The 44,080-nt window shown below is 59.0% G+C and carries 40 protein-coding genes (1 of these 40 only partly in view); 14 read left to right on the plus strand and 26 right to left on the minus strand.

Going from position 1 to position 44,080, the window contains the following annotated elements:
* The 3 genes from BLO97_RS19295 to BLO97_RS19305 all read left to right on the plus strand — a co-directional run.
* A protein-coding gene (locus tag BLO97_RS19295) for an SDR family NAD(P)-dependent oxidoreductase (RefSeq protein WP_092147524.1) crosses the window boundary here: on the plus strand, positions 1–806 show its 3' portion. The gene continues 58 nt to the left of window position 1, outside the view; the window shows 806 of its 864 coding nt (coding positions 59–864); its start codon lies beyond the left edge, outside the window; it ends in the stop codon at positions 804–806.
* 28 nt (positions 807–834) lie between these two features.
* Positions 835–1,671, plus strand: coding sequence for an SDR family NAD(P)-dependent oxidoreductase (locus BLO97_RS19300; RefSeq protein WP_057396519.1), 837 nt, complete (start codon positions 835–837; stop codon positions 1,669–1,671).
* Positions 1,672–1,970: 299 nt separating this feature from the next.
* Positions 1,971–3,290 (plus strand): outer membrane protein transport protein, encoded by a 1,320-nt coding sequence (locus BLO97_RS19305; RefSeq protein WP_092347411.1) that lies wholly within the window; start codon positions 1,971–1,973, stop codon positions 3,288–3,290.
* A 467-nt stretch (positions 3,291–3,757) separates the two neighbouring features.
* Here the strand turns inward: BLO97_RS19305 and glmS are convergent, their stop codons facing one another.
* The 21 genes from glmS to rpmH form a co-directional block, all read right to left on the minus strand.
* The gene (gene glmS / locus BLO97_RS19315; RefSeq protein ID WP_092347414.1) at positions 3,758–5,590 is read right to left on the minus strand and encodes a glutamine--fructose-6-phosphate transaminase (isomerizing); all 1,833 of its coding nucleotides are present in this window, start codon (positions 5,588–5,590) and stop codon (positions 3,758–3,760) included.
* Between the two features lies 1 nt (position 5,591).
* A complete protein-coding gene (locus tag BLO97_RS19320) occupies positions 5,592–6,368 on the minus strand; it encodes a DeoR/GlpR family DNA-binding transcription regulator (protein WP_060739917.1) in 777 nt (258 codons plus the stop codon).
* A 208-nt stretch (positions 6,369–6,576) separates the two neighbouring features.
* A complete protein-coding gene (gene glmU, locus BLO97_RS19325) occupies positions 6,577–7,944 on the minus strand; it encodes a bifunctional UDP-N-acetylglucosamine diphosphorylase/glucosamine-1-phosphate N-acetyltransferase GlmU (RefSeq protein ID WP_092221092.1) in 1,368 nt (455 codons plus the stop codon).
* A 115-nt stretch (positions 7,945–8,059) separates the two neighbouring features.
* Entirely contained in the window at positions 8,060–8,485 is a 426-nt protein-coding gene (locus tag BLO97_RS19330; RefSeq protein WP_003207087.1) for a F0F1 ATP synthase subunit epsilon, read from the minus strand.
* Between the two features lie 45 nt (positions 8,486–8,530).
* Positions 8,531–9,907, minus strand: coding sequence for a F0F1 ATP synthase subunit beta (atpD, locus tag BLO97_RS19335; protein WP_014340987.1), 1,377 nt, complete (start codon positions 9,905–9,907; stop codon positions 8,531–8,533).
* A gap of 27 nt (positions 9,908–9,934) precedes the next feature.
* Positions 9,935–10,795, minus strand: a complete 861-nt coding sequence (gene atpG, locus BLO97_RS19340; protein WP_063323660.1) for a F0F1 ATP synthase subunit gamma — start codon at positions 10,793–10,795, stop codon at positions 9,935–9,937.
* 50 nt (positions 10,796–10,845) lie between these two features.
* Positions 10,846–12,390, minus strand: coding sequence for a F0F1 ATP synthase subunit alpha (atpA, locus tag BLO97_RS19345; protein WP_092347417.1), 1,545 nt, complete (start codon positions 12,388–12,390; stop codon positions 10,846–10,848).
* A 21-nt stretch (positions 12,391–12,411) separates the two neighbouring features.
* Positions 12,412–12,948: a F0F1 ATP synthase subunit delta gene (locus BLO97_RS19350; protein WP_003207094.1), complete on the minus strand. Its 537-nt coding sequence runs from the start codon at positions 12,946–12,948 to the stop codon at positions 12,412–12,414.
* Between the two features lie 12 nt (positions 12,949–12,960).
* Positions 12,961–13,431, minus strand: coding sequence for a F0F1 ATP synthase subunit B (locus BLO97_RS19355; protein WP_047230097.1), 471 nt, complete (start codon positions 13,429–13,431; stop codon positions 12,961–12,963).
* A 58-nt stretch (positions 13,432–13,489) separates the two neighbouring features.
* A complete protein-coding gene (atpE, locus tag BLO97_RS19360; RefSeq protein ID WP_003097235.1) occupies positions 13,490–13,747 on the minus strand; it encodes a F0F1 ATP synthase subunit C in 258 nt (85 codons plus the stop codon).
* 131 nt (positions 13,748–13,878) lie between these two features.
* The gene (gene atpB, locus BLO97_RS19365) at positions 13,879–14,748 is read right to left on the minus strand and encodes a F0F1 ATP synthase subunit A (RefSeq protein ID WP_063323659.1); all 870 of its coding nucleotides are present in this window, start codon (positions 14,746–14,748) and stop codon (positions 13,879–13,881) included.
* A gap of 16 nt (positions 14,749–14,764) precedes the next feature.
* Complete coding sequence (locus tag BLO97_RS19370; protein WP_063323658.1) at positions 14,765–15,172, minus strand: F0F1 ATP synthase subunit I; 408 nt, start codon at positions 15,170–15,172, stop codon at positions 14,765–14,767.
* Between the two features lie 148 nt (positions 15,173–15,320).
* Positions 15,321–16,193 carry a ParB/RepB/Spo0J family partition protein gene (locus BLO97_RS19375; RefSeq protein ID WP_003207098.1) on the minus strand — a complete coding sequence of 291 codons (873 nt, stop codon included), beginning with the start codon at positions 16,191–16,193 and terminating at the stop codon, positions 15,321–15,323.
* 9 nt (positions 16,194–16,202) lie between these two features.
* On the minus strand, positions 16,203–17,000 hold the full coding sequence (locus BLO97_RS19380; protein ID WP_003207100.1) for a ParA family protein: 798 nt from the start codon (positions 16,998–17,000) through the stop codon (positions 16,203–16,205).
* An 18-nt stretch (positions 17,001–17,018) separates the two neighbouring features.
* Positions 17,019–17,654 carry a 16S rRNA (guanine(527)-N(7))-methyltransferase RsmG gene (gene rsmG / locus BLO97_RS19385; RefSeq protein ID WP_170845928.1) on the minus strand — a complete coding sequence of 212 codons (636 nt, stop codon included), beginning with the start codon at positions 17,652–17,654 and terminating at the stop codon, positions 17,019–17,021.
* 5 nt (positions 17,655–17,659) lie between these two features.
* Positions 17,660–19,558, minus strand: a complete 1,899-nt coding sequence (mnmG, locus tag BLO97_RS19390; protein ID WP_092347420.1) for a tRNA uridine-5-carboxymethylaminomethyl(34) synthesis enzyme MnmG — start codon at positions 19,556–19,558, stop codon at positions 17,660–17,662.
* Between the two features lie 564 nt (positions 19,559–20,122).
* Positions 20,123–21,493, minus strand: a complete 1,371-nt coding sequence (mnmE, locus tag BLO97_RS19400; protein ID WP_092147509.1) for a tRNA uridine-5-carboxymethylaminomethyl(34) synthesis GTPase MnmE — start codon at positions 21,491–21,493, stop codon at positions 20,123–20,125.
* 79 nt (positions 21,494–21,572) lie between these two features.
* Complete coding sequence (yidC, locus tag BLO97_RS19405) at positions 21,573–23,255, minus strand: membrane protein insertase YidC (protein WP_063323654.1); 1,683 nt, start codon at positions 23,253–23,255, stop codon at positions 21,573–21,575.
* Positions 23,256–23,257: 2 nt separating this feature from the next.
* Positions 23,258–23,503: a membrane protein insertion efficiency factor YidD gene (gene yidD / locus BLO97_RS19410; RefSeq protein ID WP_010465488.1), complete on the minus strand. Its 246-nt coding sequence runs from the start codon at positions 23,501–23,503 to the stop codon at positions 23,258–23,260.
* Positions 23,496–23,897, minus strand: a complete 402-nt coding sequence (gene rnpA / locus BLO97_RS19415; RefSeq protein WP_003207107.1) for a ribonuclease P protein component — start codon at positions 23,895–23,897, stop codon at positions 23,496–23,498. Before rnpA ends, yidD begins: the two co-directional genes overlap by 8 nt.
* Before the next feature lie 16 nt (positions 23,898–23,913).
* Entirely contained in the window at positions 23,914–24,048 is a 135-nt protein-coding gene (gene rpmH, locus BLO97_RS19420) for a 50S ribosomal protein L34 (RefSeq protein WP_003213577.1), read from the minus strand.
* A gap of 566 nt (positions 24,049–24,614) precedes the next feature.
* On the opposite strand from rpmH, the gene dnaA reads away from it, so the two are divergent.
* From dnaA to gabP, 5 genes are all read left to right on the plus strand, one after another.
* Positions 24,615–26,141, plus strand: a complete 1,527-nt coding sequence (dnaA, locus tag BLO97_RS19425; RefSeq protein WP_092147503.1) for a chromosomal replication initiator protein DnaA — start codon at positions 24,615–24,617, stop codon at positions 26,139–26,141.
* Between the two features lie 39 nt (positions 26,142–26,180).
* A complete protein-coding gene (gene dnaN / locus BLO97_RS19430) occupies positions 26,181–27,284 on the plus strand; it encodes a DNA polymerase III subunit beta (protein ID WP_003196145.1) in 1,104 nt (367 codons plus the stop codon).
* 20 nt (positions 27,285–27,304) lie between these two features.
* Entirely contained in the window at positions 27,305–28,408 is a 1,104-nt protein-coding gene (gene recF / locus BLO97_RS19435; RefSeq protein WP_063323653.1) for a DNA replication/repair protein RecF, read from the plus strand.
* 5 nt (positions 28,409–28,413) lie between these two features.
* The gene (gyrB, locus tag BLO97_RS19440) at positions 28,414–30,831 is read left to right on the plus strand and encodes a DNA topoisomerase (ATP-hydrolyzing) subunit B (RefSeq protein WP_063323652.1); all 2,418 of its coding nucleotides are present in this window, start codon (positions 28,414–28,416) and stop codon (positions 30,829–30,831) included.
* Positions 30,832–31,132: 301 nt separating this feature from the next.
* Positions 31,133–32,527: a GABA permease gene (gene gabP / locus BLO97_RS19445; protein ID WP_092347423.1), complete on the plus strand. Its 1,395-nt coding sequence runs from the start codon at positions 31,133–31,135 to the stop codon at positions 32,525–32,527.
* A gap of 151 nt (positions 32,528–32,678) precedes the next feature.
* Here the strand turns inward: gabP and BLO97_RS19450 are convergent, their stop codons facing one another.
* Positions 32,679–33,413: a response regulator transcription factor gene (locus BLO97_RS19450; RefSeq protein WP_072343733.1), complete on the minus strand. Its 735-nt coding sequence runs from the start codon at positions 33,411–33,413 to the stop codon at positions 32,679–32,681.
* 222 nt (positions 33,414–33,635) lie between these two features.
* Here BLO97_RS19450 and BLO97_RS19455 point away from each other — a divergent pair, with 222 nt between their 5' ends.
* A complete protein-coding gene (locus BLO97_RS19455) occupies positions 33,636–35,153 on the plus strand; it encodes a sensor histidine kinase (protein ID WP_092347426.1) in 1,518 nt (505 codons plus the stop codon).
* 177 nt (positions 35,154–35,330) lie between these two features.
* Here the strand turns inward: BLO97_RS19455 and BLO97_RS19460 are convergent, their stop codons facing one another.
* From BLO97_RS19460 to glyQ, 4 genes are all read right to left on the minus strand, one after another.
* A complete protein-coding gene (locus BLO97_RS19460; RefSeq protein ID WP_063323648.1) occupies positions 35,331–36,110 on the minus strand; it encodes a lysophospholipid acyltransferase family protein in 780 nt (259 codons plus the stop codon).
* Positions 36,111–36,190: 80 nt separating this feature from the next.
* Positions 36,191–36,730 (minus strand): D-glycero-beta-D-manno-heptose 1,7-bisphosphate 7-phosphatase, encoded by a 540-nt coding sequence (gmhB, locus tag BLO97_RS19465; protein ID WP_161951759.1) that lies wholly within the window; start codon positions 36,728–36,730, stop codon positions 36,191–36,193.
* Positions 36,731–36,734: 4 nt separating this feature from the next.
* Positions 36,735–38,786, minus strand: a complete 2,052-nt coding sequence (gene glyS / locus BLO97_RS19470; protein WP_063323646.1) for a glycine--tRNA ligase subunit beta — start codon at positions 38,784–38,786, stop codon at positions 36,735–36,737.
* A complete protein-coding gene (glyQ, locus tag BLO97_RS19475) occupies positions 38,783–39,736 on the minus strand; it encodes a glycine--tRNA ligase subunit alpha (protein WP_022641565.1) in 954 nt (317 codons plus the stop codon). The genes glyS and glyQ overlap by 4 nt, the downstream gene beginning before the upstream one ends.
* A gap of 81 nt (positions 39,737–39,817) precedes the next feature.
* Here glyQ and BLO97_RS19480 point away from each other — a divergent pair, with 81 nt between their 5' ends.
* The 5 genes from BLO97_RS19480 to BLO97_RS19500 all read left to right on the plus strand — a co-directional run bounded on the left by BLO97_RS19480 (position 39,818) and on the right by BLO97_RS19500 (position 43,878).
* Positions 39,818–40,375 (plus strand): DNA-3-methyladenine glycosylase I, encoded by a 558-nt coding sequence (locus tag BLO97_RS19480; RefSeq protein ID WP_063323645.1) that lies wholly within the window; start codon positions 39,818–39,820, stop codon positions 40,373–40,375.
* A 43-nt stretch (positions 40,376–40,418) separates the two neighbouring features.
* Positions 40,419–41,306, plus strand: coding sequence for a lysophospholipid acyltransferase (locus BLO97_RS19485; protein WP_092221081.1), 888 nt, complete (start codon positions 40,419–40,421; stop codon positions 41,304–41,306).
* A gap of 163 nt (positions 41,307–41,469) precedes the next feature.
* On the plus strand, positions 41,470–42,519 hold the full coding sequence (locus BLO97_RS19490; RefSeq protein ID WP_092147491.1) for an NAD(P)/FAD-dependent oxidoreductase: 1,050 nt from the start codon (positions 41,470–41,472) through the stop codon (positions 42,517–42,519).
* 51 nt (positions 42,520–42,570) lie between these two features.
* The gene (locus tag BLO97_RS19495; protein ID WP_092221075.1) at positions 42,571–42,924 is read left to right on the plus strand and encodes a VOC family protein; all 354 of its coding nucleotides are present in this window, start codon (positions 42,571–42,573) and stop codon (positions 42,922–42,924) included.
* A 165-nt stretch (positions 42,925–43,089) separates the two neighbouring features.
* Complete coding sequence (locus BLO97_RS19500; protein WP_092147485.1) at positions 43,090–43,878, plus strand: SDR family NAD(P)-dependent oxidoreductase; 789 nt, start codon at positions 43,090–43,092, stop codon at positions 43,876–43,878.
* Positions 43,879–44,080 lie beyond the last annotated feature (202 nt).

Genomic DNA, 44,080 nt, shown 5'->3' on the forward strand with positions numbered 1-44,080 from the left:
CCGCCAGTGCACGCGAACTGTATGTGCAGGGCGCCAGCCTAGTGCTGACCGATACCTCGCAGGAGGCGGTGGACAAGCTGGCCCAGGAGTTCAACAGCCAACGTGTGTTGCCGCTGGCGTTCGACGTCACCGACGCCGAGGCGGCAAAGGCAGTGATATGCCAAGCAGTCGAGCGTTTCGGCCGTCTCGATGTGGCCTTCGCCAATGCCGGCATCTCCTGGCGAGGCGTACCGGCGACCCTACGCACCTGCGACGAAGCGGAGTTCCGTCGCATCATTGAGGTGGATCTGTTCGGGGTGTGGCACGCGATGCGCGCCGCACTGCCGGAGGTCGTGCGCAATCGGGGCCAAGTGCTGGTCACGTCGTCGACCTATGCCTACTTGAACGGCATGGCCAACGCGCCCTATGCCGCGAGCAAGGCGGCGGTGGAGTCGCTGGCCCGCTCGCTGCGCGCCGAGTTAAGTGCAACCGGGGCCAGCGCCAGCGTGCTCTATCCCGGCTGGACGGCGACCGCCATCGCCAAGGTCGCCTTCGGTGGCAACGCCATCGCCACCCAGATGAACGAGACCCTATTGCCGGCCTTCCTGCATCAGGCGATTGCACCGGAACAGGTGGCACGTGGCGTGGTGCGCGGTCTACAAAAGCGCCAGCCGCGCATCGTTGTACCGGCTCGCTGGGCGCCCATCTCACTGTTGCGCGGCCTGTTCAACGTTTTCACGGACTGGCATCTGACACGCGATGCCCGCCTGCAACGGTTGCTCCACCAATTGGAAGAAGAAACCGTTCGCACCCAGAGCCCTAGTTGATGCCCCACTACTTGCTTAAGGTTCACCCATGAAAAGCTACTCGTTGAACGACCGCGTCATCGCCATCACTGGTGCCACGGGTGGTCTCGGCAGGGCCGCCGCGCAGGCCCTGCGCGACAAAGGCGCGAAGCTGGTCTTGCTGGATCTCGATCTGGATAGCCTGAATGCAATGGCTGTCACCCTGGGCGGGCCTAATGTCGCTGTCGGTTGGGTGGCCAACGTGCGCTCAATTGAGAGTCTGGAAACGGCGCTGAAAGAGGCCGCGCAGCATTTCGGCGGAATTGATGTGGTGGTCGCCGGCGCTGGCGTCAGCTCGGTGGTAGCCCTGGAGTATATCGATCCCGCCACGTTTGACCGGGTCATCGATATCAACCTCAACGGTGTGGCGCGCACCTTCCGCGCCTCACTGCCCCATGTGAAGGCACGCCAGGGCTATCTACTGGCCATCTCGTCTATGGCGGCTTTCGTTCATTCGCCGTTGAACACGGCCTACACCGCCAGCAAGGCCGGAGTCTGGGCCCTGTGTGACAGCTTACGCCTGGAGCTTCGTCAGCACGGCGTGAGTGTCGGCTCATTCCACCCGACCTTCTTCCAAACGCCGATGATGGAGGCGATCGTTGATGGGCCGTCCTCCACCCTGGTCTGGAATAACCATCAGGGGGTCTGGCAGTTCGTCGCGTTGGAGCAGGTGGTGGCCGCCCTGGTGGACTGCATCGAGCAGCGGCATGACTTGGTGACGGTGCCACGCAGCCAAGTGCTGGTGGCGAAAGCGCCAGGCTTGCTGCGTCGGCTTATCGAGTGGATCGGTTTCGACGCTGGAAAAGTCGCCGAAGCGGTAAGGCTCAGCGATGAAGACAAGGCTTGATTAGGTCAGGGTCGCAGCCTGAACAAATGACCGCTTCTGGCCGTGGGCATGTCGCCCGCATCCGGGCCGGAACGAACCAGGAAATCCTGGCGCCGCTCTTGGGGCGCTATAGCTTCCAAGTCGAATGGCTTAATTGAGTCCCTGACTCGCATTTGTAAGTCCAGCAGTCGTGCCCTGGTGGTGTTCCTTCAGGTTCTTTTACACAACTTCGATCAACTCCAACCGGCACTCAAAAGTGCACAGGAAGGCGAAGCCTTGCCTGCGTGCAATCAACAAAAACAATAAACGAGAGGTGGAAAATGAAACTCAATAGCCGTGCGATCCCGTGTCTCTCCGCTCAGCGAAAGAGTGCTGCGTGGATTAAGTACACCAGTGTCATGGCACTGCTCAGTGCCTCTACAATTGCAGGCGCTAATGGCATTGCTCTTAACGAACAAAGTGCCAGCAGTGCGGGAACTGCTTATGCGGGAAGGTCGTCTTCCGCACTGGACGTCAGCACCATCTACGGAAATCCTGCTGGCTTGACCAAGTTGAAACGTACCGAGATTTCCGGCGGGGCCGCGATCATCTCGGGGAGCGACGACATTAGTGATGCGCAGAGCAGTGTCGCAGGAACGAATAAGGGGGACTCGGTACCTTTGGCGGTCGTGCCCTTCGCCTATCTGTCGACGCCGCTTAATGATCGTTTTTCGATTGGTCTGGGTCTCTATGCTCCGAGTGGTCTGATCAACGAATACGAGAGCACTTTTCAGGGCCGCTACCAGGGTTCCTATAGCTCGACCAAGGAGGTAACCCTGCAGCCCACCATTGCCTATCGGATCAATGATTACGTGTCCATTGGTGGCGGACCGACCATAAATCATTTCGATGCAAAACTTCAGAATTACCTGGCCACCGGCGCTCTGAACAACGGCCAGGACACACGGGTCACCATCAAAGGCGATGACACGGCAATTGGCTACAACGTCGGCCTCTTGGTTGACTTGAGTGATGCAACGAGTTGGGGGATTAACTACCACTCGAAGGTGAGCTATCACCTCAAAGGGCATACCGAGTTTTCCGGCTCCCCGAGCGTTATCCCGCTGGACGGAAAGTATGACAACAAGATAGACATCACGATGCCCGAATCCGTGAACACCTCTATCACCCATCATTTCAATAGTCGCTGGACGGGATACCTGGGGACCACCTGGAAACGTTGGAGTCGACTGAAAAAGATCGAGGCAATCAACAGCGATGTTTCCGCCCTTGGCCAGAGTGCGGGTCTGGAGCGTGTGGGCGAACCATTGAACTGGCACGACACGTGGTCCACTGCCGTTGGCGTATCCTTTCAATTGAACCAACAATGGCTGCTGCGTGCAGGCTACGCCTACGATCCGTCGCCGATCAGCAATGCCGATCGTAGCGTGCGCGTTCCGGTTGGTAACCGCCAAGTCGTGACCCTGGGTGGCGCTTATTTGCCGAATCCCGATCTGACGATAGACTTTGCTTATGGTTATCTCTGGGAATCCAAAGCCTCGGTAAACCAACCGAACAACTCCGGCCTTCAACCTGAATACAGTGCTAATTACGAAAACAGTGCGAATATATTTTCAGTGCAGGCAACCTATCGATACTAATCCTCACCCTCATAAGCCCGATGAAGGTCAGTTAAGCAATTTCAGCCGCGACGCACTCTTTGCTGTAGCAGCCTCGTGAACTGGGCAGTTGCTACAGATCGCATTACGGCTTAACTAATTGGCGTTGCTGAATCAGCCGATTGAAGCCGTTGCATCCTTGCCAACCCATCGCCGCTGAGAGTCTTTTCAACTCGATATTCTTCAACACGTGACGTGTCGCGAGCTGATCAAAGATTGGTGCGACATCTACGTTCCAGTTAAGGAATAGGTTCCGCCGCACATAAGAGGCGAGTGATTCGTCGAGCTGAATTTTCAAAGGCATGGGCGAGGGTCAAAGCGGGGTTGCAGCCATCGCAACAGAAGGAAGGGAGCCTGTGTCGATGAAGGGAGCTGGGACAGCTCCCTCCCTCTGCGACAGTTTTTATTGTCTAGCGACAAAACAGGAGCCTGGGCTCTCGGTGGACAACTCACTCCACCGTCACAGACTTCGCCAAGTTACGTGGCTGGTCCACATCAGTCCCCTTGAGCACGGCGACGTAGTACGACAGCAGCTGCAGCGGGATGGTGTAGAGAATCGGCGACAGGATGTCGTGGATGTGCGGCATGTGCACCACGTGGGTGCCTTCGCCATTGATCATGCCAGCCTTCTCGTCAGCGAAGACAATCAACTGGCCGCCACGGGCGCGCACTTCCTGCAGGTTGGACTTGAGCTTTTCCAGCAGCTCGTTGTTCGGCGCCACGGTGACCACCGGCATGTCGTTATCCACAAGCGCCAGCGGGCCGTGCTTGAGTTCACCGGCCGGGTAGGCCTCGGCGTGGATGTAGGAGATTTCCTTGAGCTTCAAGGCCCCTTCCATCGCCACCGGGAATTGCGCGCCACGCCCGAGGAACAGGGTGTGGTTCTTCTCGGCGAACAGTTCGGCGATTTTTTCCACCGTGCTGTCCATCGCCAAGGCTTCGCCCAGGCGGGCTGGCAGGCGGCGCAGCTCCTCCACCAAGGTTGCCTCGACCCCTTTGCCCAGAGTACCGCGCACCTGGCCCAGGGACAGGGTCAGTAACAGCAGGCCCACCAGTTGCGTGGTGAACGCCTTGGTCGACGCCACACCGATTTCGCGACCGGCCTGGGTCAGCAGGGTCAGGTCGGATTCGCGTACCAGCGAGCTGATGCCGACGTTGCAGATCGCCAGGCTGGCGAGGAAACCCAGTTCCTTGGCGTTGCGCAGGGCGGCCAGGGTGTCGGCGGTTTCGCCGGACTGGGAGATGGTGACGAACAGCGAATCGGGTTGCACCACCACTTTGCGATAGCGGAACTCGCTGGCCACTTCGACCTGGCACGGAATACCGGCCAGTTCCTCCAGCCAGTAACGGGCGACCATGCCGGCGTGATAACTGGTGCCGCAGGCCACGATCTGCACGTTGCGGACCTTGGCGAACAACTCGGCCGCCTGTGGACCGAACGCCTGGACCAGTACCTGGTTCTGGCTCATGCGGCCTTCCAGAGTGCGTTGGACCACGGCCGGTTGTTCGTGGATTTCCTTGAGCATGAAGTGGCGGAACTCGCCCTTGTCGGCGACATCGGCACCGTCGCGGTACTGGACGGTTTCACGTACCACGTCATTGCCGTCGAGGTCCCAGATCTGCACGCTGTCGCGGCGAATTTCGGCAATATCGCCTTCTTCCAGGTACATGAAGCGGTCGGTGACCTGGCGCAGCGCCAACTGATCGGACGCCAGGAAGTTTTCCCCCAGGCCCAGGCCGATAACCAATGGGCTGCCGCTGCGGGCCGCCACCAGGCGGTCAGGTTGTTTTGTGCTGATGACCGCCAGGCCATAGGCACCGTGCAGTTCCTTGACGGTGGCCTTGAGGGCGACGGTCAGGTCCACCAGGTCCTTGAGCTTGTGGTTGAGCAGATGGGCGATGACTTCGGTGTCGGTGTCCGAGGTGAACACATAGCCGAGCGCCTTGAGCTGTTCACGCAGGGCTTCGTGGTTTTCGATGATGCCGTTGTGCACCACCGCCAGCTCGCCGGAAAAATGCGGGTGAGCGTTACGCTCGCACGGCGCGCCATGGGTGGCCCAACGCGTGTGGGCGATGCCCAGGCGACCGAGCAGCGGTTCGGCTTCCAGCGCCTGTTCCAGCTCGCTGACCTTGCCCGGACGACGCATGCGTTCGAGCTTCTCGTCGTTGGTAAACACCGCCACACCGGCGCTGTCATAACCGCGGTACTCCAGGCGCTTGAGGCCTTCGAGCAAGATTGCTGTGATGTTGCGTTCAGCTACGGCGCCGACAATTCCACACATGCTATTTCTCCTGGCTGACAGGCGCGCAGATCACAGTAATGCCGCGCGCCTGAATCTGATCGCGGGCCTCTACGGGCAGGCGATCATCGGTAATTAGGGTATGGACGCTGCTCCACGGCAGTTCCAGGTTGGGGATTTTCCGGCCGATCTTGTCGGCCTCCACCATGACGATCACTTCCCGGGCAACCTCAGCCATCACGCGGCTCAAGCCCAGCAGTTCGTTGAAGGTGGTGGTGCCTCGAACCAGATCGATGCCGTCGGCGCCGATGAACAGTTGGTCGAAGTCATAGGAACGCAGGACCTGCTCGGCCACCTGGCCCTGGAACGACTCGGAGTGAGGATCCCAGGTACCGCCGGTCATCAACAGCACCGGCTCGTGCTCCAGTTCGCTCAAGGCGTTGGCGACGTGCAGGGAATTGGTCATCACCACCAGGCCCGGCTGTTGGCCGAGTTGCGGAATCATGGCCGCCGTGGTGCTGCCGCTGTCGATGATGATGCGCGCATGTTCACGGATCCGCTTCACGGCGGCCCGGGCAATGGCCAGTTTGTACTTGGAGACGGTTTGCCCGTTATCGGCCACCAACTCCTGCGGCATCGGCACCGCGCCACCGTAGCGACGCAGCAGCAGGCCATTGGTTTCCAGGGCAGCGAGATCCTTGCGAATCGTAACTTCCGAGGTTTCGAAGCGCTTGGCCAACTCATCCACACTGACCTCACCCTGCTCCTGGAGCAAGGCAAGAATATTGTGACGGCGTTGTGGTGTGTTGCGCTTTGACATGGCGAGGTAAGTTTCGATTCGAAAGATAACGCAACTAATCAAAACCTATTGCAGGGCTATCGTCAAGGCGGGAGAAGAAAAATTCAGAAATCATGAAATCAATGTGGGAGCGGGCTTGCTCGCGAAGGGGTCGAATCAGACAGTACAACGTGAACTGAAACAACGCTTTCGCGAGCAAGCCCGCTCCCACACGGGGGCTGTGGATAACTTAGCTCTTCTTGATTTTTACCGGGCGCTTCCAGCCGTCGATATTGCGTTGCCGGGCGCGCGCCACCGCGAGCTGAGCGTTATCCACATCCTGATTGATGGTCGAACCTGCGGCCGTGCTTGAACCATCACCGAGGGTCACAGGCGCCACCAGCGAATTGTTGGAGCCGATGAACACGTCCTCACCCAACACGGTTTTCCACTTGTTGGCACCGTCGTAGTTACAGGTGATAGTCCCGGCGCCAATGTTGGTGCGGGCGCCGACTTCAGCGTCACCGAGGTAGGTCAGGTGCCCGGCCTTGGCGCCTTCGCCCAGGTGAGCATTCTTCAGTTCAACAAAGTTACCCACATGGGCACGGGCTTCCAGCACAGAGCCTGGGCGCAGGCGGGCAAACGGGCCAGCATCGCTGCCCTCCCCCATGACCGCACCGTCGAGATGGCTGTTGGCCTTGATCACCACGCCTTTGCGCAGGGTGCTGTCCTTGATCACGCAGTTCGGGCCAATGACCACGTCGTCTTCGATGACAACCTTGCCTTCGAGGATGACGTTGATATCGATGACCACATCGCGACCCACGCTGACTTCACCGCGCACGTCGAAACGGGCCGGATCGCGCAGCGTCACGCCTTGGGCCATCAGGCGGCGGGCGGCGCGCAATTGATAGTGGCGCTCCAGTTCGGCCAATTGCCGGCGATCATTGGCGCCCTGCACTTCCATGGCGTCCAACGGCTGCTCGGTGGCGACCACCAGTCCATCGCTGACCGCCATGGCGATCACGTCTGTCAGGTAGTACTCACCCTGGGCGTTGTTGTTCGACAGACGACTCATCCAGTCACCCAGGCGCTCAGCCGGCACGGCCAGAATCCCAGTGTTGCCTTCAGTGATCGCGCGCTGGGCTTCGTTGGCGTCCTTCTGTTCGACGATGGCGGTCACTTGGCCGTCGACGTCACGCACGATGCGGCCATAACCGGTTGGGTCGTCCAGCTCGACGGTCAACAGGCCCAACTGTTGTGGCGCGACATGCTTGAGCAGGCGTTGCAAGGTGTCGACTTCGATCAGCGGCACATCGCCGTAGAGAATCAGCACCGTATCCGCCGTGATGAATGGCACTGCCTGGGCCACCGCATGGCCAGTGCCCAGTTGTTTGTCCTGCAAGACGAAATTCAGGTCATCGGCGGCCAGGCGTTCGCGCACAGCATCGGCACCGTGGCCGATCACCACGTGAATGCGCTGTGGATCAAGTTGCCGGGCGCTGTGGATAACATGGCCGAGCATGGAATTGCCGGCTACCGGGTGCAAGACCTTGGGCAGCGCCGAACGCATGCGGGTGCCTTGACCGGCCGCGAGGATAACGATTTCGAGAGACATGACTGGCTACCAATCCTGGGTGGTCAGCGGCTGCGACCAGATGATGAGTGTCGGGAAAAGAAAAAAGGGTAGCCGAGGCTACCCTTTTTAATCAATCGCACAGAAAGCAGACGGCTTAGCCGCCGAACTTCTTGCGGATCTGCTGGACGGTGCGCAGCTGGGCTGCGGCCTCGGCCAGACGTGCAGCAGCAGAACCGTAATCGAACTCCGCGCCTCGCTCGTGCAGGGCCTTCTCGGCAGCCTTGACGGCTTCCTGAGCGGAGGCTTCGTCCAGGTCGGCAGCACGTTGCACAGTGTCGGCAAGGACCTTGACCATGTTCGGCTGAACCTCGAGGAAACCACCGGAGATGTAATACACCTCGGCTTCCCCGCCCTGCTTGATCAAGCGGATCGGACCCGGTTTCAGATTAGTGATCAGCGGTGCGTGACCCAGAGCGATACCAAGATCACCCAGCTCACCATGCGCAATCACCATCTCGACCAGACCGGAGAAGATTTCCCCTTCCGCACTGACGATATCGCAATGGACTGTCATAGCCATCTGATTGCCTCAACCTAAATTAGCGCCCGTTGCCGGGCGCCGGGATTACAGTTTCTTGGCTTTCTCGATCGCTTCTTCGATGCCGCCGACCATGTAGAACGCTTGTTCTGGCAGGTGGTCGTAGTCACCGTTGAGGATGCCTTTGAAGCCAGCAATGGTGTCTTTCAGGGAAACGTATTTACCCGAGGCACCGGTGAAGACTTCAGCCACGAAGAACGGCTGCGACAAGAAGCGCTGGATCTTACGAGCGCGGGATACCAACTGCTTGTCGGCTTCCGACAGCTCGTCCATACCCAGGATCGCAATGATGTCCTTCAGCTCTTTGTAGCGCTGCAGCACGTACTGGACGCCGCGAGCGGTGTCGTAGTGCTCCTGGCCGATCACGTTCGGGTCCAGCTGGCGCGAAGTCGAGTCCAGTGGGTCAACCGCTGGGTAGATACCCAGGGAAGCGATATCACGGGACAGAACGACGGTGGCGTCCAAGTGGGCGAAGGTGGTCGCTGGCGACGGGTCGGTCAAGTCATCCGCAGGTACGTATACCGCTTGGATCGAAGTGATCGAACCTTCCTTGGTCGAAGTGATACGTTCTTGCAGAACGCCCATCTCTTCAGCCAGGGTCGGCTGGTAACCTACTGCCGAAGGCATACGGCCCAGCAGTGCGGATACTTCGGTACCGGCGAGGGTGTAACGGTAGATGTTGTCGACGAACAGCAGAACGTCGTTACCTTCGTCACGGAACTTCTCGGCCATGGTCAGGCCGGTCAGGGCTACGCGCAGACGGTTTCCCGGCGGCTCGTTCATCTGGCCGTAGACCAGTGCCACTTTGTCCAGAACGTTGGAATCCTTCATCTCGTGGTAGAAGTCGTTACCCTCACGAGTACGCTCACCCACACCGGCGAACACGGAATAACCGCTGTGCTCGATGGCGATGTTACGGATCAGTTCCATCATGTTTACGGTCTTGCCCACACCGGCACCACCGAACAGACCGACTTTACCGCCCTTGGCGAACGGGCAAACCAGGTCGATAACCTTGATGCCGGTTTCCAGCAGGTCGTTGCCGCCTGCCTGTTCAGCGAAGGATGGCGCAGGACGGTGAATGCCCCAGCGCTCTTCGGTGTCGATCGGACCGGCTTCGTCGATCGGGTTGCCCAGTACGTCCATGATCCGGCCCAGGGTCGCTTTACCGACCGGTACGGAGATGGCAGCGCCAGAGTCGACAACGTCCAGACCGCGCTTCAAGCCCTCGGTGGAACCCATCGCAATGGTACGAACGATGCCGTCGCCCAGCTGCTGCTGAACTTCCAGGGTAGTTTCCGCGCCTTGTACTTTCAGCGCGTTGTAGATGCTCGGTACGCTGTCGCGTGGAAATTCCACGTCGATAACGGCGCCGATGATTTGAACGATACGTCCGCTACTCATAGCTGGATCCTCTGAATATTTGAACCGTTAAACCGCGGCAGCGCCGCCGACGATTTCCGAGATCTCTTGGGTGATCGCAGCCTGACGCGCCTTGTTGTAGATCAGCTGCAAATCGCTGATCAAATCACCGGCGTTGTCGGTAGCGTTCTTCATCGCGATCATCCGCGCTGCTTGTTCAGCTGCGTTGTTCTCGACCACCGCCTGGTAGACCTGCGACTCCACGTAGCGAACCATCAAGCCGTCGAGCAGCTCCTTGGCATCCGGTTCGTAGAGATAGTCCCAGTGGTGCTTGAGTTCCTGTTCCGGGGTCGCCACCAGTGGGACCAATTGCTCCACGGTTGGCAGCTGCGTCATGGTGTTGATGAACTTGTTGGATACCACGGACAGACGGTCAATCCGGCCTTCCAGGTAAGCATCCAGCATCACCTTGACACTGCCGATCAGGTCATTGATCGACGGCTCTTCACCCAGGTGGCTGATAGCAGCGACGACGTTGCCGCCGAAGTTACGGAAGAAAGCCGCACCCTTGCTACCAATCACGCACAGATCGATCTCGACGCCTTGTTCGCGGTTTACAGCCATGTCCTTGACCAGGGCCTTGAACAGGTTGGTGTTCAAGCCACCGCACAGACCACGGTCACTGCTCACCACGACGTAACCGACGCGCTTGATGGCGCGTTCGATCATGAACGGGTGGCGATATTCCGGGTTGGCGTTGGCCAGATGACCAATCACCTGGCGGATGCGCTCCGCATAAGGGCGGCTAGCAGCCATGCGCATTTGTGCCTTGCGCATTTTGCTGACCGCCACTTTTTCCATGGCGCTGGTAATTTTTTGCGTGCTTTTGATGCTCGCAATCTTACTGCGAATCTCTTTTGCGCCTGCCATGTAACACCTATCAGGTTAGCAAGCGGGAGCCTTGCGACTCCCGCTGCGGCTTACCAGGTTTGGGTGGCCTTGAACTTCTCGATACCGGCTTTCATGCCCGCGTCGATTTCGTCATTGAAGTCACCCTTCACGTTGATCTTGGCCAACAAGTCGGCGTGATCGCGGTTGAAGTAAGCAATCAGCGCTTGTTCAAAGCTGCCGACCTTGGCGATTTCAACGTCAGTCAGGAACCCACGCTCAGCGGCATACAGCGACAGCGCCATGTCAGCGATCGACATCGGTGCGTATTGCTTCTGCTTCATCAGCTCGGTAACGCGCTGACCATGCTCAAGTTGCTTACGGGTCGCTTCGTCCAGGTCAGAAGCGAACTGGGCGAATGCCGCCAGTTCACGGTACTGGGCCAGGGCGGTACGAATACCACCGGACAGCTTCTTGATGATCTTGGTCTGAGCGGCACCACCCACACGGGATACCGAAACACCGGCGTTCACAGCAGGACGGATCCCGGAGTTGAACATGGCCGATTCCAGGAAGATCTGACCGTCGGTGATGGAAATCACGTTGGTCGGAACGAACGCGGAAACGTCGCCAGCCTGGGTTTCGATGATCGGCAGAGCGGTCAGGGAGCCGGTCTTGCCGGTCACTGCGCCGTTGGTGAACTTCTCTACGTACTCTTCCGAAACGCGGGATGCGCGCTCCAGCAGACGGGAGTGGAGATAGAACACGTCGCCTGGGTAGGCTTCACGGCCTGGTGGACGGCGCAGCAGCAGGGAGATCTGGCGATAAGCCACTGCCTGCTTGGACAGATCGTCATAAACGATCAGCGCGTCTTCACCGCGGTCGCGGAAGTATTCGCCCATGGTGCAACCGGAGTACGGTGCCAGGAACTGCAGCGCAGGAGATTCCGAAGCACTGGCAGCCACGATGATCGTGTTGGCCAGGGCGCCGTTTTCTTCCAGCTTGCGAACCACGTTGGCGATGGTCGATTGCTTCTGACCAATGGCTACGTAGACGCAGAAAATGCCGCTGTTCTTCTGGTTGATGATCGCGTCGATCGCCAGAGCGGTCTTACCGATCTGACGGTCACCGATGATCAGCTCACGCTGGCCACGGCCAACAGGGATCATGGCATCGACAGCCTTGTAGCCAGTCTGTACAGGCTGGTCTACCGACTTACGCCAGATCACGCCAGGAGCAACTTTCTCGACCGCGTCGGTCTCGGTGTTGTTCAGCGGACCTTTGCCGTCAACAGGGTTACCCAGTGCGTCGACAACACGACCCAGCAGTTCCTTACCAACCGGAACTTCGAGGATGCGGCCGGTGCACTTGGCGCTCATGCCTTCAGCCAGAGAGGTGTACGCGCCCAATACCACGGCACCTACAGAGTCTTGCTCCAGGTTGAGGGCCATACCGTAGACGCCGCCCGGAAACTCGATCATCTCGCCGTACATGACGTCGGCCAGACCGTGAATCCGCACGATGCCGTCAGATACGCTGACGACAGTGCCTTCGTTACGGGCTTGGGAGGTCACATCGAGCTTGTCGATGCGGCCCTTGATAATTTCACTTATTTCGGAAGGATTGAGTTGCTGCATTGCTCTGCTGCCCCTTCAAACTCAAGATTTCAATGCTTCGGCAAGTTTCGCGATTTTGCCGCGAATCGAGCCATCGATAACCAGGTCGCCGGCGCGGATGACAACGCCCCCTATCAGGGACTTGTCTTCCTCGACTTGCAGGCGCACTTCCCGGTTGAGTCGTGCACTGAGAACCTTGGCGAGTTTGTCTTGCTGTTCTTGGTTCAATGCGAAAGCACTGGTCACTTCCACGTCTACCGACTTCTCTTGCTCGGCCTTGTACAGGTCAAAAAGAGTGGCGATCTCCGGCAGAAGCAGGAGACGGTCGTTTTCGGCAACGACGTGAATGAAATTCTGTGCCTTGGCATCGAACTTGTCGCCGCACACGTCAATGAACGTGGCGGCCTTTTCTGCGCTCGTCAGTCGCGGGGCCTTGAGCACGCGCTGCATGGTGTCGTCTTGCGACACCGCTGCAGCCAGGCCGAGCATGGCTGACCAATTGGCCAGTTGCTGGTGGGCCTGAGCGTGCTCGAAGGCCGCCTTAGCGTAAGGTCGGGCCAACGTGGTCAGTTCTGCCATGATCGCCCTCGCTTAGATTTCAGCAGCTAGTTTATTTACCAGCTCTGCGTGCGCGTTTTGATCGATTGTGGCACCCAGGATCTTCGAAGCACCGCCAACGGCCAGAGCACCCACTTGGGCACGCAGCGCGTCTTTGACACTGTTGAGTTCCTGTTCGATCTCGGCTTGAGCCTGAGCCTTCACACGGTCAGCTTCGACGCGAGCCTGTTCACGGGCTTCGTCGACAATCTGGGTACCGCGTTTCTTGGCTTGCTCGATGATTTCAGCTGCCTGAGCTTTCGCTTCGCGCAGTTGCTGACCCACTTTCTCATGGGCCAACTCCAGGTCGCGAGCTGCACGGCTGGCAGCGTCCAGACCATCAGCGATCTTCTTTTGACGTTCGTGCAATGCCGCAATGACCGGAGGCCATACGAACTTCATGCAGAACAGTACAAAAATCAGGAACGCAACGGACTGGCCAATCAGGGTCGCATTAATGTTCACGCCAACACCTCGCAGTTACGTTGTCCATCACACCAATCTACTCGAGACATCCGAGTAATTAGCCAGCGATTTGACCAACGAACGGGTTCGCAAAGGTGAAGAACAGAGCGATACCAACACCGATCATGGTCACGGCGTCGAGCAGACCGGCCACGATGAACATTTTGACTTGCAGCATTGGAACCATTTCTGGCTGACGCGCTGCGCCTTCCAGGAACTTGCCGCCCAACAGGCCGAAACCAATTGCGGTACCCAGTGCGCCCAGGCCGATCAACAGTGCAACAGCGATAGCGGTTAGACCAACTACAGTTTCCATCTTTCCTCCCGACTTTTACGTCGTATGGTTTAGGTTTTTTAGATTAAAGCGGTAAAACAAATCGTTTCTCAGCCCGGTTCGGGCTCCTTCCCGTTTGACCGGGAAGGACATCAGACTAGTCGAGACTGGCCTTAATGGTTTTCTTCGTGCGCCATCGACAGGTAGACGATGGTCAACATCATGAAGATGAACGCCTGCAGGGTGATGATCAGGATGTGGAACACAGCCCACGCCCATTGCAGGACCACACCCAGGCCGCTGAGCCACAGCAGGCCGCTGCCGAACATCACAGCGATCAGGATGAACACCAGTTCGCCGGCATACATGTTGCCGAACAGACGCAGTGCCAGAGAAATCGGTTTGGCGATCAGGGTCACGAATTCGAGCAGGAAGTTCACCGGGATCAGCAGGGCTTGGACCAGGATGTTCTTGCTGCCGAACGGGTGCAGGGTCAGTTCGCCGATGAAGCCGCCGATGCCCTTGACCTTGATGCTATAGAAAATGATCAGTGCGAAAACCGAGAAGGCCATGCCCAGGGTCGCATTCGGGTCGGTGGTCGACACGGCGCGGAAGGGGATGTGTGCATCGCCGGAGATAAGGATGGCCAACTGAGGAATCCAGTCGACCGGTACCAGGTCGACGGCGTTCATCAGGAACACCCAGACGAAGATGGTCAGTGCCAACGGTGCGATCACCGGGCTACGGCCATGGAAGCTGTCCTTCACGCTGCCATCGACGAATTCGACCAGTACTTCAACGAAGTTCTGCAGTGCACCAGGCTGACCGGAAGTCGCCTTCTTTGCCGCCATGCGGAAAAGAAAAACGAAGATCAGACCCAATGCGACCGACCAGCCGAGGGTATCGACGTGGAAAGCCCAGAAACCCATTTCCTTGGCTTCTGCTGCGGTGTGGGCAAAGCCCCAGCCGCCGTTGGGTAGCTGACCGAAGGTCAGGTTCTGCAAGTGGTGCTGGATATAGCCCGAAGCGGTTGTCTCTGCCATGGTTGCCTCAAACGCCCTAAGGTCTCGAAAGTCTTGTTCTCATTAGCAGGGGAGCGAACCAGCTAACCAGTTGGGTCAGCACGAAGACGCTGAATACAGCCAGCGGCGCCAGTGGCTTCACACCTGCGAACGTCAATGCAAACAGCACTGCCGTCAAAATCAGTTTCCCCGCCTCGCCGGCATAAAAAGACCGGACGATAGCCTGGGCTGCTCGGGCGCCGGAAAACCGAAAGGCCCTGTGAGCGAAGTAAATATTGGGAAGCAAGGCTATCAGGCCTCCGCAAAGCCCTGAGTATCCGGCGACGACTCCTTTCCATTGCCAGAGCGCCAGTGCGGCGATCAATACAACGGCGAATTGGGCCATCAAAACCGGGAAAACTGCCAGACGATGGAACGGCAAGCGGTTTGGCGTGCGGGTTTCCATCGCTTTTGCTCTCCAATAGTCGGCCGCCATAATTCAATAACTTGGCATAATTTGTGCCGACAAAATGCGCGCAGAGTATAGGGGCGGTTCTGCCCCTATTCAACTGCCAGGTAGTGATTTCCGACTGCGCGCTACAAGAGCAATTGTTTCAGCGAATGTGTGCAAGGACGCCTTGCAGCTCATCGAGGGAGTTGTAGCCAATCACCAGTTGCCCTTTGCCCTTCTTGCCGTGGCGGATCTGCACCGCAGAGCCCAGGCGCTCGGCCAGGCGCTGTTCCAGGCGAGCGATATCAGGATCGGTTTTGGGTGCCTCGACAGGGGCCGGTTTGCCACTCAGCCACTGACGAACCAGTGCTTCAGTTTGGCGCACAGTCAGACCGCGTGCGACAACATGTCGCGCCCCTTCAACCTGTTGATTTTCCGGCAAACCGAGCAATGCACGGGCATGGCCCATTTCCAGGTCGCCATGGGACAGCATGGTCTTGATGACTTCCGGCAACGCAATCAGGCGCAACAAATTGGCCACGGTCACGCGGGACTTGCCCACCGCCTCGGCAACTTGTTGCTGGGTCAGCTGGAACTCCTGCTGCAAACGTTGCAGGGCCACGGCTTCTTCAATCGGATTGAGGTCTTCGCGCTGGATGTTCTCGATCAGCGCCATGGCGATGGCGGTTTCATCCGGCACATCGCGGACCATCGCCGGAATGGTTTCCTGGCCGGCCTGCTGGCTGGCGCGCCAGCGACGTTCGCCGGCAATGATCTCGAAGCGCCCGTTGGCGATCGGCCGGACCACGATCGGCTGCATCACGCCCTGGCTCTTGATCGACTGGGCCAGTTCTTCCAGCGCCTGGGGATCCATGTCCCGGCGCGGCTGGTATTTGCCGCGCTGGATCAGGTCCAGCGGCAGGTGCTGCAACTCGCGTTGATCGACCTGTACGGCCTGCTCTTCCAGCGAACTGACAGTGGGACCACTGAGCAGTGCATCCAGTCCACGTCCGAGACCTCGTTTCTTGACGGCCATGGGGTTTCCTTAAGTTGGCTGGGCTGCAGCGGTGCGTGGGTTACGGCGCTGACGGCGAACCATCTCGCCCGCCAGGGCCAGGTAGGCCAGCGCACCACGGGATTGTTTGTCGTAGGCCAGGGCCGGCATGCCGTAGCTGGGCGCTTCGGCCAGGCGGATGTTCCGCGGGATGACCGTGTCGTAGAGCTGCTCGCCGAAGTGTTCCTTGAGCTGGGCCGACACATCGTTCATCAGGCTCAGGCGCGGGTCGTACATGGTCCGCAGCAGGCCTTCGACCTTCAGGTCCGGGTTCAACAGTTCGGCGATGCGCTTGATGTTATCCACAAGGTCGCTCAAGCCTTCCAATGCGAAATATTCGCACTGCATGGGGATAATCACCCCATCGGCCGCCACCAGGGCGTTGAGGGTCAGCATCGACAGCGACGGCGGGCAGTCGATCAGGATGTAATCGTAGTTTTCCCGGATCGGCGCCAAGGCGCTGCGCAGGCGGCTTTCCTTCATCTGCATTTCCAGCAGCACCACTTCGGCCGCCGTCAGGTCACGGTTGGCCGGCAGCAGTTGATAACCGCCGTGTTCGGAGAAGTGCATGGCCTGGCCCAGATCGCATTCGCCGATCAGGACGTCGTAGATGGAGTTTTCCAGGCCATGCTTATCCACACCGCTACCCATGGTGGCGTTGCCCTGTGGATCGAGATCGATCAACAGCACCCGGCGCTTGGTCGCGACCAGGGATGCTGCGAGGTTGATACAGGTGGTGGTCTTGCCCACACCACCCTTCTGGTTCGCTATCGCGAATACCTTAGCCATTCTTGCTTGTGTTCCCAATCATGCCGTGCGGCGCAGTATCAGCAGATGGCGTTGGCCTTGGCAACCGGGTACGGCCAAGGCGTGTTCGCTATCGAGGTGGAAGTCTGCCGGCAATGCTACCAGCTCATCGGCCGGATGAACGCCCTTCATTGCCAGCCAGCGCGTATCGGCGTCGCCCAGGTGGCGCGTCCAGTTGCTGAAGTTCTCCATGCTGCTGAACGCCCGGGAGATGATCCCGTTGAAAGGCTGTGCAGGCTGGAACGCTTCGACACGGCTGTGGATAACTTGCAGGTTATCCAGTTTGAGTTCGAGTTTGACCTGGGTCAGGAAGCGGGTTTTCTTGCCGTTGCTGTCCAGGCAGGTCACTTGCGAGTCGGGAAACAGGATCGCCAGCGGGATGCCCGGCATGCCACCGCCACTGCCAACATCCAGCCAGCGACCGTTTTCGATGAAGGACATGACGCTGAGGCTGTCGAGCAAATGGCGCGAGACCATTTCATCCGGATCGCGCACGGCGGTCAGGTTGTAAGCCTTGTTCCATTTGATCAACAACGCCAGATAACCCAGCAATTGCGCGTGCTGGGCTTCGGTCAAGTTGACACCAAGCTGACGGGCACCTGTGGATAACTCTTCAGCGTGTTGCGAGGTGACCATCGAACTCAAGCGCTTTGCTCCAACTGGCGGCCCGCGCCGCGTTTTTTCAAATGAATCATCAACAGGGAAATCGCCGCTGGCGTGACGCCGGGAATGCGCGAGGCCTGGCCCAGGGTCTCTGGACGGGTCGCACCGAGCTTGCTCTGGATTTCCTTCGATAACCCGGAAATGCCGGTGTAATCGATATCCACAGGCAGCTTGGTGTCCTCACTGGCGCGCAGACGGGCGATTTCGTCTTGCTGACGGTCGATGTAACCGGCGTACTTGGTCTTGATTTCGACCTGCTCGGCCACTTGTGGATCTTCCGCCCCTTGGCCGGTTACTTCCACCAACCCGGCATAATCGATTTCCGGGCGGCTCAAGAGGTTGAGCAGGTTGTATTCGTGGGTCAGCGGCGTGCCAAATTTCGCGGCAATGGCATCGCCCTGCTCGGTACCAGGGCGAACCCAGGTGCTTTTCAGGCGCTGCTCTTCCAGTTCGATGCCTTCACGTTTCTTGCAGAACGCAGCCCAACGCACGTCATCCACCAGCCCCAGCTCACGACCTTTCTCGGTCAGGCGCAGGTCGGCGTTGTCTTCGCGAAGGATCAGGCGATATTCGGCGCGGGACGTGAACATCCGATACGGTTCCTGGGTGCCCAGGGTAATCAGGTCATCCACCAGTACGCCGATGTATGCCTCATCGCGGCGTGGGCACCAGCTGTCCTTGCCCTGGGCGCGCAGTGCCGCGTTGGCACCGGCCAACAACCCTTGGGCGCCGGCCTCTTCGTAACCGGTGGTGCCGTTGATCTGCCCGGCGAAGAACAGGCCGCCAATGACCTTGGTTTCCAGGCTGTACTTCAGGTCACGCGGATCGAAGTAGTCGTACTCGATGGCGTAGCCCGGGCGAACGATGTGGGCGTTTTCCATGCCGCGAATCGACTGCACGATCTGCAATTGCACATCGAACGGCAGGGAGGTTGAGATCCCGTTCGGGTACAGCTCGTGGGTCGTCAGGCCTTCCGGCTCGATGAAGACCTGGTGGCTTTCCTTGTCGGCGAAGCGATGGATCTTGTCTTCGATCGACGGGCAATAACGCGGGCCGATGCCTTCGATTTCACCGGCAGCGGAATACATCGGCGAACGGTCGAGGTTCGCCGCAATAATTTCATGGGTGCGGGCATTGGTGTGGGTGATCCAGCAACTGACTTGCCGTGGATGCTGTTCCTTGTTGCCCATGAACGACATGACCGGGATCGGCGTATCGCCAGGCTGCTCGGTCATCACCGAGAAATCCACAGACCGACCGTCGATACGCGGTGGCGTACCGGTTTTCAAGCGCCCGACACGCAACGGCAGCTCACGCAAACGATGAGCCAGAGCGATCGACGGCGGATCACCCGCGCGACCACCGGAAAAGTTCTGCAAACCAATGTGGATAAGTCCACCGAGGAATGTCCCGGTGGTCAGCACTACGGAATCGGCGAGGAAACGCAGGCCCATTTGCGTGACGACACCGCGTACCTGGTCCTGCTCGACAATCAGGTCATCCGCTGCTTGTTGAAATATCCACAGGTTCGGCTGGTTTTCCAGGATTTCGCGGACAGCGGCCTTGTACAGGATTCGGTCGGCCTGGGCGCGAGTAGCGCGCACGGCTGGGCCTTTGCGACTGTTCAATACGCGGAACTGAATACCACCTTTATCGGTGGCCATGGCCATCGCGCCGCCCAGGGCATCGATTTCCTTGACCAGGTGGCTCTTGCCAATCCCACCAATGGCAGGGTTGCAACTCATGGCACCGAGGGTTTCCACGTTATGCGTCAGCAACAGGGTTTTTGCCCCCATGCGTGCTGATGCAAGTGCTGCCTCGGTACCGGCATGACCGCCGCCGATGACGATCACTTCAAAACGGGAAGGGAAATCCACCACGCACCTCGTGCCTGCTTAATTCAGGTAATTCGGAAATAGGTCTTGAGCCTGGCCGGAGCGTTTTTCGAGCCAGGTCGGCAAGTATAGGGACTTCCCCTTTCCTAAAGAACCCTTTGCACAAAATTTAACCAGCTGTGGAAAACTCGCGGTTAAAGAAATTAAAAAGAAAGAAATTTATAAAACCTTTGTTTTTATGTTTATTCTTACTGAGCCTCCTTTCTGTGGATAACATTACACAGGCCTTTATTTTCAATGTGTACAGAGATTCGAAACCCTGTGGTCAGGTGGCAATGAGGGGGTTGGATAACCGGTGTAAGCCTGTGGATGAATGGACCTGTTATCCACAGAGGCGGTTATCTTCAGATTTGAGGGGGGTTTATCAACCGACCTCAGTGGCAGTTATTCACAGGGCTTAATCCACAGAAACTCGCCGCGATGGATCACCGCAGCGTCCACAGGCAAGCCGCCATCAATGGCAATCGTTTCAAAAACAGAGAGGAGGAACCGGGTTTGCGTTGGACTCGAGAGGCTTCGAGGACAAACCCGGTTTGAAAAGCGGGGTTATTTACCGATGCAGAAGCTGGAAAAGATCCGCCCCAACAGGTCATCGGAGCTGAAGGCGCCGGTAATTTCCCCAAGGGAATGTTGGGCCTGGCGAAGGTCTTCGGCCAACAACTCACCCGCCCCCGCCAAGGTCAACTGCGCGCGACCGTGTTCCAGGGCGGCGCTGGCATGGCGCAAGGCTTCAAGATGCCGCCGGCGGGCGCTGAAGCTGCTTTCCGAGGTCTGCTCATAGCCCATGCAGGCCTTGAGGTGTTCACGCAGCAGTTCCAGGCCTTCACCCGCCGCCTTTGCGCTCAGGCTGATCGTCACATGGCCGTCGTTGCTGACCTCAAGGACAATCGCTTCCCCGGTCAGGTCGGCCTTGTTACGGATCAAGGTGACTTTCGCGGGATCCGGGCGGACTTCGAGGAATTCAGGCCACAAGGCAAATGGATCGTCCGCTTCCGGTGCGGTTGCATCCACCACCAGCAGGACCCGGTCGGCTTCACCGATGGCCTTGAGCGCCCTCTCAACGCCGATTTTTTCCACCCGGTCATCAGTGTCGCGCAAACCTGCGGTATCCACGACGTGCAGTGGCATGCCATCGATGTGGATATGTTCACGCAGGATGTCCCGAGTGGTGCCGGCGATCTCGGTGACAATCGCCGCCTCGCGCCCGGCCAGGGCATTCAACAGGCTGGACTTGCCGGCATTCGGCCGCCCAGCGATCACCACGGTCATCCCATCGCGCAACAAGGCACCCTGCCCGGCTTCGCGCAGTACGGTGGATAACTCATCGCGCACTTTATCCAGCATGCTCAACACGTGGCCATCGGCTAGGAAGTCGATTTCCTCTTCCGGGAAATCAATCGCGGCCTCGACGTAAATCCGCAGGCCGATCAATTGTTCGGTGAGGTTATGCACACGCTGGGAAAACGCACCCTGCAAGGATCGCAATGCGTTGCGGGCCGCCTGTGCAGAACTGGCTTCGATCAAATCGGCGATCGCCTCGGCCTGGGCCAGGTCGAGCTTGTCGTTGAGGAATGCCCGTTCACTGAACTCGCCCGGCCGGGCCAGGCGACAGCCCAGCTCCAGGCAACGCTTGAGCAGCATGTCCAGCACGATGGGGCCGCCGTGCCCTTGCAGTTCCAGCACGTCTTCGCCGGTGAACGAATTCGGCCCCGGGAAATACAAGGCCAGCCCCTCGTCGAGGACCTGCTGGTCATCACTGAAAAACGGACCGTAATGAGCAAACCGCGGTTTGAGTTCACGACCGCTGATTGCCCTGGCCGCGACACTGGCCAAGGGCCCCGAAATACGGACGATGCCGACACCGCCGCGACCTTGGGCGGTGGCAACGGCGGCAATGGTTTCACGCGGTGCGCTCATAAACCGGTATCCAGACAAAAGTGGCAGATAGCAAAACGCCCCACTAGGGGGCGTTTTGTGTGGTTATCCACAGAGCAAGTTACGCCTCGGCTTTTTTCGCAGCCGCTTCGATCTTACGCGTGATGTACCACTGCTGGGTAATGGACAACACGTTGTTCACAACCCAGTACAGCACAAGACCCGCCGGGAACCACAGGAAGAAGAAGGTGAAGATGATTGGCATCATTTTCATCACCTTCGCCTGCATCGGGTCCGGAGGCGTCGGGTTCAGCTGCTGCTGGATGAACATGGTCGCGCCCATGATGATCGGCAGGATGAAGAACGGATCCTTGATCGACAGGTCGGTAATCCACAGCATGAACGGTGCCTGGCGCATCTCCACGCTTTCCAGCAGCACCCAGTACAGCGCCAGGAACACAGGCATTTGTACAAGAATCGGCAAGCAACCACCCAAAGGGTTGATCTTCTCTTTCTTGTACAGCTCCATCATGGCCTGGGACATTTTCTGCCGGTCATCGCCATGTTGTTCTTTCAGGGCCGCCAGTTTCGGGGCCACTGCGCGCATGCGAGCCATGGATTTGTAGCTGGCGGCCGACAACGGGAAGAAAATCCCCTTGATCAGCATGGTCAGGAAAATGATCGACCAACCCCAGTTACCGACGATGCTGTGGATATGTTGCAGCAGCCAGAAGATCGGCTGGGCAATGAACCACAGGAAACCGTAGTCCACGGTCAATTCCAGACCTGGGGACAACTCTTTCAGTACCGCCTGGCTTTTAGGACCGGCGTACAGAATGGCACTGGTTTCGACTTTTGCACCTGGCGCGGCGGTCAATGCCGGGCCGGTGTAGCCGACGATGTAGTTGCCTTTGCCGTCTTTACGCGTCTGGACGACGTTGTTTTCGCCCTTCTGCGGGATCCAGGCAGTTACAAAATAGTGCTGCAGCCAGGCAACCCAGCCACCTTGAACGGTTTCCTTGATCTGGCCCTTGTCCATGTCCTTCATGGACACTTTCTTGTACGGCTCCGAACTTGTCCACAGGGCGGCGCCCAGGTAAGTCGCGGTGCCGGTGGCCGTGCTGGAGGAAGGATCGTCGCTGGCGTCACGCTTGAGTTGCGCAAACATCGCGCCGGACCAAGGCTGGGCGCTCTGGTTGTCGATCAGGTAAGAGACGGTTACGTCATACAGGCCACGTTTCAAGGTGAAACGCTTGATGTAGTTGACGCCATCCTTGCTGAACTTCAGGTCGACAACCAGTTGGTCCTGACCGTCAGCCAGTTGATAAGTCTTCTTCTCGGCGGAGTAGACCGGGCGACCGGCCGGGCTCGAATCCGGGCCGTTGGTACCGATCAGGCCACTTTGGGCCAGATAGGTGCGCTCGTTACCGTTGTCGAACAACTGGAACGGGATTTCCGGATGATCCTGGCGACGTGGATACAGCGGCAGCTTCAGCTGGGCGACGTCACCACCTTGTGGATCGATTGCCAGCTCGAGCACGTCCGTCTTGATCTGGATGAGATCTTTGCTTACGGCCACCGGGGCTTCGGCGGGAGCGCTGGTATCGCTTGCCGCGCGCGGGATGTCGTCATTGCTGGCAGCATTGTTGCCAACTGGGGCATCCGGCAGGCTCGGTGCGGTATTGCTGGCTGCAACATTCTGAGTCGGCAGGGCAGCCTGGCCATAGTCCTGGTTCCATTTAAGGACCATGACGTAGGACACGATTGCCAGGGCGACGATCAGGATCGTGCGTTTGATATCCATGATTACTCGGCCATCGAAGAAGAACGGGAGGTAGGGATAGGCGGAACCGGGTCATAACCGCCGGGATTCCACGGATGACAGCGACCTAAACGACGAAAGGTCAGCCAGCCACCGCGCAGTAGGCCATGATTTTCTATGGCTTCGTACGCGTAGCAGGAACAACTGGGGTAGAAACGACAGTGACTGGCCATCAAAGGACTAATGGCATAGCGGTAAAACTGGATCGGAACGAGTGCCAGTTTACGCATCGGGACTGTCTACCCCTACAGTTTCGGTGTTGACTGCTGGTACTGGCTTGTTGCGGGCCAGACGTTTCCAGAGCTTGCCGAAATGCTGAATCAATTCGGGGTTTTCTACGTCACCCAAACCTTTGCGCGCGACGATAACAATGTCCCATCCAACCAGTGAATCCTGGTTCAGGCGAAACGATTCGCGCATCAGACGTTTGAGGCGATTGCGCTGAACAGAGAGCTTGACGCTCTTTTTCCCGATAACCAGCCCTAGTCGGGGGTGATCGAGATCGTTACTGCGCGCAAGGAGCAGGAGATTTTTCCCCGGAACCTTGCCGGTAGGGGAGTCAAAGACTGCCTTGAAATGCCGGGGTGTAAGCAGACGCTTTTCCCGACTGAAGTCCTGACTCACCTCCAGTGCCGGATTATCAAACTGCCAGACGCGCACGACCTTTGGCGCGACGACGCGACAGGACGGCACGACCGTTCTTGGTAGCCATGCGAGCACGGAAACCGTGGGTACGAGCGCGTTTGATAGTGCTTGGTTGGAAAGTACGTTTCATGTCGTGTTACCTGGTTCGTCCACAACGGGCCGGAATGGCCCCCGTTTTAAGAGACCGGGGATTCTAGAGAAAGCAAGCCTCTAGGTCAATTTCCAACCAGCGTTTCCTTTAAATAGATATCCGGACGCTTGGGCGGATTCATCACACGACGCTAGATATAGAAATAAAGAAGGGAATTATTTAAAGCTTTTCTGTAAAGCTTATAAAAGCAAGGCCGCCACCTGTCTGTGGATAACCATGCTCAGGCCTTGTAGCACGCCATGTACAGAGAATGACAACTACAGGGGAAAGCAGTGGCCAGCCTGTGCTGCGCTGTCGGATAAGCTGTGTGTGGAAAGCCATGTTATCCACAGGCCGGTTATCCACCGACTTTCGCCCCCACTTGTGCAACGACCTCAGGCCGGGTTATCCACAGAGCTTATCCACTGACCGCCCGTCGTCTTTCTCGCGGTTAACGCATTGATAAATCATGGGCAATCAGCAAGCTGCATGTGGATAAGTGGGCGTCTGCTCGCTACAATGGCCGCTTGTTTTTGCCTCACCGGCTTTCAACTTAGGGGATATCCGTGTCAGTGGAACTTTGGCAGCAGTGCGTGGAGCTTTTGCGCGATGAGCTGCCTGCCCAACAATTCAACACTTGGATCCGTCCACTACAGGTCGAAGCCGAAGGCGACGAGTTGCGTGTCTATGCACCGAACCGTTTCGTTCTCGACTGGGTCAACGAAAAGTACCTGGGCCGGGTCATGGAACTGCTCGACGAGCATGGCAATGGCATGGCGCCTGCGTTGTCCTTATTAATAGGCAGCAAGCGCAGCTCGGCACCGCGCGCCGCACCCAATGCGCCGCTGGCCGCCGCAGCGTCACAGGCCCAGCAGGCTGCAACGGCACCGGTTAACAACCATGCCGCCCCGGCACCCGCGCCTGCCCCGAGCAAACGCAGCGCACAAAAGGTCGCCGAGGTCAGCGAAGAGCCCTCCCGGGACAGCTTCGACCCCATGGCCGGTGCCAGCTCCCAGCAGGCGCCGGTGCGTGCCGAACAGCGCACCGTCCAGGTCGAAGGTGCGCTCAAGCACACCAGCTACCTGAATCGGACCTTTACCTTCGAGAATTTCGTCGAAGGTAAATCCAACCAACTGGCTCGCGCTGCGGCCTGGCAGGTCGCGGATAACCCCAAGCATGGCTACAACCCGCTGTTCCTTTATGGTGGCGTAGGCTTGGGTAAGACCCACTTGATGCATGCGGTGGGCAACCACCTATTAAAGAAGAACCCGAATGCCAAGGTCGTGTACCTGCATTCCGAGCGTTTCGTGGCCGACATGGTCAAGGCGCTGCAGCTGAACGCGATCAACGAGTTCAAGCGTTTCTACCGTTCGGTGGACGCTCTGCTGATCGACGATATTCAGTTCTTCGCCCGCAAGGAACGTTCCCAGGAAGAGTTTTTCCACACCTTCAACGCATTGCTTGAAGGCGGGCAGCAGGTCATTCTCACCAGTGACCGCTACCCGAAAGAAATCGAAGGCCTTGAAGAACGTCTCAAGTCGCGTTTCGGCTGGGGCCTGACGGTGGCCGTCGAGCCGCCCGAGCTGGAAACCCGGGTCGCGATCCTGATGAAGAAAGCCGACCAGGCCAAGGTCGAGCTGCCTCACGACGCCGCATTCTTCATCGCCCAGCGTATCCGCTCCAACGTGCGTGAGCTCGAAGGTGCCCTCAAGCGGGTGATCGCTCACTCGCACTTCATGGGCCGCGACATCACCATCGAGTTGATTCGCGAATCCTTGAAGGACTTGTTGGCGCTTCAGGACAAATTGGTTTCTGTGGATAACATTCAGCGAACCGTTGCGGAATACTACAAAATCAAGATTTCCGACCTGCTGTCCAAACGCCGTTCGCGTTCGGTAGCACGTCCGCGTCAGGTGGCCATGGCCCTGTCCAAGGAACTGACCAACCACAGCCTGCCGGAAATCGGCGATGTGTTTGGCGGACGCGACCACACCACCGTGCTGCACGCCTGCCGCAAGATCAACGAACTTAAGGAATCCGACGCGGACATCCGCGAGGACTACAAGAACCTGCTGCGTACACTGACCACTTGATGACCACCAGCGCAGCTTATTAAGGCAAGGGACTAGACCATGCATTTCACCATTCAACGCGAAGCCCTGTTGAAACCCCTGCAACTGGTCGCAGGCGTCGTCGAACGCCGCCAGACCTTGCCGGTACTTTCCAACGTGCTGCTGGTTGTCGAAGGCCAGCAATTGTCGCTGACCGGTACCGACCTGGAAGTCGAGCTGGTCGGTCGTGTGCAACTTGAAGAACCGGCTGATCCGGGTTCCATCACCGTGCCGGCGCGCAAGCTGATGGACATCTGCAAGAGCCTGCCCAACGACGCGCTGATCGACATCAAGGTCGATGAGCAGAAGCTCGTGGTCAAGGCCGGTCGCAGTCGCTTCACCTTGTCGACCCTGCCGGCCAACGATTTCCCGACCGTGGAAGAAGGCCCAGGTTCGCTGACCTGCAGCCTGGACCAGAGCAAATTGCGTCGCCTGATCGAACGCACCAGTTTCGCCATGGCCCAGCAGGACGTGCGTTATTACCTCAACGGCATGCTCCTGGAGGTTTCCGCCGGCGTCATCCGCGCCGTTGCCACCGACGGGCATCGCCTGGCCATGTGCTCGATGCAGGCCGATATCGGTCAGCCGGATCGCCACCAGGTGATCGTGCCGCGCAAAGGTATCCTGGAACTGGCCCGCCTGCTGACCGAGCCGGACGGCAACGTCAGCATCGTGTTGGGCCAGCACCACATCCGCGCCACCACCGGTGAGTTCACCTTCACCTCGAAGCTGGTCGACGGCAAGTTCCCTGACTACGAGCGCGTGCTGCCAAAAGGCGGTGACAAGCTGGTGTTGGGCGATCGCCAGGCCCTGCGCGAAGCCTTCAGCCGTACCGCGATCCTGTCTAACGAGAAGTACCGTGGCATCCGTCTGCAACTGGCCAATGGTCAGCTGAAGATCCAGGCGAACAACCCGGAGCAGGAAGAAGCGGAAGAAGAAGTAGGCGTTGAGTACAACGGCGGCTCCCTGGAAATCGGCTTCAACGTCAGCTACCTGCTCGACGTGCTGGGCGTGATGACCACCGAGCAAGTGCGTCTGATCCTGTCCGACTCCAACAGCAGTGCGCTGGTGCAAGAGTCTGATAACGACGATTCGGCTTACGTTGTCATGCCGATGCGTCTGTAATCATGCCCAGCAGAAGCTAGATGTCCTTAAGTCGCGTCTCGGTCACCGCGGTGCGCAATCTGCACCCGGTGACCTTCTCCCCCTCCCCCCGCATCAATATCCTTTACGGCGCCAACGGCAGCGGCAAAACCAGCGTCCTGGAAGCCGTGCACCTGCTGGGGCTTGCCCGTTCGTTTCGCAGCACCCGCCTGTTACCGGTCATCCAGTACGATCAACTGGCGTGCACGGTGTTCGGGCAGGTGGAGCTGGCAGAAGGCGGCCATAGCGCCCTGGGGATCTCGCGGGACCGGCAGGGCGAGTTCCAGATCCGCATCGATGGGCAGAACGCTCGCAGCGCTGCTCAGCTGGCCGAGATCCTGCCATTGCAGTTGATCAACCCGGACAGCTTCCGTCTGTTGGAGGGCGCACCGAAGATTCGTCGGCAATTTCTCGACTGGGGCGTGTTCCACGTGGAACCGCGCTTCATGGCGACTTGGCAGCGCTTGCAGAAGGCGCTGCGCCAGCGAAACTCTTGGCTGCGACATGGTACACTTGACGCCGTTTCGCAAGCGGTTTGGGACAGGGAACTGTGCCAGGCCAGCGCTGAAATCGATGAATACCGCCGCGCTTACATCAAAGCCTTGAAACCGGTCTTCGAGCAGACCTTGAGCGAACTGGTTGAGCTTGAGGGCCTGACGCTCAGCTATTACCGAGGCTGGGACAAGGACCGGGAATTGAGCACCGTGCTGGCTGGCTCGTTGCAGCGGGACCAGCAGATGGGCCATACCCAGGCTGGACCGCAACGCGCTGACTTGCGCCTCAGATTGGGCGCGCATAATGCCGCGGACATCTTGTCCCGGGGGCAGCAGAAGTTGGTGGTGTGTGCCTTGCGTATCGCCCAAGGGCACCTGGTCAGCCAAGCCCGGCGCGGTCAGTGTATTTATCTGGTGGATGACTTGCCGTCCGAGTTGGACGAAGCCCACCGTCGCGCGCTTTGCCGCTTGTTGGAAGACTTACGCTGCCAGGTGTTCATCACCTGTGTAGACCACGAATTATTGAGGGAAGGCTGGCAGACGGAAACGCCAGTCGCCCTGTTCCACGTGGAACAGGGCCGTATCACCCAGACCCACGACCATCGGGAGTGAAGGCATTGAGCGAAGAAAATACGTACGACTCAACGAGCATTAAAGTGCTGAAAGGCCTGGATGCCGTACGCAAACGTCCCGGTATGTACATTGGTGACACCGACGATGGCAGCGGTCTGCACCACATGGTGTTCGAGGTGGTCGACAACTCCATCGACGAAGCCCTCGCCGGCCATTGCGACGACATCAGCATCATCATCCACCCGGATGAGTCCATCACCGTTCGCGATAACGGCCGTGGCATCCCGGTAGATGTGCATAAAGAGGAAGGCGTTTCCGCCGCCGAGGTCATCATGACCGTCCTCCACGCTGGCGGTAAGTTCGACGACAACTCCTACAAGGTCTCCGGCGGTCTGCACGGCGTAGGTGTTTCGGTGGTGAACGCGCTGTCGGAAGAACTGGTCCTGACCGTTCGCCGCAGCGGCAAGATCTGGGAGCAGACCTATATCCACGGCGTGCCCCAGGCACCCATGGCGATCGTTGGCGACAGCGAAACCACAGGCACCCAGATCCACTTCAAGGCTTCGAGCGAGACCTTCAAGAACATCCACTTCAGCTGGGACATCCTGGCCAAGCGGATTCGTGAACTGTCCTTCCTCAACTCCGGTGTCGGCATCGTCCTCAAGGACGAGCGCAGCGGCAAGGAAGAGCTATTCAAGTATGAAGGTGGCTTGCGGGCGTTCGTTGAGTACCTGAACACCAACAAGACCCCGGTCAACCAGGTGTTCCACTTCAACGTCCAGCGTGAAGACGGCATCGGCGTGGAAATCGCCCTTCAGTGGAACGACAGCTTCAACGAGAACCTGTTGTGCTTCACCAACAACATCCCGCAGCGCGACGGCGGTACTCACCTGGTGGGCTTCCGTTCGGCACTGACTCGCAACCTGAACAACTACATCGAACAAGAAGGCCTGGCGAAGAAGCATAAAGTCGCCACCACCGGTGACGATGCCCGTGAAGGCCTTACCGCGATCATCTCGGTGAAGGTGCCGGATCCGAAGTTCAGCTCCCAGACCAAGGACAAGTTGGTGTCTTCCGAAGTGAAGACCGCCGTTGAACAGGAGATGGGCAAGTACTTCTCCGACTTCCTGCTGGAAAACCCGAACGAAGCCAAGCTGGTGGTTGGCAAGATGATCGACGCCGCCCGTGCCCGTGAAGCGGCGCGCAAGGCCCGTGAGATGACCCGCCGCAAAGGCGCGCTGGACATCGCCGGCCTGCCGGGCAAACTGGCTGACTGCCAGGAAAAGGACCCTGCCCTGTCCGAGCTGTACCTGGTGGAAGGTGACTCCGCTGGCGGTTCCGCCAAGCAGGGTCGCAACCGCCGCACCCAGGCCATCCTGCCGCTCAAGGGCAAGATCCTGAACGTCGAGAAGGCGCGTTTCGACAAGATGATTTCCTCCCAGGAAGTCGGCACCTTGATCACGGCGTTGGGCTGCGGCATTGGCCGCGAAGAGTACAACATAGACAAGTTGCGCTATCACAACATCATCATCATGACCGACGCTGACGTCGACGGTTCGCACATCCGTACCCTGCTGCTGACGTTCTTCTTCCGTCAGTTGCCGGAGCTGATCGAGCGCGGCTACATCTACATCGCCCAGCCGCCGCTGTACAAGGTCAAGAAAGGCAAGCAAGAGCAATACATCAAAGACGACGACGCCATGGAAGAGTACATGACGCAGTCGGCCCTGGAAGACGCGAGCCTGCACCTTAATGAAGATGCCCCAGGCATTTCCGGTGAAGCCCTCGAGCGCCTGGTGAACGACTTCCGCCTGGTGATGAAGACCCTCAAGCGTCTGTCGCGCCTGTACCCACAGGAACTGACTGAGCACTTCATCTACCTGCCCGCCGTGAGCCTGGAGCAACTGTCCGATCACGCAGCGATGCAAGATTGGCTGGCCCAGTACGAAGTACGCCTGCGCACCGTCGAGAAATCCGGCCTGGTCTACAAAGCCAGCCTGCGTGAAGACCGTGAACGTAACGTCTGGCTGCCGGAGGTCGAGCTGATCTCCCACGGCCTGTCGAACTACGTCACCTTCAACCGCGACTTCTTCGGCAGCAACGACTACAAGACCGTCGTATCCCTGGGTGCGCAACTCAGCACATTGCTGGACGAAGGTGCGTACATCCAACGCGGTGAGCGCAAGAAGTCCGTGACCGAGTTCAAGGAAGCCCTTGAATGGCTGATGGCCGAAAGCACCAAGCGCCACACCATCCAGCGATACAAAGGTCTGGGTGAGATGAACCCGGATCAGCTGTGGGAAACCACCATGGACCCAGGCTCGCGCCGGATGCTGAAAGTCACCATCGAAGACGCCATTGGCGCGGACCAGATCTTCAACACCCTGATGGGTGATGCAGTCGAGCCTCGTCGTGACTTCATCGAGAGCAATGCGCTGGCGGTGTCCAACCTGGATTTCTGATCCCTTCAGTTGCACCGCTCCAAAAAAAGCCAACGCTTATGCGTTGGCTTTTTTTTACATTTGAAAAACCTGCACCGTTTTCAGGCCTGTGGATAAAAAACCGGGTAACTCGGTAACACCTTGGCACAAAGCCTTAACGCTCAATAGGTTAGGAATTGAGTGAGAGCCCCGGATAACGGGGCCTCAGGTTTTTTGGCGCAGAACTTGCGTGTTAAATAAATTACACATCGTTTCTTTAAATTGACAGGGAAGCGGTGGGTACGAGGTGACACGAATAAATCCAACACCAAGGGTAGTCTCAATGAGCGGTACGCAAACTTCCAATCATCTGGAGCAAGGGCTCAAACCCCGGCATGTGACGATGCTATCTATCGCCGGCGTCATCGGCGCTGGCCTTTTCGTGGGCTCCGGCCACGCTATCGCAGCGGCCGGTCCAGCCGTGCTGCTGGCTTACGCTGCGGCGGGTGCCCTCGTGGTGCTGGTGATGCGGATGCTGGGTGAAATGGCAGTGGCATCGCCGGACACCGGTTCCTTCTCCACCTATGCTGACCGTGCGATTGGTCATTGGGCCGGTTTCACCATCGGCTGGCTCTACTGGTGGTTCTGGGTCCTGGTGATTCCGCTGGAAGCCAACGCCGCCGCAACGATCCTGCATGCCTGGTTTCCGAACGTGGCGATCTGGGCCTTCACCTTGGTCATCACCCTGCTGCTGACGGTCACCAACCTGTTCAGCGTGAAAAATTACGGGGAGTTCGAATTCTGGTTCGCCTTGGTCAAGGTGGTGGCGATCATCGGCTTCATTGGCTTGGGTGTGATGGCGATCTTCGGCGTGCTGCCCACCAGCCAGGTCAGCGGTGTTTCGCACCTGTTCGACACCCAGGGCTTCCTGCCCAACGGCATGGGCGCGGTGTTGGGGGCCATCCTGACCACCATGTTTTCGTTCATGGGCACCGAGATCGTGACCATCGCGGCGGCCGAATCGAAGAACCCTGGCCAGCAGATTTCCAAGGCGACCAACTCGGTCATCTGGCGGATTGGCTTGTTCTATCTCGTCTCCATCTTCATCGTCGTTGCCTTGGTGCCGTGGAACGATCCGCTCCTGGCCAGCGTCGGTTCCTACCAGACGGTGCTGGAACGCATGGGCATCCCCAATGCCAAACTGATCGTCGATATCGTCGTCCTGGTGGCAGTCACGAGCTGCCTGAACTCGGCGCTGTATACGGCTTCGCGGATGATGTTCTCGTTGGGCAAGCGTGGTGATGCGCCGGCCGTTTCCCAGCGCACAAACAAGAGCGGTACACCTTACTGGGCGGTGATGCTGTCGACCGGGGCGGCCTTCCTGGCGGTATTCGCCAACTATGTGGCACCGGCTGCTGTGTTTGATTTCCTGCTGGCCAGCTCCGGCGCCATTGCATTGCTGGTGTATCTGGTCATCGCGGTTTCGCAGCTGCGCATGCGCAAACAACGCATGGCGCGTGGTGAAAAAGTCGCTTTCAGCATGTGGCTGTTCCCTGGCCTGACCTACACGGTGATTGTCTTCATCGTCGGGGCCTTGACCATCATGCTGTTCCAGGAAGCCCATCGCGTGGAAATCCTCGCGACCGGTCTGCTGAGTGTCTTGGTGGTGATATCCGGCGTGCTGGTACAGCGCCGTCGGATCGCAAAAGCAGGAAGCTGGGTACCGACGATCGGTTGATCCTGTTGTGGCGAGGGGATTTATCCCCGTTGGGCTGCTCAGCAGCCCTAAAGCAGTGAATTCAATCTTCCAGGCACACCGAGTTGCCTGGTTGGGGGCTGCTGTGCAGCCCAGCGGGGATAAATCCCCTCACCACAGATGTATCCAATACCTAACTCGCGACAGACGCTTCGCTCCCCGCCGCCACACTCTCCAATCGATACCCGTACCCATAAATCGTCAGCAATTGCCAACCCCGGTCTGCCGTCAGGCCGAGCTTGTTGCGCAGGCGATAGATATGGGTGTCGAGCGGGCGGGACGAGGTCATTTCCTCGTGGGTCCAGAAGCGTTCGTAGAAATACTCCCGAGACAGCGGCCGGCCCAGGTTGGCGAACAGGCACCGGGCCAGGCGGTATTCCCGCTCGGTCAGGCTGATGGGAATGCCGGCGCGGGTGATGGTCAGCTCGGCGTCGTCGAACGCCAGGTCATTGAACACCAGCACGTCGTTGGCTGGCGCGCGTTGCAGGTTGTGGCGGCGCAGCACAGCGGTGACCCGGGCCTTGAGCTCGTTGGGCCGGAAGGGTTTGCTCACATAGTCGTCAGCACCGGCGTTGAGGGCCTGGACGATGTCGTGCTCGCCGTCGCGACTGGTCAGCATGATGGCGGCCGGTGGTGAATCCATGTGCTCGCGGGTCCAGCGCAGCAATGAAAGCCCGCTGATGTCCGGCAGTTGCCAGTCGAGGATCAACAGGTCGAAGGTTTCCCGGCGCAGTTGCCGCAACAAGTCCTCGCCTCGTTCAAAGCTGTGCAGGGTCCAGGCCTGCTCGCCCCTGCCGGGGATTTGTTGCAGGGTCTGTTCTACCCGGCGCAGCTCGGCCGGTTCATCGTCCAGTATGGCGACACGCATGGAATGCGATTCCTTGATCTCGAGAGTAACGGACATCTTCAGGTGGCAATGAAACGCAGCCGGTGGCGGATTCGTTGTCATTGACCTGTCGCTGGCTGCGACAATACCGGCTCGCGGCACAGAGGGAAAGGCAGCAGCGCGCCACCTATCGAGTCCCGTTATAGTCATGGGCTTTGCAGGCCCGTAAAGAAATCCCCATTCTTAAGGTTGGCCAGGAGGCCTATGAGTAACCAGCGTCGCCGTGAAAGTCGTGAGCCAACCCAGGTCCAGCGGTTGTTTCGTCAGTTGGTGCGGGAGTGGTTGTGGATAAGTTTGTTGTTGTTGCCGCTGACGGCCTTGCTGTCATTGAGCAGCCAAGCGACGGGTAACCATCCAGGCGCTGTGTTGCTGTCGGTGTGTTTGGTGGCCTGTGTATTGGGCTTGTTGCTGCTGCGCCCGCACCTGGCCTTGTGGACAACAGTGGGTGGCATGAGCCTGGCTCTGTTGATCAGTGCCGTGCTGGGCGCGCGAGGCTGGTGGTGGTCGCCCATGGCAAGTGTGCTGGGCATCCTGTTCGGCTACCTGATCTGGAATTGGCGCCGCCTGAGCGTGGTACTGGCCTATTTCGGCTGGGAGCTGGCACGCCTGGACGCGGAACCCAAGGTCTTCCCGGAACGTCGCCGCGCCTCCTACACCGGCAGCGACCGCTTGCAGGGGCAGATCATGGCCCTGGAGCAGGCCATGAGTCGAACCCGCGACACCCGACGCTTCATTGCCGACGGCCTGGAATATTTGCCGGTGGCGACCATGATCTGTGACCCTCAAGGCAAGCTGTTGCTCGGCAATCGCAAGGCGCGCGAGTTGTTCGGCCATGGCCTGGCGGGTGGCGACGTGCTGGAGCATCTCGGGCAATTGGGTTACCCAGGGTTGGAGCAGGGGACGCATCACCGGTTATCCACATTGCCCTTGGTGGAGTTTCGCGACATTCGCGAGCGCAGCTTGCGCCTGGAACGGGCGGCGTTGTTGCCGGTTGATGGCGATGCGCCGATTGGCTGGTTGTTGAGCCTCACGGACCTGAGTGCCGAACGTGAGGCTGAAGAACAGCGCAGCGTCATGCTGCGTTTCCTTTCCCATGATTTGCGTGCCCCGCACTCGGCGATCCTTGCATTGCTCGATGTGCAGCGGCATCAGGTCGGTGGGGATAATCCGCTGTTCGACCAGATCGAGTGCCAGGTACGTCGCGCCCTGGACCTGACCGAGGGCTTCGTGCAATTGGCCAAGGCCGAATCCGAGGCGTATCAATTCCAGCCGACGCTGTTCGCCATGCTGGTTCTGGATGTGCTCGACCAGGCGCTGCCCATCGCCCAGGCAAAACGCATCCAGTTGATTCATGAAATAGAGGATGAAGAGGCAATGGTGAGGGCGGATCAGCCGTTGCTGACTCGTGCCCTGTTCAATCTGCTGGAAAATGCCATCAAGTACAGTGTGCCCGACGCCTGCATTTCGCTGCAGGTTCATTGCACCCCGGGCTGGTTGATCTGCAATGTCGCCGACCAGGGCAAAGGCATCAGCGCCGAAGAACTACCAGACCTGTTTAGTCAGTACCGACGGTTTTCCTCGGCTCACGGGGTCGATGGAATTGGCTTGGGGTTGTCGATGGTCAAGGCTGTGGTTGACCATCACGAGGGGAAAATCGAGTGCCATAGCGTGGTGGGTAAAGGCACGACGTTTAGCCTGCGTTTCCCGTTATTGGAAGATTGAAAAGATCGCAGCCTTCGTCTGCATGAGTTGCCGAAGGCTGCGATCTTTGGGTGCTATAAAAAACTTATGCACCTGAAGGTGGGTTTTATGTGTTTAGGAAATATGTATTAAAAACATAGACCTACAGCATAAAAGCACCGGATTTAGAAAAAACGGTACACAGGTTATCCACAGATCTCAAACAGCGAGCTGGTCGGTGGTGGCCGGTGTTGTCGGGGTCGGGGGCAGCGAGCCCATTTCCCGTTGTGTCTGTTCATTCCAGGCTTGGACACGGTCATTGAGGTCGGCGATGGCGCGGGGCCCAGTGCCTTCGGCATACATCGGCGCGCCGATCACCACAGTGATGACGCCTGGTGTTCTGATCCAGCCAGCCTTGGGCCAGAATTTGCCGGCATTGTGTGCAATCGGCAGCACGGGTAGATCGGCGTTCACGGCCAATGCCGAACCGCTACGGGAGAATTTGCCGACGGTTCCATAAGGAACACGGGTGCCCTCGGGGAAGATCAGCACCCAAACGTTATCCTTGAGCAGTTCGTCGCCCTTCTTCGCGACCTGCTTGAGGGCTGCCTTGGGGTTGTCGCGATCGATAGCGATCGGGCGCAGCATCGCCATGGCCCAGCCGAAGAACGGCACGAACAACAGTTCACGCTTGAGTACTTGGCTCAACGGTTCGAAATAGGCCGAGAGAAAGAACGTTTCCCAGGTGCTCTGGTGGTTGGACTGGATCACGCAGGGCCGGTCAGGCACGTTCTCGGCCCCTTTGACCTCATAGCGGATGCCCAGGAACACTTTGCTCAACCACAGTGCGCAGCGGCACCAGTACACATTGATGAAACGGTAGCGCGCCTTGAACGGCAAGAAAGGCGCGATAAAAAAACTCAAGGAGCACCACAGCAAGGAGCTGGTGCCCAACAGCAGGTAAAAGAGAAAGGCTCTGATGGCCTGCAATATAGACATAGCGGCATTTACCGTTGCGGGCAATGCCCGCCTGTTCAAGCGCTTCCCGAACAATCCTTGATCAGGTTGTCTTGGGAGCTCTAATTGTGGATAAGTTCAGCGGCAATCGCCGCCAAGTCGTCAAAAATCAAGGTGCCCACCGGTAGGGTCTTGCCCAGAGTCTTCTCGCCTTTCCCGGTCTTTACCAAAACTGGCTGACAATCGACGGCCTTGGCCGCCTCCAGGTCACCGAGGCTGTCGCCGACGAACCACACACCCGCCAGTGTCACGCCGTAATGCGTGGCAATGGTTTTCAACATGCCCGGCTTGGGTTTGCGGCAATCGCAACCTTCGTCCGGCCCATGCGGGCAATAAACGATCAGCCCGACTTCCCCGCCCTGCTCCGCCACCAATGCACGCAGGTGCTCGTGCATGGCTTCGAGCACGGCGAGGTCATAATAACCGCGGGCAATGCCCGACTGGTTGGTGGCAACCGCCACCGTCCAGCCGGCCTTGCTCAACTGCGCGATGGCTTCGATCGAACCGGGTAGCGGCAACCACTCCTCCACCGATTTGATGTAAGCGTCGGAGTCGTGATTGATCACCCCGTCCCGATCGAGAATCAGCAGTTTCAACAGCAGCTCCTCAACCCAGCACGGAAATATCGGCAATATTGAGGAACAGGCTGCGCAGGCGTGCCAGCAATGCATAACGATTCTTGCGAACGTCTTCGTTGTCCGCATTCACCATCACGGCTTCAAAGAACGCATCGACCGGCTCGCGCAGTGCCGCCAGGCGCGCCAGTGCCTCGGCATAATCGCGTTTTTCCATGAGCGGTTGTACCGACGCATACGCCTGTTGAATCGCCGAGTTGAGCGAAAACTCGGCGGCATTATCAAAGTAACGTGCTTCAACGGCTTTGACGGAAGGCTCGGCCTTGCTCAGCAGGTTCGACACACGCTTGTTCACCGACGCCAGCGCTGCCGCTTCCGGCAATTTGCGGAACGCCTGCACCGCTTGTACACGCTGGTCGAAGTCCAGGGCCGAACCTGGTTTCAGGGCACGCACCGACAGATAGGTAGCAACATCGACGCCTTCGTCTTCATAACGCGCACGCAGGCGGTCGAAGATGAACTCCAGCACCGCATCGGCCAGGCCGGCAGACTTGACCTTGCTGCCGAACGCATTGACGGCGAATGCCACGGCGTCGTTCAGGTCCAGGTCCAGCTGCTTGTCGATCAGGATCCGCAACACACCCAGCGCCGCACGACGCAAGGCATAAGGGTCTTTGCTGCCGGTGGGCAGCATGCCGATACCGAAGATGCCGACCAGGGTGTCGAGCTTGTCAGCGATCGCCACGGCCGCACCGGTCAGGGTGGTCGGCAGCTCGGCGCCGGCACCGCGGGGCATGTACTGCTCGTTCAGTGCCAGGGCCACGTCCTGCGGCTCGCCATCGTTGAGGGCGTAGTAGTAACCGGCGACGCCTTGCATCTCCGGGAACTCACCGACCATCTCGGTGGACAGGTCGCACTTGGACAGGATGCCGGCACGGGCTGCGCGCTGGGCGTCGCCGCCGATGCGTGGGGCGATGAACGCGGCCAGTTTCGATACGCGTTCGGCCTTGTCATAGACGCTGCCGAGTTTTTCCTGGAACACCACGTTGCGCAGACGCTCGTTGAAGCTTTCCAGCGGCTGCTTCTTGTCTTGCTTGAAGAAGAACTCGGCATCGGTCAGGCGCGGGCGGACGACTTTTTCGTTACCGGCGATGATCTGCTGCGGGTCCTTGCTTTCGATGTTGGCGACCGTGATGAAGCGCGGCAGCAACTTGCCTTCGGCGTCCAGCAGGCAGAAGTACTTCTGGTTGTCCTGCATGGTGGTGATCAGCGCTTCCTGCGGCACTTCAAGGAAACGTTCCTCGAACGAGCACACCAGCGGCACTGGCCATTCCACCAACGCTGTCACTTCGTCCAGCAGGTTGGCCGGCACGATGGCGGTGCCTTCCTGCAGGGTGGCCAGCTCTTCGGTGCGCTTGCTGATCAGTGCGCGGCGCTCGTTGGCGTCGGCCAGCACGTAGGCGGCACGCAGGTCGGCCAGGTAGTTGGCCGGCGAGGTGATGCGCACGCTCTGTGGATGATGGAAGCGGTGACCGCGGGAATCGCGACCGGCCTTCTGGGCCAGGATCGTGCAATCGATGACCTGGTCACCGAGCAACATCACCAGCCACTGGGTTGGACGTACGAATTCTTCCTTGCGCGCGGCCCAGCGCATGCGCTTGGGGATCGGCAAGTCATTGAGGGAGTCTTCGACGATGGTCGGCAACAGGCTGGCGGTCGGCTTGCCCTTGATGCTCTGGCTATAGCGCAGCTTCGGGCCGCTCTGGTCGATTTCGCTCAGGTCCACGCCGCACTTCTTGGCGAAGCCCAGGGCGGCTTGGGTCGGGTTGCCGTCGGCATCGAACGCGGCCTGGCGTGGCGGGCCGTCGAGGTTGATGCTGCGGTCTGGCTGCTGGGTCGCCAGGGCGGTGATCAGCACGGCCAGGCGGCGCGGCGCGGCGTACACCTGTTTGGCTTCGTAGCTCAGGCCGGCAGCTTGCAGGCCTTTGTCGATACCGGCCAGGAACGCATCGGCCAGGGTGTTCAGGGCTTTGGGTGGCAGTTCTTCGGTGCCCAGTTCAACCAGAAAATCTTGAGCACTCATTGTGCAGCCTCCAGCTTAGCCAACACTTCATCACGCAGGTCCGGGGTCGCCATCGGGAAGCCCAGCTTGGCACGGGCCAGCAGGTAGGCTTGCGCAACGGAACGCGCCAGGGTGCGCACACGCAGGATGTATTGCTGGCGCGCGGTCACGGAAATCGCCCGGCGTGCATCCAGCAGGTTGAAGGTATGGGACGCCTTCAACACCATTTCATAGCTCGGCAACGGCAGCGGCTGGTCCAGCTCGATCAGGCGCTTGGCTTCGCTTTCATAGAAATCGAACAGCTCGAACAGCTTGTCGACGTTGGCGTGTTCGAAGTTGTAGGTCGACTGTTCCACTTCGTTCTGGTGGAACACGTCGCCGTAGGTCACTTTGCCGAACGGACCGTCGGCCCACACCAGGTCGTAGACCGAATCCACACCCTGCAGGTACATGGCCAGGCGTTCGAGGCCGTAGGTGATTTCGCCGGTGACCGGGTAGCACTCGATGCCGCCCGCCTGCTGGAAGTAGGTGAACTGGGTCACTTCCATGCCGTTGAGCCAGACTTCCCAGCCCAGGCCCCAGGCGCCCAGGGTTGGCGACTCCCAGTTGTCTTCGACGAAACGGATGTCGTGCACCAGTGGGTCGAGGCCCACGTGCTTGAGGGAGCCCAGGTACAGCTCCTGGAAGTTTTCCGGGTTCGGCTTCAGCACGACCTGGAACTGGTAGTAGTGCTGCAGGCGGTTCGGGTTTTCGCCGTAGCGGCCGTCAGTCGGGCGGCGGCTGGGCTGCACATAAGCGGCGTTCCAGGTTTCCGGGCCGATGGCACGCAGAAACGTGGCAGTGTGGAAAGTGCCGGCGCCTACTTCCATATCGTAGGGCTGAAGTACCACGCAACCTTGCTCGGCCCAGTATTGCTGGAGGGCGAGGATCAAGTCTTGGAAGGTACGCACGGCTGGCGTAGGCTGGCTCACGAAATTCACCTGTTTCTTGGGCTGCGATTTAAAGAGCGGGAGTATACCCGATTCGTTCGTGCGCACGCCCCCTGGAGCCTTATGCCACGCTGCTTTTGGTGTTCTGACGATCCTTTGTACATGGCTTATCACGATCAGGAGTGGGGCACGCCGCTGCGCGATGCGCAGGGTTTGTTCGAGTTGCTTTTGCTCGAAGGGTTCCAGGCCGGTCTGTCCTGGATCACCGTTTTGCGTAAACGCGAGCGCTACCGGGAAGTGTTGTACGGCTTCGATGTGCAGCGCGTGGCGCAGATGAGCGACGCGGAAATCGATGAGCTGATGCTCGACCCCGGCATCATCCGCAACCGCCTCAAACTCAAGGCCGCCCGCCGCAACGCCCAGGCCTGGCTGGCCCTGGAGGATCCGGTGGCGTTCCTCTGGTCGTTCGTCGGCGATAAACCCATCATCAACCATTTCAAGGACCGCAGCGAAGTGCCGGCCATCACGCCCGAGGCTCTGGCAATGAGCAAAGGTCTGAAAAAGGCCGGGTTCACCTTCGTCGGGCCGACCATTTGCTACGCCTTGATGCAGGCCTCGGGCATGGTCATGGACCACACCCAGGACTGCGACCGCTACGCCGAGCTGGCAAACGGCGGTTAGAATAGCCGGCTCGCAACACGGCCCATACATTCAGGAGTGACCTGTGGATAAGTTGAAAGGCGCCTTGCTGGTCGGCGCTCTGCGGTTGTTTGCGCTGCTGCCCTGGCGAGCGGTGCAGGCAGTGGGCTCGGCGATTGGCTGGCTCATGTGGAAATTTCCCAACCGTTCCCGCGACGTGGTGCGGATCAACCTCGCCAAATGTTTTCCCGAGATGGACCCGGCCGAGCGCGAACGCCTGGTGGGCCAGAGCCTCAAGGACATTGGCAAATCCCTGACCGAAAGCGCCTGCGCCTGGATCTGGCCGGCCCAGCGCTCCATCGACCTGGTGCGTGAAGTCGAGGGCCTGGACGTATTGAAAGAGGCCCTGGCGTCCGGCAAAGGCGTAGTCGGCATCACCAGCCACCTGGGCAACTGGGAAGTGCTCAACCACTTCTATTGCAGCCAGTGCAAGCCGATCATTTTCTACCGTCCGCCCAAGCTCAAGGCGGTGGATGAATTGCTGCGCAAGCAGCGGGTGCAGTTGGGCAATAAAGTCGCGGCATCGACCAAGGAAGGCATCCTCAGCGTCATCAAGGAAGTGCGCAAGGGCGGCCAGGTGGGCATCCCCGCCGACCCGGAACCGGCCGAATCCGCCGGTATCTTCGTGCCCTTCTTCGCCACCCAGGCCCTGACCAGCAAGTTCGTGCCGAACATGCTCGCCGGCGGCAAAGCGGTCGGCGTCTTCCTCCACGCCCTGCGCCTGCCGGACGGCTCCGGCTACAAAGTCATCCTCGAAGCCGCGCCCGAGGCCATGTACAGCACCGACACCGAAACCGCCTGCGCCGCCATGAGCCAAGTGGTGGAGCGCTACGTGCGGGCCTACCCCAGCCAGTACATGTGGAGCATGAAACGCTTCAAGAAACGCCCGCCTGGCGAGGCGCGGTGGTACTGAAGCACACCACCGATCCTTGTGGGAACGAACTTGCTCGCGATAGCGGCCTAACAGCCGCCGCATAAACAACTGACTCCATCCTTCCCCCGTGGCGAGGGAGCTTGCTCCCGCTGGGCTGCGAAGCAGCCCCAACCGACCAGGCGCACAATCCAACGGAGGCGAAATGGATAACGCTCCAGGCAAACGCGTCATCGTCATCGGTGCGGGCATCGTAGGCGCATCCCTGGCCTACCACCTGGCGACCAAAGGCGCGAAAGTCACTGTGGTCGAGGCCGAAGGTATCGCGTCAGGCGTGACCGGCAGCTCATTCGCCTGGATCAACACCTCCCATGGCGAACCCGACCCCATTGCGCCATTGCGCGGTGCTGCCATCCAGGAATACCGCCGACTCGAAACGCAACTGCCTGGCCTGAAGATCCGCTGGACTGGCGCCCTCTCTTACGGCTCGAGTTCAACAGCGTCGGCTAGCCGGATATCCCAATCACAGATCCGTGAACTTGAGCCGAACCTCAAGAACCCTCCTCAGCAAGCTTCGTATGCGGCGGAAGAAGGAGCGCTGGACGCCGTAGCAGCAACCCATGCGCTGATCGCCGGTGCTCAAGCGAATGGCGCGAAAGTGCTCACTCAAACGTCGGTTCTCGGCTTTAAAACCCAGGGTTCCACCGTGTGGGGCGTTGAAACCGCCACGGGCGTCATTGAAGCCGATATCGTCGTATTGGCAGCCGGCACAGGCATCACGAAGCTGGCCGACCTGCTTGAAGTCTGCCTGCCCATAGACGCCTCCCCGGCAATTTTCATCCGCTACACCTCGCCACCCAACCTGGTACGCAGCCTCATTTCCAGCCCTGAAATGGAAGTGAGGCAAACCCCGGAGGGTGCGTTGCTGGCGGCCGAAGACTACCTGGACGACGCCTTGGAAAACCAACCATCGGAGATCGCGCTGCGCACCGCCAACGCCATCAAAAGCGAACTCCACGGCGTCGTCTCCCTGGACCTACAATCGGCTCGCGTCGGATACAGACCCATGCCTGCTGATGACATCCCCATCATTGGTTATCTTCCGCAGGTTGGCGGCGTATACGTGTGCGTCATGCACCCCGGCGTAACCCTGGCCGCGATCGTGGGTCGTCTTGCCAGTGAGGATATCGTCGGCGACAAGGCTTGCTCGGCCCTCAACCCCTGTCGTCCGGATCGATTTTTCCAAGCTCGGTGAGGGGGAAATGGCCTAAGCTCGCTTACTCCCAAATCAGCCAAGGAAGCGACAATGGGCATTCAAGGTAAAGACAGTCAGATCGATAACATCGAGTTCAATGTCAGCGACATCGCCCGCAGCAAAGCCTTCTATGCAAGCGTGTTCGGCTGGAGTTTCGTCGACTACGGCCCGACCTATACCGAATTCAGCGACGGTCGCCTGACCGGTGGTTTCACGACCGGTGAACCGGTGCGCCCGGGTGGTCCGTTGATCATCTTGTACGCGGATGACCTTGAGGCTACCCAACTCCGGCTCAAGGCCGCGGGGGCGCTCATCAGCCGTGAAGTGTTCGCGTTCCCGGGTGGAAGGCGTTTCCACTTCATCGACCCGGATGGCTATGAGCTGGCGGTATGGTCGGCTTCCTGATGGTTGATTGATCACGAGGAGGCGCAAAGCCTCAATCGTGTCCATGATTAAGGGCCTGCGATATCGGCGACGTTGGGATGGCAAAGCCATCCCTCGATCCGTCGGATTACCGTCCAGTCAGAAATATCGCACTTCCTCTGGCTCATTAATCAAGGAGTCCCCCTCATGAACATCGACTTCACCGGCCGTCACGTCCTCGTCACCGGCTCCACCAGCGGTATCGGTTTTGCCACAGCCAAAGGCTTCCTCGAAGCCGGCGCCCACGTGGTTATCAACGGTCGCAGCGGGAGCAGCGTGGAGGACGCGTTGCAGCGCTTGGGCGCCCTAGCTTCAAGGGCCGATGGCTTTGTTGGCGATCTGAGCAACGCGCCGGGCTGCGAGGCACTGATCGCCAAATACCCACGCTTCGATATCGTCATCAACAATCTGGGCATTTTCAAACTGGAAGACTTTTTCGAAACGCCGGACAGCGAATGGCAGCGCTTCTTCGAAACCAACGTAATGTCCGGCGTGCGGGTTTCCAGGGCCTACGCGCCGGGCATGGTCGAGCGGGGCTGGGGGCGGATTGTGTTTGTTTCGTCGGAGTCGGGCGTGAACATTCCTGCCGACATGATTCACTACGGCTTCACCAAGACCGCCCAGCTGTCCATCGCTCGTGGCCTGGCCAAGCGCCTGGCTGGTACAGGCGTTACGGTGAACTCGGTGCTGCCTGGGCCGACGCTGTCCGAAGGGGTTGCCCAGATGCTCCAGGCAGACGTCGAGCGCACCGGGGACAGCCTGGAAAAGGTCGCGGCGGATTTCGTCAATGAGCACCGCAGCACCTCGATCATCCAGCGCGCGGCGCGCGTCGAGGAAGTCGCCAACATGATCATCTATGCCAGCTCGGAACAGGCCTCGGCCACCACTGGCGCCGCGTTGCGGGTTGATGGGGGTGTGGTGGATAGCATCGTTTAGGATCCCGCGACACGTTGCAAAAAAACGCCGCTTCCTCATGAGAGATAAGCGGCGTTTTTTGTTTTGGAGACAACATGGGTTGATTCGACCGGCTTTGGCGTGGTGAAGGGCTTGTTCAGCTCACTCTGTTTTCGATCAGTCGATCCGAGCCACCTTCGGCTACGCGGTTTTCGATCAGTCGATCCGAGCCACCTTCGGCTAC

The organism is Pseudomonas sp. NFACC05-1 (genome assembly GCF_900100135.1).
In the GTDB taxonomy this organism is placed as follows: Bacteria; Pseudomonadota; Gammaproteobacteria; order Pseudomonadales; family Pseudomonadaceae; genus Aquipseudomonas; species Aquipseudomonas fluorescens_Q.

Bases quoted from the DNA above. Each gene is read 5' to 3' on its own strand.
- BLO97_RS19320 (WP_060739917.1), bottom strand. From the start codon at position 6,368: ATGTCAAAGCGCAACACACCACAACGCCGTCACAATATTCTTGCCTTG.
- BLO97_RS19370 (WP_063323658.1), bottom strand. From the start codon at position 15,172: ATGGAAACCCGCACGCCAAACCGCTTGCCGTTCCATCGTCTGGCAGTT.
- BLO97_RS19500 (WP_092147485.1), top strand. From the start codon at position 43,090: ATGAACATCGACTTCACCGGCCGTCACGTCCTCGTCACCGGCTCCACC.
- BLO97_RS19495 (WP_092221075.1), top strand. From the start codon at position 42,571: ATGGGCATTCAAGGTAAAGACAGTCAGATCGATAACATCGAGTTCAAT.
- mnmE (WP_092147509.1), bottom strand. From the start codon at position 21,493: ATGAGCGCACCGCGTGAAACCATTGCCGCCGTTGCCACCGCCCAAGGT.
- glyS (WP_063323646.1), bottom strand. From the start codon at position 38,786: ATGAGTGCTCAAGATTTTCTGGTTGAACTGGGCACCGAAGAACTGCCA.
- atpB (WP_063323659.1), bottom strand. From the start codon at position 14,748: ATGGCAGAGACAACCGCTTCGGGCTATATCCAGCACCACTTGCAGAAC.
- glmS (WP_092347414.1), bottom strand. From the start codon at position 5,590: ATGTGTGGAATTGTCGGCGCCGTAGCTGAACGCAACATCACAGCAATC.
- glmU (WP_092221092.1), bottom strand. From the start codon at position 7,944: ATGTCTCTCGAAATCGTTATCCTCGCGGCCGGTCAAGGCACCCGCATG.
- gabP (WP_092347423.1), top strand. From the start codon at position 31,133: ATGAGCGGTACGCAAACTTCCAATCATCTGGAGCAAGGGCTCAAACCC.
- atpA (WP_092347417.1), bottom strand. From the start codon at position 12,390: ATGCAGCAACTCAATCCTTCCGAAATAAGTGAAATTATCAAGGGCCGC.
- BLO97_RS19450 (WP_072343733.1), bottom strand. From the start codon at position 33,413: ATGCGTGTCGCCATACTGGACGATGAACCGGCCGAGCTGCGCCGGGTA.
- atpD (WP_014340987.1), bottom strand. From the start codon at position 9,907: ATGAGTAGCGGACGTATCGTTCAAATCATCGGCGCCGTTATCGACGTG.
- atpE (WP_003097235.1), bottom strand. From the start codon at position 13,747: ATGGAAACTGTAGTTGGTCTAACCGCTATCGCTGTTGCACTGTTGATC.
- BLO97_RS19380 (WP_003207100.1), bottom strand. From the start codon at position 17,000: ATGGCTAAGGTATTCGCGATAGCGAACCAGAAGGGTGGTGTGGGCAAG.
- BLO97_RS19305 (WP_092347411.1), top strand. From the start codon at position 1,971: ATGAAACTCAATAGCCGTGCGATCCCGTGTCTCTCCGCTCAGCGAAAG.
- dnaN (WP_003196145.1), top strand. From the start codon at position 26,181: ATGCATTTCACCATTCAACGCGAAGCCCTGTTGAAACCCCTGCAACTG.
- BLO97_RS19300 (WP_057396519.1), top strand. From the start codon at position 835: ATGAAAAGCTACTCGTTGAACGACCGCGTCATCGCCATCACTGGTGCC.
- BLO97_RS19490 (WP_092147491.1), top strand. From the start codon at position 41,470: ATGGATAACGCTCCAGGCAAACGCGTCATCGTCATCGGTGCGGGCATC.
- rpmH (WP_003213577.1), bottom strand. From the start codon at position 24,048: ATGAAACGTACTTTCCAACCAAGCACTATCAAACGCGCTCGTACCCAC.
- BLO97_RS19350 (WP_003207094.1), bottom strand. From the start codon at position 12,948: ATGGCAGAACTGACCACGTTGGCCCGACCTTACGCTAAGGCGGCCTTC.
- BLO97_RS19375 (WP_003207098.1), bottom strand. From the start codon at position 16,193: ATGGCCGTCAAGAAACGAGGTCTCGGACGTGGACTGGATGCACTGCTC.
- BLO97_RS19480 (WP_063323645.1), top strand. From the start codon at position 39,818: ATGCCACGCTGCTTTTGGTGTTCTGACGATCCTTTGTACATGGCTTAT.
- rsmG (WP_170845928.1), bottom strand. From the start codon at position 17,654: ATGGTCACCTCGCAACACGCTGAAGAGTTATCCACAGGTGCCCGTCAG.
- BLO97_RS19460 (WP_063323648.1), bottom strand. From the start codon at position 36,110: ATGTCTATATTGCAGGCCATCAGAGCCTTTCTCTTTTACCTGCTGTTG.
- yidC (WP_063323654.1), bottom strand. From the start codon at position 23,255: ATGGATATCAAACGCACGATCCTGATCGTCGCCCTGGCAATCGTGTCC.
- BLO97_RS19455 (WP_092347426.1), top strand. From the start codon at position 33,636: ATGAGTAACCAGCGTCGCCGTGAAAGTCGTGAGCCAACCCAGGTCCAG.
- BLO97_RS19330 (WP_003207087.1), bottom strand. From the start codon at position 8,485: ATGGCTATGACAGTCCATTGCGATATCGTCAGTGCGGAAGGGGAAATC.
- yidD (WP_010465488.1), bottom strand. From the start codon at position 23,503: ATGCGTAAACTGGCACTCGTTCCGATCCAGTTTTACCGCTATGCCATT.
- recF (WP_063323653.1), top strand. From the start codon at position 27,305: ATGTCCTTAAGTCGCGTCTCGGTCACCGCGGTGCGCAATCTGCACCCG.
- atpG (WP_063323660.1), bottom strand. From the start codon at position 10,795: ATGGCAGGCGCAAAAGAGATTCGCAGTAAGATTGCGAGCATCAAAAGC.